At 62.0% G+C, this 55,394-nt stretch carries 53 protein-coding genes, 1 tRNA gene and 1 pseudogene (1 of these 55 running past the window's edge); 25 read left to right on the forward strand and 30 right to left on the reverse strand.

The genetic code is table 11. From position 1 onward, the window contains the following. Window positions 1-23: 23 nt before the first annotated feature. The 7 genes from V8Z74_RS20710 to folC all read right to left on the reverse strand — a co-directional run bounded on the left by V8Z74_RS20710 (window position 24) and on the right by folC (window position 7,757). A tRNA-Ala gene (locus V8Z74_RS20710) sits at window positions 24-99 on the reverse strand. Between the two features lie 83 nt (window positions 100-182). Beyond that, window positions 183-1,589 carry a glutamate--tRNA ligase gene (gene gltX, locus V8Z74_RS20715; RefSeq protein WP_349710969.1) on the reverse strand — a complete coding sequence of 469 codons (1,407 nt, stop codon included), beginning with the start codon at window positions 1,587-1,589 and terminating at the stop codon, window positions 183-185. Further along, window positions 1,589-2,800, reverse strand: a complete 1,212-nt coding sequence (locus V8Z74_RS20720; RefSeq protein ID WP_349710970.1) for an O-succinylhomoserine sulfhydrylase — start codon at window positions 2,798-2,800, stop codon at window positions 1,589-1,591. Before V8Z74_RS20720 ends, gltX begins: the two co-directional genes overlap by 1 nt. 345 nt (window positions 2,801-3,145) lie before the next feature. Continuing rightward, window positions 3,146-4,654, reverse strand: a complete 1,509-nt coding sequence (gene purF / locus V8Z74_RS20725) for an amidophosphoribosyltransferase (protein ID WP_066480537.1) — start codon at window positions 4,652-4,654, stop codon at window positions 3,146-3,148. A gap of 206 nt (window positions 4,655-4,860) precedes the next feature. Next, window positions 4,861-5,361 carry a CvpA family protein gene (locus V8Z74_RS20730; RefSeq protein ID WP_349710972.1) on the reverse strand — a complete coding sequence of 167 codons (501 nt, stop codon included), beginning with the start codon at window positions 5,359-5,361 and terminating at the stop codon, window positions 4,861-4,863. A gap of 63 nt (window positions 5,362-5,424) precedes the next feature. Further along, window positions 5,425-6,372: an SPOR domain-containing protein gene (locus V8Z74_RS20735; RefSeq protein ID WP_349710973.1), complete on the reverse strand. Its 948-nt coding sequence runs from the start codon at window positions 6,370-6,372 to the stop codon at window positions 5,425-5,427. Window positions 6,373-6,431: 59 nt separating this feature from the next. Next, window positions 6,432-7,757 carry a bifunctional tetrahydrofolate synthase/dihydrofolate synthase gene (gene folC / locus V8Z74_RS20740; protein WP_066480528.1) on the reverse strand — a complete coding sequence of 442 codons (1,326 nt, stop codon included), beginning with the start codon at window positions 7,755-7,757 and terminating at the stop codon, window positions 6,432-6,434. A gap of 275 nt (window positions 7,758-8,032) precedes the next feature. On the opposite strand from folC, the gene V8Z74_RS20745 reads away from it, so the two are divergent. The 7 genes from V8Z74_RS20745 to V8Z74_RS20775 all read left to right on the forward strand — a co-directional run bounded on the left by V8Z74_RS20745 (window position 8,033) and on the right by V8Z74_RS20775 (window position 13,707). Continuing rightward, entirely contained in the window at window positions 8,033-8,416 is a 384-nt protein-coding gene (locus V8Z74_RS20745) for a hypothetical protein (RefSeq protein WP_349710974.1), read from the forward strand. A gap of 59 nt (window positions 8,417-8,475) precedes the next feature. Then, on the forward strand, window positions 8,476-9,381 hold the full coding sequence (locus V8Z74_RS20750) for a site-specific integrase (protein ID WP_349710977.1): 906 nt from the start codon (window positions 8,476-8,478) through the stop codon (window positions 9,379-9,381). A 1,466-nt stretch (window positions 9,382-10,847) separates the two neighbouring features. Further along, the gene (locus tag V8Z74_RS20755) at window positions 10,848-11,036 is read left to right on the forward strand and encodes a hypothetical protein (protein WP_349710979.1); all 189 of its coding nucleotides are present in this window, start codon (window positions 10,848-10,850) and stop codon (window positions 11,034-11,036) included. Then, window positions 11,033-11,191 carry a hypothetical protein gene (locus V8Z74_RS20760; RefSeq protein ID WP_349710980.1) on the forward strand — a complete coding sequence of 53 codons (159 nt, stop codon included), beginning with the start codon at window positions 11,033-11,035 and terminating at the stop codon, window positions 11,189-11,191. The genes V8Z74_RS20755 and V8Z74_RS20760 overlap by 4 nt, the downstream gene beginning before the upstream one ends. Continuing rightward, window positions 11,181-11,468, forward strand: a complete 288-nt coding sequence (locus V8Z74_RS20765; RefSeq protein ID WP_349710982.1) for a hypothetical protein — start codon at window positions 11,181-11,183, stop codon at window positions 11,466-11,468. Before V8Z74_RS20760 ends, V8Z74_RS20765 begins: the two co-directional genes overlap by 11 nt. A 579-nt stretch (window positions 11,469-12,047) precedes the next feature. Beyond that, window positions 12,048-12,431 (forward strand): plasmid mobilization protein, encoded by a 384-nt coding sequence (locus V8Z74_RS20770; protein ID WP_349710983.1) that lies wholly within the window; start codon window positions 12,048-12,050, stop codon window positions 12,429-12,431. Continuing rightward, a complete protein-coding gene (locus V8Z74_RS20775) occupies window positions 12,412-13,707 on the forward strand; it encodes a relaxase/mobilization nuclease domain-containing protein (RefSeq protein WP_349710984.1) in 1,296 nt (431 codons plus the stop codon). The genes V8Z74_RS20770 and V8Z74_RS20775 overlap by 20 nt, the downstream gene beginning before the upstream one ends. A 30-nt stretch (window positions 13,708-13,737) precedes the next feature. Here the strand turns inward: V8Z74_RS20775 and V8Z74_RS20780 are convergent, their stop codons facing one another. Beyond that, window positions 13,738-14,112: a hypothetical protein gene (locus tag V8Z74_RS20780; protein ID WP_349710985.1), complete on the reverse strand. Its 375-nt coding sequence runs from the start codon at window positions 14,110-14,112 to the stop codon at window positions 13,738-13,740. Window positions 14,113-14,233: 121 nt separating this feature from the next. On the opposite strand from V8Z74_RS20780, the gene V8Z74_RS20785 reads away from it, so the two are divergent. Further along, a complete protein-coding gene (locus tag V8Z74_RS20785; protein ID WP_349710986.1) occupies window positions 14,234-14,536 on the forward strand; it encodes a hypothetical protein in 303 nt (100 codons plus the stop codon). Between the two features lie 53 nt (window positions 14,537-14,589). Here V8Z74_RS20785 and V8Z74_RS20790 read toward each other — a convergent pair whose 3' ends face one another. The 4 genes from V8Z74_RS20790 to V8Z74_RS20805 all read right to left on the reverse strand — a co-directional run bounded on the left by V8Z74_RS20790 (window position 14,590) and on the right by V8Z74_RS20805 (window position 17,142). Next, window positions 14,590-14,775: a hypothetical protein gene (locus V8Z74_RS20790; protein ID WP_349710987.1), complete on the reverse strand. Its 186-nt coding sequence runs from the start codon at window positions 14,773-14,775 to the stop codon at window positions 14,590-14,592. A 51-nt stretch (window positions 14,776-14,826) separates the two neighbouring features. Continuing rightward, window positions 14,827-15,747, reverse strand: coding sequence for a hypothetical protein (locus V8Z74_RS20795; RefSeq protein ID WP_349710988.1), 921 nt, complete (start codon window positions 15,745-15,747; stop codon window positions 14,827-14,829). Between the two features lie 93 nt (window positions 15,748-15,840). Beyond that, window positions 15,841-16,611 (reverse strand): helix-turn-helix transcriptional regulator, encoded by a 771-nt coding sequence (locus V8Z74_RS20800; RefSeq protein ID WP_349710990.1) that lies wholly within the window; start codon window positions 16,609-16,611, stop codon window positions 15,841-15,843. Window positions 16,612-16,704: 93 nt separating this feature from the next. Then, window positions 16,705-17,142, reverse strand: coding sequence for an H-NS histone family protein (locus V8Z74_RS20805; protein WP_349710991.1), 438 nt, complete (start codon window positions 17,140-17,142; stop codon window positions 16,705-16,707). Between the two features lie 265 nt (window positions 17,143-17,407). Between V8Z74_RS20805 and V8Z74_RS20810 the strand changes: the two genes are divergently transcribed. The 9 genes from V8Z74_RS20810 to V8Z74_RS20850 all read left to right on the forward strand — a co-directional run bounded on the left by V8Z74_RS20810 (window position 17,408) and on the right by V8Z74_RS20850 (window position 24,537). Next, window positions 17,408-17,779: an ArsC family reductase gene (locus V8Z74_RS20810; protein ID WP_349710992.1), complete on the forward strand. Its 372-nt coding sequence runs from the start codon at window positions 17,408-17,410 to the stop codon at window positions 17,777-17,779. 136 nt (window positions 17,780-17,915) lie between these two features. Continuing rightward, window positions 17,916-18,638 (forward strand): glycine zipper 2TM domain-containing protein, encoded by a 723-nt coding sequence (locus V8Z74_RS20815; protein ID WP_349711032.1) that lies wholly within the window; start codon window positions 17,916-17,918, stop codon window positions 18,636-18,638. 148 nt (window positions 18,639-18,786) lie between these two features. Continuing rightward, window positions 18,787-19,104 (forward strand): pyrimidine/purine nucleoside phosphorylase, encoded by a 318-nt coding sequence (ppnP, locus tag V8Z74_RS20820; protein WP_066480519.1) that lies wholly within the window; start codon window positions 18,787-18,789, stop codon window positions 19,102-19,104. A gap of 113 nt (window positions 19,105-19,217) precedes the next feature. After that, a complete protein-coding gene (gene argG / locus V8Z74_RS20825) occupies window positions 19,218-20,558 on the forward strand; it encodes an argininosuccinate synthase (protein ID WP_349710993.1) in 1,341 nt (446 codons plus the stop codon). Between the two features lie 224 nt (window positions 20,559-20,782). After that, window positions 20,783-21,253, forward strand: coding sequence for a hypothetical protein (locus V8Z74_RS20830; protein ID WP_066480510.1), 471 nt, complete (start codon window positions 20,783-20,785; stop codon window positions 21,251-21,253). A 247-nt stretch (window positions 21,254-21,500) separates the two neighbouring features. Then, window positions 21,501-22,262 (forward strand): lysine/arginine/ornithine ABC transporter substrate-binding protein, encoded by a 762-nt coding sequence (locus V8Z74_RS20835; protein WP_349710994.1) that lies wholly within the window; start codon window positions 21,501-21,503, stop codon window positions 22,260-22,262. 82 nt (window positions 22,263-22,344) lie between these two features. Further along, entirely contained in the window at window positions 22,345-23,031 is a 687-nt protein-coding gene (locus tag V8Z74_RS20840; RefSeq protein ID WP_066480571.1) for an ABC transporter permease, read from the forward strand. Then, window positions 23,028-23,741: an ABC transporter permease gene (locus tag V8Z74_RS20845; RefSeq protein WP_066480500.1), complete on the forward strand. Its 714-nt coding sequence runs from the start codon at window positions 23,028-23,030 to the stop codon at window positions 23,739-23,741. Before V8Z74_RS20840 ends, V8Z74_RS20845 begins: the two co-directional genes overlap by 4 nt. A gap of 16 nt (window positions 23,742-23,757) precedes the next feature. Further along, on the forward strand, window positions 23,758-24,537 hold the full coding sequence (locus tag V8Z74_RS20850; RefSeq protein WP_066480495.1) for an ABC transporter ATP-binding protein: 780 nt from the start codon (window positions 23,758-23,760) through the stop codon (window positions 24,535-24,537). 113 nt (window positions 24,538-24,650) lie between these two features. Here V8Z74_RS20850 and V8Z74_RS20855 read toward each other — a convergent pair whose 3' ends face one another. Further along, the gene (locus tag V8Z74_RS20855; protein WP_349710995.1) at window positions 24,651-25,544 is read right to left on the reverse strand and encodes a LysR family transcriptional regulator; all 894 of its coding nucleotides are present in this window, start codon (window positions 25,542-25,544) and stop codon (window positions 24,651-24,653) included. A 111-nt stretch (window positions 25,545-25,655) separates the two neighbouring features. Here V8Z74_RS20855 and V8Z74_RS20860 point away from each other — a divergent pair, with 111 nt between their 5' ends. Together V8Z74_RS20860 and V8Z74_RS20865 are read left to right on the forward strand one after the other, a co-directional pair. Continuing rightward, window positions 25,656-26,522: an MBL fold metallo-hydrolase gene (locus V8Z74_RS20860; RefSeq protein ID WP_349710996.1), complete on the forward strand. Its 867-nt coding sequence runs from the start codon at window positions 25,656-25,658 to the stop codon at window positions 26,520-26,522. Between the two features lie 97 nt (window positions 26,523-26,619). After that, window positions 26,620-26,985 carry an SPW repeat protein gene (locus V8Z74_RS20865; RefSeq protein ID WP_066480491.1) on the forward strand — a complete coding sequence of 122 codons (366 nt, stop codon included), beginning with the start codon at window positions 26,620-26,622 and terminating at the stop codon, window positions 26,983-26,985. 98 nt (window positions 26,986-27,083) lie between these two features. On the opposite strand, the gene murB is transcribed toward V8Z74_RS20865, so the two are convergent. Then, window positions 27,084-28,175, reverse strand: a complete 1,092-nt coding sequence (gene murB, locus V8Z74_RS20870) for a UDP-N-acetylmuramate dehydrogenase (RefSeq protein ID WP_349710998.1) — start codon at window positions 28,173-28,175, stop codon at window positions 27,084-27,086. Window positions 28,176-28,277: 102 nt separating this feature from the next. Here murB and V8Z74_RS20875 point away from each other — a divergent pair, with 102 nt between their 5' ends. From V8Z74_RS20875 to V8Z74_RS20885, 3 genes are read left to right on the forward strand one after another with little or no spacing between them, the layout of a single operon-like run. Further along, the gene (locus V8Z74_RS20875) at window positions 28,278-28,763 is read left to right on the forward strand and encodes a YajQ family cyclic di-GMP-binding protein (RefSeq protein WP_066480481.1); all 486 of its coding nucleotides are present in this window, start codon (window positions 28,278-28,280) and stop codon (window positions 28,761-28,763) included. A gap of 49 nt (window positions 28,764-28,812) precedes the next feature. Next, on the forward strand, window positions 28,813-29,439 hold the full coding sequence (locus V8Z74_RS20880; protein ID WP_349711033.1) for a retropepsin-like aspartic protease family protein: 627 nt from the start codon (window positions 28,813-28,815) through the stop codon (window positions 29,437-29,439). A 14-nt stretch (window positions 29,440-29,453) separates the two neighbouring features. Further along, complete coding sequence (locus V8Z74_RS20885; protein ID WP_349710999.1) at window positions 29,454-30,461, forward strand: HD-GYP domain-containing protein; 1,008 nt, start codon at window positions 29,454-29,456, stop codon at window positions 30,459-30,461. 163 nt (window positions 30,462-30,624) lie between these two features. Here the strand turns inward: V8Z74_RS20885 and V8Z74_RS20890 are convergent. The 7 genes and pseudogenes from V8Z74_RS20890 to V8Z74_RS20920 all read right to left on the reverse strand — a co-directional run bounded on the left by V8Z74_RS20890 (window position 30,625) and on the right by V8Z74_RS20920 (window position 38,331). Next, a pseudogene (locus V8Z74_RS20890) lies at window positions 30,625-32,392 on the reverse strand (NAD(P)-binding protein). Beyond that, window positions 32,371-33,903: a polyamine aminopropyltransferase gene (locus V8Z74_RS20895; RefSeq protein ID WP_349711001.1), complete on the reverse strand. Its 1,533-nt coding sequence runs from the start codon at window positions 33,901-33,903 to the stop codon at window positions 32,371-32,373. The pseudogene V8Z74_RS20890 and the gene V8Z74_RS20895 overlap by 22 nt, the downstream one beginning before the upstream one ends. A gap of 133 nt (window positions 33,904-34,036) precedes the next feature. After that, window positions 34,037-34,255, reverse strand: a complete 219-nt coding sequence (locus V8Z74_RS20900) for a DUF350 domain-containing protein (RefSeq protein WP_066480469.1) — start codon at window positions 34,253-34,255, stop codon at window positions 34,037-34,039. A 32-nt stretch (window positions 34,256-34,287) separates the two neighbouring features. Further along, on the reverse strand, window positions 34,288-35,829 hold the full coding sequence (locus V8Z74_RS20905; protein ID WP_349711002.1) for a DUF4178 domain-containing protein: 1,542 nt from the start codon (window positions 35,827-35,829) through the stop codon (window positions 34,288-34,290). A 127-nt stretch (window positions 35,830-35,956) separates the two neighbouring features. Continuing rightward, entirely contained in the window at window positions 35,957-36,628 is a 672-nt protein-coding gene (gene plsY, locus V8Z74_RS20910; RefSeq protein WP_066480467.1) for a glycerol-3-phosphate 1-O-acyltransferase PlsY, read from the reverse strand. 63 nt (window positions 36,629-36,691) lie between these two features. Next, window positions 36,692-37,192, reverse strand: coding sequence for a Cys-tRNA(Pro) deacylase (gene ybaK / locus V8Z74_RS20915; RefSeq protein WP_066480465.1), 501 nt, complete (start codon window positions 37,190-37,192; stop codon window positions 36,692-36,694). A gap of 77 nt (window positions 37,193-37,269) precedes the next feature. Next, window positions 37,270-38,331, reverse strand: coding sequence for an aldo/keto reductase (locus tag V8Z74_RS20920; RefSeq protein WP_349711004.1), 1,062 nt, complete (start codon window positions 38,329-38,331; stop codon window positions 37,270-37,272). A 164-nt stretch (window positions 38,332-38,495) separates the two neighbouring features. Between V8Z74_RS20920 and V8Z74_RS20925 the strand changes: the two genes are divergently transcribed. After that, window positions 38,496-39,446 carry an alpha/beta fold hydrolase gene (locus V8Z74_RS20925; protein WP_349711005.1) on the forward strand — a complete coding sequence of 317 codons (951 nt, stop codon included), beginning with the start codon at window positions 38,496-38,498 and terminating at the stop codon, window positions 39,444-39,446. A gap of 22 nt (window positions 39,447-39,468) precedes the next feature. Here V8Z74_RS20925 and V8Z74_RS20930 read toward each other — a convergent pair whose 3' ends face one another. After that, a complete protein-coding gene (locus V8Z74_RS20930; RefSeq protein WP_349711006.1) occupies window positions 39,469-42,012 on the reverse strand; it encodes a penicillin acylase family protein in 2,544 nt (847 codons plus the stop codon). Between the two features lie 202 nt (window positions 42,013-42,214). Here V8Z74_RS20930 and V8Z74_RS20935 point away from each other — a divergent pair, with 202 nt between their 5' ends. Beyond that, the gene (locus V8Z74_RS20935) at window positions 42,215-42,607 is read left to right on the forward strand and encodes a hypothetical protein (protein ID WP_349711007.1); all 393 of its coding nucleotides are present in this window, start codon (window positions 42,215-42,217) and stop codon (window positions 42,605-42,607) included. Window positions 42,608-42,655: 48 nt separating this feature from the next. Here the strand turns inward: V8Z74_RS20935 and V8Z74_RS20940 are convergent, their stop codons facing one another. From V8Z74_RS20940 to V8Z74_RS20965, 6 genes are all read right to left on the reverse strand, one after another. Then, entirely contained in the window at window positions 42,656-42,904 is a 249-nt protein-coding gene (locus V8Z74_RS20940; protein ID WP_349711008.1) for a hypothetical protein, read from the reverse strand. A gap of 85 nt (window positions 42,905-42,989) precedes the next feature. Further along, window positions 42,990-44,777: a hypothetical protein gene (locus V8Z74_RS20945; protein ID WP_349711010.1), complete on the reverse strand. Its 1,788-nt coding sequence runs from the start codon at window positions 44,775-44,777 to the stop codon at window positions 42,990-42,992. Next, window positions 44,774-45,238 (reverse strand): hypothetical protein, encoded by a 465-nt coding sequence (locus tag V8Z74_RS20950; protein ID WP_349711011.1) that lies wholly within the window; start codon window positions 45,236-45,238, stop codon window positions 44,774-44,776. The genes V8Z74_RS20945 and V8Z74_RS20950 overlap by 4 nt, the downstream gene beginning before the upstream one ends. Window positions 45,239-45,370: 132 nt before the next feature. Then, window positions 45,371-46,366, reverse strand: coding sequence for an LD-carboxypeptidase (locus V8Z74_RS20955; RefSeq protein WP_349711034.1), 996 nt, complete (start codon window positions 46,364-46,366; stop codon window positions 45,371-45,373). Window positions 46,367-46,626: 260 nt separating this feature from the next. Then, entirely contained in the window at window positions 46,627-48,018 is a 1,392-nt protein-coding gene (gene tadA, locus V8Z74_RS20960) for a tRNA adenosine(34) deaminase TadA (protein ID WP_349711012.1), read from the reverse strand. Window positions 48,019-48,111: 93 nt separating this feature from the next. Continuing rightward, complete coding sequence (locus tag V8Z74_RS20965) at window positions 48,112-49,326, reverse strand: branched-chain amino acid ABC transporter substrate-binding protein (protein ID WP_066480434.1); 1,215 nt, start codon at window positions 49,324-49,326, stop codon at window positions 48,112-48,114. Between the two features lie 374 nt (window positions 49,327-49,700). Between V8Z74_RS20965 and V8Z74_RS20970 the strand changes: the two genes are divergently transcribed. After that, complete coding sequence (locus V8Z74_RS20970) at window positions 49,701-51,707, forward strand: peptidase U32 family protein (protein ID WP_349711013.1); 2,007 nt, start codon at window positions 49,701-49,703, stop codon at window positions 51,705-51,707. Between the two features lie 81 nt (window positions 51,708-51,788). Here the strand turns inward: V8Z74_RS20970 and V8Z74_RS20975 are convergent, their stop codons facing one another. Together V8Z74_RS20975 and V8Z74_RS20980 are read right to left on the reverse strand one after the other, a co-directional pair. Continuing rightward, window positions 51,789-53,564, reverse strand: coding sequence for a methyl-accepting chemotaxis protein (locus V8Z74_RS20975; RefSeq protein ID WP_349711014.1), 1,776 nt, complete (start codon window positions 53,562-53,564; stop codon window positions 51,789-51,791). 310 nt (window positions 53,565-53,874) lie between these two features. Beyond that, window positions 53,875-55,394, reverse strand: partial view of a methyl-accepting chemotaxis protein gene (locus V8Z74_RS20980; RefSeq protein ID WP_349711015.1) — the 3' portion only. 268 nt of this gene lie beyond the right edge of the window; 1,520 of the gene's 1,788 nt are visible here — the last part of the coding sequence; its start codon lies off the right edge, out of view; it ends in the stop codon at window positions 53,875-53,877.

Below are 55,394 nucleotides of genomic sequence, written 5' to 3' on the forward strand. Positions count from 1 at the left end.
TTGCAACTCGCCGTCTTCAATCTTGGTGGAGGTAAACGGGATCGAACCGATGACCTCTTGCATGCCATGCAAGCGCTCTCCCAGCTGAGCTATACCCCCCAAAGACCTGCCCAAGGCTTTCACCTTGCAACGCAACAATCAATTTATCGCGCTGTGCAGAGCCTCAAATTATAGACAGGTTTTTAGCGGTTTTTCAAACGCGAGAGAATTTTTTCGCGTCCCAGCAGTTCGATGACCGCGTCGACCGAGGGCGTGTGGGCCGTGCCCACCGCCAGCACGCGCACGGGCATGGCCAGGGCCGGCATCTTCACGCCCTGCGCCTTGAGCACTTCCTTGATGGCAGCGGCGATGGCGTCCTTGGTCCACTCCACGGTTTCCATGGCGGCGGCAAAGGCGTCGAGCACCGGACCCGCGGCTTCGGTCACGTGCTTGGCGTAGTCCTCGGCATTGCGCTCCACGCCGTCCATATAGAAGACCTTGGCCCAGTTGGCCAGGTCCACCAGGGTTTCGCAGCGGTCCTTGAACAGTGCACAGATGCGCACCAGGCGGTCGTCGGCTTCGAGCAGCGCGGCATCGACGCCGGCCTTGACCACGAAGGGCTTGGCCAGCTGTGCCAGCCGGGCATCGTCCATGGCCTTCAGGTGCTGGGCATTGACCCAGCGCAGCTTGGCCTCGTCGAACTGGCCGGCGCTGCGGCCCAGGTGGTCGAGGTTGAACCACTCCAGGAACTGGGCGCGGCTGAAGATCTCGTCGTCGCCATGGCTCCAGCCCAGGCGGGCCAGGTAGTTGACCATGGCGTCGGGCAGATAGCCTTCATCGCGGTACTGCGTCACGGCCTTGGCGCCGTTGCGCTTGCTCATCTTCTCGCCCTGCTCGTTGAGCACGGTGGGCAGGTGGGCAAAGACCGGAACCTGGGCGCCCAGCGCCTCGAAGATGTGGATCTGGCGCGGCGTGTTGTTGACATGGTCGTCGCCGCGGATCACATGGGTGATCCCCATGTCCATATCGTCCACGCAGACACAGAAGTTATAGGTGGGCGTGCCGTCGGGGCGTGCGATCACCAGGTCGTCGAGCTCGGCGTTCTGGAACTCGATGCGCCCCTTGCACTTGTCGTCCCAGCCGACCACGCCGGTCTGCGGGGTCTTGAAGCGCAGCACGGGCCTGACGCCCTCGGGCACGGGCGGCAGCACCTTGCCGGGCTCGGGGCGCCAAGTGCCGTCGTAGCGCGGCTTTTCCTTGTTGGCCATCTGCCTTTCGCGCAGCGCGTCCAGTTCCTCCATGCTCATGTAGCAGGGATAGACGTAGCCTTTCTCCTGCAGCCTGGCCAGCACCTCCTTGTAGCGGTCCATGCGCTGCATCTGGTAGAACGGGCCTTCGTCATGGTCGAGCTGCAGCCAGGCCATGCCCTCCAGGATCACGTCCACCGATGCCTGGGTGGAGCGCTCCAGGTCCGTGTCCTCGATGCGCAGGATGAAATCGCCCTGGTTGGCGCGGGCGAACGCCCAGGGATACAGTGCCGAGCGGATGTTGCCCAGGTGGATGAAGCCCGTGGGGGACGGGGCGAATCGGGTACGTACTTTTTGCGTCATCAGAGTGTGTCCAGTCCGCGGGAAATATCGGCCTTGAGATCTTCGAGATGCTCCAGACCCACGGAAATGCGAATCAGGCCCTGGCCCACGCCGGCAGCCTGGCGCTGGGCTTCGGTCAGGCGGCCGTGCGAGGTGCTGGCCGGATGGGTGATGGTGGTCTTCACATCGCCCAGGTTGGCGGTGATGGAGCACAGGCGGGTGCTGTCCACCACGTGGAAGGCATTGGCGCGCAGCTGCTCGGCGCCCTCGCCGGCCACGTCGAAGGCCAGCACGGCGCCGCCCATGCCGTTTTGCTGGCGCATGGCCAGTGCATGCTGGGGATGGCTCTTGAGGCCCGGGTAGTAGACGCGCGCCACCTTGGGGTGCGACTCCAGCCAGGCCGCCAGCTCCAGCGCCGCGGCGCTTTGGGCCCTGACGCGCAGCGCCAGAGTCTCCAGGCCCTTCATCACGGTCCACGCGTTGTACGGCGCGATGTTGAGGCCGCCGCTGCGCAGGAAGGTGCCCATGACCTTGTCCACCAGCGCAATGGTGCCGCAGACGGCGCCGGCCATCACGCGGCCCTGGCCGTCCAGGAACTTGGTGCCCGAGTGCACGACCAGGTCGGCGCCCAGCTTGGCCGGCTGCTGCAGCACGGGCGTGGCAAAGCTGTTGTCCACGGCCAGCAGCGCGTTGTGGGCATGGGCCAGCTCGGCCAGCGCGGCAATGTCGCACAGGTCGGTCAGCGGATTGGTGGGCGTCTCGGCGAACAGCAGCCGCGTATTGGGCTTGACGGCGGCCTTCCAGGCTTCGATGTCGGTCTGCGAGACGAAGCTGGTTTCCACGCCGAAGCGGGCCATTTCGGTGCCCAGCAGCTTGATGGTGGAGCCGAACATGGACTGCGAGCAGATCACATGGTCGCCGGCCTTGAGCGCGGTCAGCGCCACCAGCAGGATGGCCGACATGCCCGTGGAGGTGGCCACGGCGCACTCCGTGCCTTCCATGGCGGCCAGGCGCTTTTCGAAGCTGGTGACAGTGGGATTGCCCGTGCGGCTGTAGGTGAAGCCGGGCTCTTCGTTGGCAAAGCGGCGCGCGGCGGTGGCGCAGTCGGGCTGCACGAAGCTGCTGGTCATGTACAGGGCTTCGCAATGCTCGCCCCACTGGCTGCGTTCAACGGCCTCGCGCACGGCCAGCGTGTCGGGATGCAAGCCCTCGGGTAATGTCTTGTTGGTCACAATTGGTTGTCCAGATGGTACGGAACACGACGGGCAGCAAAGACAAAGTGGCCTCGTTCTGGGCCACATTGCTCGGACGCTCCGCCTTTTCTTCCTGCCGGCCTGTGTTCAGCGCCAGCTATGAAAATCAAAGCTGCTGGCGCTTCTTCCCCAAGAGTTATGGCAATGAAACCATTGGAAACTCTTGGCAGGCCTGCGCAAGCTGCTCATCTTTTCGATAGCCAACTTGCACAGGCCCTGGAACAGAGCCGCCAGCCCTGCTGGCCGCATTTTCCTCCCGAATGGCCATTCTTGCTGCCACCGGGATCATGACGCAGGGCCGGCGCAGTTCTGCCAGCGCGCAGATCAGGCTTCCTGCGCGTTGGGCAGCGACAGGCGCGAAGTGTCCTCGGACTCTTCCTCGCCGCCGCGGTTGCGGCCTTCGTTGAGCGCCGTGACTTCGTCGTCGGAGATATCGCCCGTGATGTAGACGCCGTCGAAGCACGAGGCCTCGAAGCCCTGCACCTGGGCGTTGATCTTGCCGACCGCCTGCTTCATCGCGTCCACGTCCTGGTAGATCAGCGCATCGCAGCCGATCACCTGGCGGATCTCCTCCACCGTGCGGCCATGGGCCACGAGTTCGGCGCGCGTGGGCATGTCGATGCCGTAGACGTTGGGATGGCGCACCGGCGGCGCGGCCGAGGCCAGGTACACCTTGGTGGCGCCGGCATCGCGCGCCATCTGCACGATTTCCTTGGAGGTGGTGCCGCGCACGATGGAGTCGTCCACCAGCAGCACGCGGCGGCCCTTGAACTCGCTGCCGATGGCATTGAGCTTCTGGCGCACCGATTTCTTGCGCGTACCCTGTCCCGGCATGATGAAGGTGCGGCCCACATAGCGGTTCTTCACGAAGCCTTCGCGGTAGGGAATGCCCAGCAGCTGGGCCAGCTGCATGGCGCTGGGGCGGCTGGACTCGGGGATGGGGATGATGGCGTCGATCTCGCTGGGCGGCACGGTGGAGACCACGCGCTTGGCCAGCGTCTCGCCCATGTTCAGGCGCGCCTGGTAGACCGAGATGCCGTCGAGCACCGAATCCGGGCGGGCCAGGTAGACGTATTCGAACACGCAGGGGTTCAGGTGCGTCTCGTCGGCGCACTGCCGGCTCTCGATGCGGCCGTCGTTGTGCACGAACACGGCTTCGCCGGGCGCCACGTCGCGGTCCAGCACATGGGTCGTGCCCTCGAGCGCCACCGACTCGCTGGCCAGCATGACGGTGCCGTCGGCGCCATGGCCGATGCACAGCGGACGGATGCCGAACGGGTCGCGGAAGGCCAGCAGTCCGTAGCCGGCGATCAGCGCGATCACGGCATACGAGCCCTTGATGCGCTTGTGCACGGCGCGCACGGCCTTGAAGATGTCCTCGGTCTGGAGCGGCGCACCGCTGGTGGAGCGGGACAGCTCGTGGGCCAGCACGTTGAGCAGCACTTCGGAGTCGCTCTCGGTATTGGTGTGGCGGTGGTCGGTGTCCGCCAGCTCCTGGCGCAGCTGCTTGGCGTTGGTGAGATTGCCGTTGTGCACCATGACGATGCCGAACGGCGCATTCACGTAGAAGGGCTGGGCCTCTTCCTCGCTGGACGCATTGCCTGCCGTGGGATAGCGCACCTGGCCCAGACCCACATTGCCGGGCAGCGCACGCATGTTGCGCGTGCGGAACACGTCCTTCACCATGCCCTTGGCCTTGTGCATGAAGAACTTGCGTTCCTGCTGGGTCACGATGCCGGCGGCATCCTGCCCACGATGCTGCAGCAGCAGCAAAGCGTCATAAATCAGCTGATTCACGGGTGCGGTGCTGACCACACCAACGATTCCACACATAGTAGCGTTCCATTGGTTTGCGAAGGCTGCCCCTCGCCACACTCGCCTGCCCACCACCATTGGCTGGCCTGCGTTTTCACCGGGTGCAGATGGATCGCACCTGCACCGGATTCCTTGTGGCGGCTGCAGCGCTTGGCCGCAGCCGCCGTATTCCTTCATCCTGACCGCCCCGGCATGTCTTGCATCTGGCGGCATTGCCGGCCGCTTCAAGTTCCCGCAGCCGCCGGCAGATATTGCTCCCACTGCGCCGGCAATGCCGGCAGTGCCATCCCCAATGCCTCGGACAACCAAGGCGCCAGCGCCGACTGTTGCCACCACGGCGCGGTGTGCAGCGGCGTGTAGCGGATCACCAGCGCCAGCACCAGCAGCAGCAAAACGCCGCGCAGAACCCCGAACAGCGCGCCCAGCGTGCGGTCCACGGGCCGCAGGCCCACGGCCTCGACCAGCTGCTTGGACAGCCAGGACACCAGCCCCCAGGCAAACATGGCTGCCACCAGCAGCAGCACAAAGCCGGCCGCATAGCGCAGCTGCATGTCCCAGCCGTCCAGCGGCAGCCACTGCGCCATGTCCTGCGCCCAGGTGCGCGCCACGACGAAGGCCACGATCCAGCCGACCAGCGACAGCACTTCATAGACCAGGCCGCGCCAGGCCCCCAGCAGCATGGAGCCCAGCAAGACGGCCACCAAAATCCAGTCCAGCGTGGTCATGAGAGCCTGGTTCTATGTCGCGCGTATGTCTTCAGACCGTCTCGCCTGCCGGCACCTGTCCTGTCAGCCCTTGAACACCGAGGCCGGCAGGCCCAGGCCCTTCACGCGGGCGGCCGCCTTGTCGGCATCGGCCCGGCTGCTGAACGGGCCCACGCGCACCCGCGTGCGCTTGCCATCCTTGGTATCCACGGTCTGCGTGAAAGCGTTCAGGCCGGCACCGCCGAGCTTGGACTTGATCTCGTTGGCCTTGCTGGCCTCGGCAAAGGCGCCGATCTGAATGATGAAGCGCTCGTTGCCCGCACTGGCCGAATCGCCCGCCGATGCAGCGGGAGCGCTGCGGCCCTCGAGCAGGGCGCGAGCGCGTGCGGCCTCGTCGCTCTTGCCGGGCTCGGGCTTATGCTTGGGCTCCGGCTTGGGTTCGGGTTTAGGCTCCGGCTTGGCCTCGGGCTTGTGCTTGGGCTCCGGTTTGGGTTCCGGCTTGGCCTCGGGTTTGGGTTCGGGCTTGCGCTCCGGCCTGACCTCGGGCTTGGGCTCGGGTTTGGGAGCCGGCGGCACCACGGCAGGCGCCGGCGCAGCGATGGCAGGAGCCGGTGCAGCAGTTTCAGGAGCGGCAGGCTTGGGAGCCGGCGCGGGAGCTGGCGCGACACCGCGCGACGGAATCTCTTCCTCGCCGTCGCCCAGCGAAGCACGGGCCGTGACCTGGCCGTTGGACGCGGCCACGCCGCCGACGGCATTGGCGCCGGGCACCACCACGGGCGCGGCGTTGTCGCGGTCCGGAATCTCGATGGGAATGTCCACGGGAATGGGCCGCGGCTGGGTATCGAACAGCAGCGGGAACCCGATCACCCCTGCCAGCACCAGCACTGCAGCGCCGATCAGGCGATGGCGGGCACGGCGGCGCATGGCCTCCACGCTCTCGCCCTGGGCCAGCCGGCCGGGCCGCTTGGCGCCAGGCACGGCTTGCGCGCCATCATCTTTCTTGCCGGGCCAACGAATATTGAAAAGTGCCATGGAGTACGGACTCGTTCAGGCCTGTGACCGCAGCCATGCCGCAGCGGCAGGCCGTAGTTTCAGTTGCCCAGGTGTTTGGCGTTCAAGCGGGGCGTGCCGTTCTGCAGCACGCCGCCCACGGTGTAGAACGAACCAAAGACCACGATTCTATCAGCCGCCTGGGCAGCCTCCACCGCGGCGTCCAGAGCCTGCTGGGGGTTGGCGAAGGTCTGCATGCTCACATCGGTGCGCAGACCGGCCCGGGACTGCAGCTCGGCCAGCTTGGCCTTGAGCCCTTCGGCCGTGTCCGCGCGCGGCGTCGGCAGGTCGGTGAAGTACCAGCGGTCGATCAGCGGCGCGACCTTCGTGAGCATGGGGGCCCAGTCCTTATCGGCCATGGCGCCGAACACGGCATGCGTGGTCGGGAAATAGCCCATGGCATCGAGGTTGGCCGTCAGCGCCGCCACCGAATGCGGGTTGTGCGCCACGTCCAGCACCAGCGTGGGCTGGCCCGGGATGATCTGGAAGCGCCCGGGCAGCTCCACCATGGCCAGGCCCGTGCGCACGGCCTGCGCGGTCACAGGCAGCTGGCCGCGCAGGGCCTCCAGCGCCGCCAGCACGCCCGAGGCGTTGACCAGCTGGTTGGCGCCGCGCAGTGCCGGATAGGCCAGGCCGGCATAGCGGCGGCCGCGGCCGGCCCAGCCCCACTGCTGCTTGTCGCCGTCGTAGTTGAAGTCCTTGCCGAAGCGCCACAGGTCGGCGCCGATTTCCATGGCATGGTCGATCACGCTTTGCGGCGGCATGGGGTCGCTGACGATCACGGGGCGGCCGGTACGCATGATGCCGGCCTTCTCGCGGCCAATGCTTTCGCGGTCGGGGCCGAGCAGTTCCATGTGGTCGAGGTCGATGCTGGTGATGACCGCGCAGTCGGCGTCAATGATGTTGGTCGCGTCCAGGCGCCCGCCCAGGCCGACTTCCAGGATCGCCACGTCCAGCCTGGACTGGCTCATCAGATGCAGGATGGCCAGCGTCGTGAATTCGAAGTAGGTAAGCGCCACCTCCGCGCCATCCTTCACGCGGGCCTGCTCCACCCGCTCGAAGTGGGGAATCAGGTCGCCGGCACTGACGATCTCGCCGCCCACGCGGCAGCGTTCCTCGAAATGCACGAGGTGGGGCGAGGTGTAGACGCCGGGCCGGTAGCCGGACTGCAGGGCCACGGCTTCCAGCATGGCGCAGGTCGACCCCTTGCCGTTGGTGCCCGCCACCGTGATCACGGGGCAGTCGAAATGCAGCTCCATGCGCTGCGCGACGGTGCGCACGCGATCCAGGCCAAGGGCGATGTTCTGGGGATGCAGACGCTCGCAATATGTGAGCCATTCATCCAATGTGGGAAATGTGGTGTGCATACTGGGCGCTATTGTCACCCAGCACCAGAGGCCCTATGGCCGGCCGCGTTAGCGGCAGGCGAAAAGCTTTGCCAAATGCTTTGCCAGGTGCAACCATCTTCAGGAACCGACCCATGACCTCCACCATCACGCTCTACGGCATCCCCAACTGAACCCCCACAATTGATTTTTTTCACAAATCTCTTGCAAGTGCTTGATTTGCTTATACTGTGTCGCACATCCTCAGAATTTTTTCACAAAAATTCAGGGAAATTTCACAAAGAGAAAGGGCAAAAATGCACTTCTACAAGCTACCTAGAGGCATACAAGAAACAACAAGAAAGAACAAAGATGGCTCGCCAGTGGTTGCCTATCGGGTTCAGATGAACAGGCAAGGGGTCAAGCTGGACAAGCTTTTTTCATCAGTTCAAGAAGCTTTAGAGTTCTTAAATGATGAAAGAAAAAAGCTAAAGCTAAAAAAGCTAGTCATTGAACAAGACGAAGAAAAGCTAAAAGCTTTTAGACTTAAATCTTATGAACATTTAAGCTCAGAGGATGGCAAAGAGTTTATAAATCAATACTTCAACAACCCTACTTTTGATAGATATATTAAAAAGTACATTGATGAATTTTTGAAAATTAAATACAGAAATGTACTAATAGGAAGCTATCAGAGTTAACAGCAGAAGAAAAACACAAGCTAAAAAATTACTCAAATAAAGTTAACAAGCTTGAAAGAATGGCAAAAATTAAAGTTCAAGATTTTAATCTTGGAGCTTTAGAAATTGCCTTCAAGGGTTTTAATTCGAGCCAAAAACCTATTGGAAATTTCACACTGGAAGAAATTACAGTATCTACAATTAATTCTTATGTAAAAAGCAGGATACAAGACAACCTTAGAGCTAGCTCAATAAGAACAGAGCTTGTTTTGATGAATAGTGTTTTAGAGTATTCAAAGCACTTAAACAGCGATTTGAAAGACTTCAAAAACCCAATAAAAGATTTTGATAAAAAGCTTTACTCTTTAGCCATTCCTGCGAAATCAAAATTTTTCAGATTTGCAGACAGTGAAGAAGAAAACAAAATAACTAAAAAAGCTTTTATTGAAGCAGTAGAGAAAAATAAAAATCCCGAGCTTGTTTTCATTGTTAAGTTGATGATGCTCACAGCTATGCGAAGGGCTGAAGTAGTTCTTTTAAAATGGTCGCAAATTTACGAAAATTTTATTCAACTAACAGACACCAAGACAAACCCCCGCCCCGTCTACTTAACAGCAGATGCAAAAGAACTGATTAAATCAATTCCTAGAAAATCAGGGCAAGACCGGCTTTTCTCTTACACAGTGGGAGGCTTTGAAGCTTCGCTTAGGTATCATTTGAACAAATTTGGACTTAAAGACATTACAGCTCATAAACTCCGTAAAAATTCAATCTCTGAATTTGTGGAAGTTATCGGAGCAGATAACAGCCTTTTGATTTCTGAAATTCTAGGCATTAGGGACATTGCAGGCTTAGAGCGAGAAATTAAGACAATGCCAACCTCTAGCCTAAACACTCAAACAGAAGTCCTTAAATCTGTTGGTCATACAACCTCAGCAGTGACTAAAAAGCATTACTTCTCTTTAAATTTGAAAAAGCAAAAATAATTGATAGCATAGAGATAGAACAAAAAGGTTTATCTCTATGGCTAAATTATTTATTACTATTTCAGATGTAAAAAGAATAATCTTTCTTATACACAGAAGAACAATTTTAAAGCTTCAATTAAAAGCTTACGATTACACAAAAGAAGAACACAAATCAAAAATCATTATTCTTGAAGTTCTCTTAAACTTCATTGAAGCAGAGCTAAAGAGGTTCCACGATGACGACATAGAACACATAGACAGGAGTCTAATGGAAGGCTACACAGATAAAGAAATTAGCTCTATGTATAAGTATTACATCAGCAAGCAAAAGAGAAAATTAAACCGATGGAACAAGTAACCTAAGCAGTCTAAAGACTGCTTTTTTATTGCCATTTGACAAATACCATAAAATTTACTTTAATAGTATTAAATACCTTGTACGTCCTTTCATTTTGATTGTCTCGCTGGGGTATTTAATTAAAAAGCACAGCAGAGGATAGAAAAGGCAAAGACAATAAGACCGTTTTTATTTCTCTATCACGATAGAAGATATCCACTTGATTTAAAGTAGTTAAGAAAGTGAAAGGGGCTAACGGACTAGCCCAAAGGTTTAAAAGCCTTTAAAGTGTTTTTAAGTGGTTACAGAGGAACTATACACAGCCACAGGGAGAGACTTAAGAACAGACCCCGTATAGTAGATTTAAAGCATCTAGCACTGTTTAACTTGATACAGCTTTATTAGTTATCAAGCCCGTATCGACGGCGATATGCCTAAGCACTTTTGAAAAAGAGTTTTTAAATATATCGCTGAGAAGGGAAAAGTCCAAACCTTAGCAATTTTTTTTTGAATTGCTCGGGTTTGGGAAACTTTTCCCCTCTCTGGCTCAATCCTAAGCATATCTAAGAGAGGGGAAAAGTTTAATAAAGTGTATTTTGGTATTAGTTCCATCATTCAACAGACAATAAGAGGTTACGAACTAGGAATAACAACAATAAAAGAAACTAGGAATAATCAACGGTATTCTGTGAAGTGAAACGAAACACTTATCTAAATAAAGAAAAAGTAGACTTGTTCTACTTTTTTTATTTACCCCTACGGAGGTAGGTATCCCCTCTCCGAGGGGACGGAAGGGGTGGCACTCAACAGATACAACAACACTAGGAACACCCAACACACATAGAAGATAGGAAGGAGCGAAGCGACAAAAACGGCCGCCAAGCGATTTTTAACCTCTACCTATACCAACACCCTACCCCACCAGAAAAAACGGCTCTACGGGGCTATAAATCAACCCCAACCCCTAGGGCTTGACATTTAAAAAGCTTTTACTATATTTAAAACAATTCCTATATTTAATTTAGTAAAACCTTCTTTGATAGAAACACCAAAGCCCCAGAAATGGGGCTTTTTTGTTTTCTGCATCATTTGACTTTGGCTTTTATTTTGCTATATTGAATTTATCATATAGCAAAGGAGTACAAATATGAAAACAGACGATATAGAATTTAACTACAAACAAAACCAAGTAGATTATGAGAAAAACAAAGAAGATATGAAAGAATTATCTATAGCATTAGAAAAAAGAATGAGGGAGGATAAGATAGTTAATTATGTTGGACTTATTGCCATTTTTTCCTGTTTAATCTTCATTGCTTGGGAGTTTTTAAGATGAATTTCTTCAAAAAACTAAAATTTAAGAAAGAAGAAAAAGAGAGGATAGAGCTAGAACAAAAGCAATTACTTTTAGCTCTTAATCTAAAAGTCTTTAACTTAGAGTGGCGACTTGATGAACTAGAAAAACAAATAAAGGAAAAATATGATAATTGAATTTTTAATAGGTGCTGCGAAAGCAGTTTTAGGAATTAAAAGCACAGCAGCAACGGCCTCAGTCACAAGTTACGGGGGGGTTGTTGTCTATGGAGGTTTATTGCTTTGGTTTATTTTAATAGCCGCATTTATCAAGATTTTCAACTCAGCTTTTAAGGGCTCATCATCTGAAAGGATAGACCCTGTAGAAGATGTAAAGAAAGCTTTAAAACAACAGCAGAAGAAACAACAACAGCAACAAAGAACAATAGAAGTTGACAGAGTGATAAAGAAATAAAAACCTAATTAATTACAGTTAACAAGAATAAAAAGAGAGATTTATAAAATGAAAAAATTAAAGGACTTTACAAAAACAGACTTAGAAAAAATTAGTCAATTCTCTAGCAAATGGAAAGACTCAAAGACTAAAAAGGTCAGATACTACTTAAACACCATCAAAATTCTAGAGTATTACGGAAATGTTTTTAAGCTTGAGAGTAATGATTACGATTCATTCTTAAATTACAAGATATGGATTGAAGATAAAGAATTATTCACAGATAACAAAAACAAAAGAATACTTTTAAAAATATCAAATAACATCTACAAGATACTAGAACTAAGATTTTAAAAAAACAAAAGCCAGCTTTTAAAGTTGGCTTTTTATTAGCTATTCATCATTTAAAAAATTGACTTTACTAATTGCTTATATATAGTAAGTAATACATAAGCAAGGTAACCCGTCTAGCGACCGGAATAAACAAAAAATTATTTTTGTTTTCTTTTCTGGGAGACCCAGACCCCAGGTTTACAACCTCGCTTTTTATGAACAGCCAGCCCCGACACGGGGCAATAACAACAATAAGAAAGGCAATTTATGACACAAAAAAAAAAAAGACCTGGCCAATCATCAGAATTAGGAAAAATCAGAGATAGACAGCTACACATAAGACTTGATGAAGATGAGTTCAACAAACTAGAAGAACAAGCAAAATTAAAAAGAACATCAACAGCTAAATACTGCCGAGACACTTTGCTATATGGAAATAGTCAAATAGCAAAAACAAATATTGACCATGTGAAGCTATTAAATGAACTTCATAAAATTGGGGTTAATTTAAATCAAATAGCACACAGAGCAAACAAAGGCGAAGCCTTAAGTAATTTAGTTGATGACTTTATTGACAACTTTAAAGCATTTAAAACCCTTAAAAAATCACAACACACAAGGGAGGTAAGCAATGCTAATAAAGATTTTTAAAAATGTGGGCAAAGGCTCAAGCCGCGGCCCTATCTCTTATTTACTTGGCAAAGATAAGGACGGAAAACAAAGAGAACCCGCCCCTGTAGAACTCAATCAGCTTATGACAAGTGAGGGTTCTAAAGATGCCGTAGCTTTTTTGATTGATAACAATAAAAGAGCAAATAAGTATACTTCTGGTGTAATTGCTTTTCGTGATAACGAGAAGTTAAGACCTATGCAAATACAAGAAATCATCAAAGACTTTAGGAAAACTTTTTTACCTGGCTTAGATGAAAACAATGTCCCCGTTTTGTGGGTTATGCACAGAGAAAAAGGGAATACCGAACTCCATTTCTTAGTTCCAAAAATGGAAGCAACCACAGGCAAAGCTTTTAACATTGCACCACCTGGACCAGCATCTCAAAAGCTATTTGAAGATTTCCAGAAACTTCAGAATGATAAGCTAGGGTTTAAACAAGTAACTCCAAATCTCTTAAAAGCTCAGTTTGATACTTTTGAGAAAGGAACAAGAAAAGAAAAAATTTCATCTTATCTTGTTGAAAAAGTCAAAGCTAATGAGATACACAACAGAGCCGACCTTTTAAGACACTTACAACACAAATTAAAATGGAAAGTTTCAAGAATTGGTAATGACTTTATTTCTGTTATTCCAACAGGAAAAACCAAGCCCATAAGACTAAAAGGCTCAGCATTTACAGCAAAGGCAGATTACAGGGATATGTTAAAACAGTCTAGCAACCACCCCACAAAGCTAAATCCCGATGAAATCTTAAAGATAGATAAGAGTTTACAGAATGGGATAAAAGCTAGAACTAATTACAATCTTAAGAACTACATCAACCCACCTAGCTACAAGAACAGAGGTTTAAATTTCAAAAGTAAAACACCAGCAATTAAGCAAAACATCGTGCCCAAGGTGCCTATGGCACAGCACAAAGCTCCCCTTGAGGGACAAGGCTCCAGCCCTCAACCTCTTAAATCGCTCTCTGTGGAGTTTTCCAGCTCTACCCATACCAACACACCACCACACCAAAAAAACAGCACTGCGGCCCATTCTGGCCCTTCCCTTGGGTCTGGTGGTTCTTCTGGCAGTGGTACAAGTTCAATAGATGCTCAAATTTCATCAGTTAAAGCACAAATGAACAGCGAGAAGAACCCAGCCCGTAGAGCACAGCTACACACTCAGCTTTTAGCTTTACAAGTCAAAAAAGATCAAATGTTATTGCAACAACACAACGACAGACTAAAGCAGTTGAACAAGATAAAGCCATAAAAGAAAAAAGCCCCTAGGGGCTTTTATTGTTTAGAATTTTAGTAATTTATCTTTTTTCAATTGCTTGTAGTCATCACTGTTTTTTATTCTTTCCATTTTTTCAAGGTCTTGATTTATATCATCTTGCAAAGTCAATGCTTTAAATTGTTCATCATCTAAAGCTAACAATTGTTGAATAGTAAAGACTTGAGAATATCTCAATTTCTTAATGAATGGGCTTTTAGTGTGTTCACTAACAAAACCATAACTAACACCACCAACTTTTTTAGCTATCTCATCAAGTGTCATTTTTGGTTCAGTGATAAAAAGCTCAATCGCTTTTCTTCTTCTATCTTTATAGCTTTGACCTTTTGCTAAGCCCCCAGCTCTTCCGTTTTCTCTTAAAACCTCAATATATCTATTCATTTTTATTTATCCTTTGCTATATGATTTATTCAATATAGCAAATATTTTTTATAAATCAATATTTGAATTTGTCTTTTATTTTGCTATATTGAAATTATCATATAGCCAAGAAGGAGAAAATATGACTAACAAAAGAACTTTAATAAATGAAATTGACACATTCAAAGGAACTAATTTATACAAATATCAAACGAGAGTACATTTCAATATTATTGAAGATGGTAAAAATTTAGTTTCTCGCTGGTGTGATATAAGAGGTAAAGTTTCACACGAAAAAGCTAGGTCTATTCTTGACTCTGTTTTTATGACTAAAGAAGATTACTACGAAGAGTATAAAACGGAGCTAGATAGAGAATTAGCATACGAAAAAATTTTCAATTTTGAAGATGATTACGAATACTGGCAAAAACTTAGAGATTGTTAAACCAATAAAAAAAGCCCCATCGCTGGGGCTTTCTTATTTATCAACCAAGGACATTAAATATGCCCCTCTCTTTTTCCAACATGACGGACAATCAAAAGAATTACTCCGACGACAAAAACCACTCCCCCGAGACTTTTATCAAGACCTCCAAGCAAGAGAGAAGCAATAGCCAGCAGTGTTACCCTCCAAAAAAATAGCATACAGAAAAGAACAATAACAACAAAGATAAAAGATTTCATCTTGAATATACTTCATTAAGAGAAATTAAAGCCCCAAAAGGGGCTACTCAATTACCAGAAGTGAGGAACTCCCTTTGGTGTTTCTTTTACTGATTTTGGAATTTTGAACCGATTGATGATGGTGTTTTTGATATCTCCGCCAACATTCAAATCTTCCAAATTGAGAACAGGTGGCAAAAGTGAAGATTGAATATGAATTATTGGCTGCTTGGTATTCGGGTTATCCAAAGAGAACGAATCTACTGCAATCACTGAATGCAATTGCCTTCCCTCATCCATGGCATAGGTTTGCAGAACATACCCATACACTGATACAAGGAGTTCTGTTGAACGACTGCCCTTTGATTTCAGTTTGGAAATTTCCCCCTCAATTTGCCTAGCTTCTGCTTCTGATTTTGGCTTGTATTCCATGTGATATGGAAGATCTCCCATCAAAATATAACTGTAATATGTTTGAGGAGGAAATGATTTGTCTTTCAACTTAAATTCAGCTCCACCACCATTTGGAGAAATGAATTTAAATGTATTTGTCTCGTGGCTGTACTCATTTACAATGACTTTCTCACGAGTAATAATCTTAATATTTCCAAGTTTTTTTGCTTTGGCTCGATATGATTCCAATTCTGGCTTAAGAGATTTAAGAATATCCTGCTTCTTAAAACCATCATTTTCGTTACGGTAACTTTCTGACAGTGTGTGTGCAAGAGCACTGTCAGTGCCTTTGTAGCCTTGACACCAATACATATCAAGGTATTTCATGTAATTTGAATCGCCAATTTGAAATTGCTCGCTGTAATCCAATGAAGTAGGATAGGTCAGCTTTTCTGAACTACGACGAGCCAACCCAAACACCTTTTGTTTTTGGTCATTGGGATTCTGCATAGAAATAACTTTTTGATTTCCAATGTCGCAGGCCATCAAAGGAAGGGGCAGAGCCAAGTTCAATGCCAGCAAAATTCCAATTTGCCTCATAATTTTTCCGTCAATTTACCGTAGCACCATGCCACAGAGGTAAAGGAATTTTTAAACGGATAGAGGTACTGTGCTACTGTCAGAACTGACAGGTCAGGGACAAATCAGACCTTGAGTGATAGCTCTAGCCACAGCTTGATGACGGCTTGATACACCAAGTTTATGCATTGCATTGCCGATATGGAAATTGGCTGTTCTTTCAGAGATATTGAGAATTTTTGCCATCTCCCAAGAAGTTTTTCCCATCGCAGACCATTGCAAACAGTCTTTTTCACGGATTGTTAGTACAACAATTGGCTTCTTATTTTTTGACGATGGTAAATTATCCAAGGCTTCATGCAAATGCAAAGCTAATATCAATGCTTGACCCGCCATATAAACCTCATGCCGTTCTGTCATCTCAATAGATGTTTCAGGTGGCCTATCTGATGTAAGACTTAAAAGAGCACCACCAAACCCTCGTTTACCCCCAACAGTTACGGTTACTCCACTTGCTAGACCATGCTGGCGAGCCTCATCCATCACAGGGTCTATTGATGTAGAAAGTTTATTCCACATCACAGGCAACGGACTACTAACTGCACGAGCAATTACAGGGTCACGAGGCATATGGTTAACTTTTTGATAGTGCAACATCCAATCAGCAGGATAAGTAGTAATAATTCCTTTATCTGCCAAATCTTCAATTGGAACTATTGGTCTCTCATCAACATAAAAAACATTCTCATTTGTTGGCGGTGTCAAATCTGAATAGAAAAAATTACTAAATCCAAGTTTTTCAACTTGAGAGTTAAAGACACAAGACAGCTCTTCATAAGTGTCTTGCTTTAGTAATTCTTCAAAGAAATGCAACTGATGGAACATTTGTGAGAGCTATTTTCAACCATTGATTAAGCTGAATTTACATAAAATATAAAAATAAAGCCCCAAAAGGAGCTTTATTAAAATATTTCCGACTTACTGATTTGCTTCAATTTTGTAGCCATTGCTATCAAGCCATTCAATCAAAATTTTCCTAGGAACAACATCGTTCCCTTTTTCATTCTTTTGTTTTTTATCTGCCAAATTGGCATTGATGAGGTTTTCAATCCATTTGGGATTTGCACCCTTGCCAGCATGCCATGTCTCCTCATGGTTGTCTTTATTCCTGTAAACAGGAACTTTCGGGGCTTGGCTCTTGCCTTTATTGCTATTCTTTTGAGGAGCAACAAGCTCAATAGTTGTAGGAAAAGGAGCTTTAAAACCAAGTTCTTCAAAGGTCAGTTTGTACTGTGCAATTTTTGCCTTGATTTCTTCAACAACAGTAGCTTTTTCAGCTTGAATAATCTCTTGTTCTTTAGCTTGCAGTTCTGCAATCTGCTTTTGAAGTTCTGCAAGTGTCAGTTCTTTAGCCATCTCTTAAACCCCTTAAAAAAAGCTTTTACAGGTACATTGTGCCGCACTTTTTTAATGCATAGCTATCCTTTAAACGCTTTTTTAACACTGCTTAGACCAGGGGCCCCCAGGGCGGGAGGTCATTCATTCGGACAGGTCCGAACAAACGACCTTGACGATAGAAACCCTCTTGACAGATCAACTTTTTTTGTAGTATTGAAAAACTTCGCTTTTTTGTGAAAAAACAACAATTTCACAAATTTTCAGACTTTAGAAATTTCACAAAATGAACAAAATCAACAACTTACCTGTTGTTTATGGAATATCCAATTGCGACACCGTCAAGAAAGCGCGCAGCTGGCTGACCGAGCAAGGGCTCGCTTACGATTTCCACGACTTCAAGAAACAGGGCGTGCCGGCCGAGCGCCTGCCGGCCTGGATGGAGGCCGTGGGCTGGGAAAAGCTGCTCAACCGCCAGGGCACGACCTGGCGCAAGCTGGACGATGCCGTCAAGGCGCAGGCCCGGGATGCCGCCAGCGCAGCCGCCGTCATGGTGGAACACCCCAGCGTCGTCAAGCGCCCCGTGGTGCAATGGCCCGGCGGCCGGATCACCGTGGGATTCAAGGCCGAGGACTGGCAGGCACTGGTGCAGGCCTGAAGCGACGGAGAGAGGCAAACACTCACATTGCCACATTGATTTACGTAGATTTACGCAGCGCCATCATGGTTTTCACCTGGGAGGACTAAACTTTTCTTCAGTCTGGCGCACAAAGCGCCATGACAGGAGAAAAATGATGAAACCCCTGGCAGTAATGACGCTGGTTGCAGCAACCGCCTCCATGAGCACCGTGGCCTTTGCCCAGGAACGGGGCCGCGTGCTGTCCACCACCCCCATCACGCAGCAAGTGGTCGTGCCGCAGCAGGTCTGCAATGACCAGACCGTGGCCGTGGCTCCGCGCAGTACCGGTGCCGGGGCCGTGATCGGCGCGATTGCCGGCGGCGTGCTGGGCAATGCCATCGGCGGCGGCGCCGGCCGGGCAGCCGCAACGGCCGCAGGCGCCGTGGGTGGCGCCATGCTGGGCAACCAGGCCGAAGCCTACGGCCCGCCCCAGTACCAGACCGTGCGCCAGTGCAGCACGCAGAACTACTACCAGAACCAGACCGTGGGCTACAACGTGGTCTACGAATACCGGGGGCGCAACTACACCACGCAGACCTCCACGCCCCCCGGCGACTGGATTGCGCTGAACGTGACGCCCGCGGACAACGGCAACCTCTACAACAGCAACGGCTACTACGACAACCCCGCACCCGCCCAGGTCTACGGCACCGTACCCGTGGCGCCTGCGGCGAGCTACCAGAGCGGCTACTATGCGCCCCAGCCTGCCTATACGGCTGGCGACTATGTCGCGCCGCTGCTGATCGGCGCCGCCATCGGTGCGGGCGCCTACTATGCCACGCGCCCCCACCACCATGGCTATTACCGCCCGGGCTGGCACGGCGGCTGGCGCCGTTGATGCAGGCAAGCTGCACGCGCGCCGCACCTAAAGGAACAAGAGCCCCAGCCACGGGGCTCTTGTTCTTTGGGGCAGGCCGCGCATGCAGCGGATACGTAGCCTAAAATGGCTGGTTTGTCCCTAGACCACGCCTTTTGCGTTCCTTTCCATGACCACCGAAACCATTGAGGGCGTGGCCCTCACCACCAAGGCCAATGTGTACTTTGACGGCAAGTGCGTCAGCCACAGCTTCACCCTGCCCGACGGCACCAGGAAGTCCGTGGGCGTGGTGCTGCCGGCCACGCTGACCTTCGGCACGGCCGCCGCCGAGATCATGGAATGCGTGGGCGGCTCCTGCGAGTACAGGCTGGACGGCAGCGACGAGTGGAAGAAGTCCTCGGCTGGCGAGAGCTTCCAGATTCCCGCGAACTCCAAGTTCGACATCCGCGTGAGCGAGGCCTACCACTACATCTGCCACTACGCCTGAGGCACCCGATTGCGCCCGGGCCCGGACGGCTGCAGCCCAGCCATTCAAGGCCTTTTTAGCCTCTGGCGCAGACCAGGCAAGCGCCAGCAGCTATCACTTTGAAGAGAAATCCCATGGAAACCATCCTGCAACACGTTCCCGTCGGCCAGAAGGTCGGCATTGCCTTCTCCGGCGGCCTGGACACCAGCGCGGCCCTGCGCTGGATGAAGAACAAGGGCGCCCTGCCCTATGCCTACACCGCCAACCTCGGCCAGCCCGACGAGGAGGATTACGATGCCATCCCCCGCAAGGCCATGGAATACGGTGCAGAGAAGGCCCGCCTGATCGACTGCCGCCCCCAGCTGGCCAACGAAGGCATTGCCGCCATCCAGGCCGGCGCCTTCCACATCTCCACCGGCGGCATCACCTACTTCAACACCACGCCGCTGGGCCGCGCCGTGACCGGCACCATGCTGGTGGCCGCGATGAAGGAAGACGACGTCCACATCTGGGGCGACGGCTCGACCTTCAAGGGCAACGACATCGAGCGCTTCTACCGCTACGGCCTGCTGACCAACCCCGCGCTGAAGATCTACAAGCCCTGGCTGGACCAGACCTTCATCGACGAGCTGGGCGGCCGCGCCGAGATGTCGGCCTTCATGACCAAGGAAGGCTTCGGCTACAAGATGAGTGCCGAGAAGGCCTACTCCACCGACTCCAACATGCTGGGCGCCACCCACGAGGCCAAGGACCTGGAGCAGCTCAACAGCGGCATCCGCATCGTCAACCCCATCATGGGCGTGGCGTTCTGGAAGCCGGAAGTCGAGGTCAAGGCCGAGGAAGTGTCGATCACCTTCGACGAAGGCCGCCCCGTGGCCGTCAACGGCAAGGAAATCGCCGACCCGGTGGAGATGTTCCTGGAACTGAACCGCATCGGCGGCCGCCACGGCCTGGGCATGAGCGACCAGATCGAGAACCGCATCATCGAGGCCAAGAGCCGCGGCATCTACGAGGCCCCGGGCATGGCGCTGCTGCACATCGCCTACGAGCGCCTGGTGACCGGCATCCACAACGAGGACACCATCGAGCAGTACCGCATCAACGGCCTGCGCCTGGGCCGCCTGCTGTACCAGGGCCGCTGGTTCGACCCGCAGGCCATCATGCTGCGCGAGACCGCCCAGCGCTGGGTGGCCCGCGCCGTGACCGGCACCGTGACGCTGGAGCTGCGCCGCGGCAACGACTACTCTATCCTGAACACCGAGTCGCCCAACCTGACCTACGCGCCCGAGCGCCTGTCGATGGAAAAGGTCGAGGACGCGCCGTTCAGCCCCGCCGACCGCATCGGCCAGCTGACCATGCGCAACCTGGACCTGATGGACACCCGCGACAAGCTGGCCATCTACTCCAAGGCCGGCCTGCTGTCGCTGGGCACCAGCAGCGCGCTGCCCCAGCTCGGCGGCGGCAACAGCAAGTAAACGGCCTGCCTGCCGTTTCCTCATCCAAGCCGCCTGCGGGCGGCTTTTTCGTACCCGCGCCAGCGCCTGCGGGCCAGCGCCCGCGCCCGGTCACTTGCAGGGATCGGGCTCCAGGCCCACGCCGCGCCACATACACCCGCTGACACAAAACAAGCCCCGGTCTTTCAATACGGAACGGCCAACACGGGTAGAGTCGCGGCATTGTTAGACGAAAGGCTCAATACATGACACTTCAAAAAGCACGCAGCGGCCTTGTTCTGGCGGGACTGGTTCTGTCGGCAGGTTTTTCCGTCAATGCCCTGGCCCAGGACGCAGCCGCCAAGCCCGCCGAGGCGCCTGCCGATCAGGCAGCGGCGCAGCCGAAGGTCGATGCGGCGGCCGTCGATGCGGCCCTCAAGCAGCGCCTGCAGGCCGTGGTGGCCGCCATCAACGGCAAGAGCAAGATCGCCGCCAGCAACTTCAGCGAGCCATTCATCAAGGAATCGCCCGTGGACGCCGTCCAGAAGGCGTTCGACTCCCTGCGCTCGGGTACCGGCAGCTGCCAGCCCGTCGGCCGCATGCAGGTCTCCAACCCCATCACCGCCAGCGTGCTTCTGTCGTGCCAGAAGGGCTTCGTGCCGCTGGAAATGGCCGTGGAGCCGCAGGCGCCCTACCGCATCACCGGCATGCTGCTGCGCCCCGCCTACTGGAAATAATCCCTCCATGCCCCGCATGGCAAAGCCGCCCCGCCCACCGGCCGGGCGGCTTTTTTGACTGCGGCAGGCCATTTCCGCGCCTCGCGCATTCCCGTCAGCAAGGCAAAAACGCAATTTCTGCACGCCATCCACCACGGCATGGCCAGAACAAAGGACAATAGAGGTTTTTTTCTGTCCCGGGTATCTTCTGAGCGCTGCGGCGCGAAAGCGGGCAAAAATCACCAACTTTCCGATACGAGGTATCACCATGCGCGCACCATTGATGGCCGTCGCCCTTGCCACCCTGGCCGGCTCCGCCCTGGCCGCCGACCTGCGGGTGGGCACCAATCCGGCCTACGAGCCCTTCGAATACAAGACCCCTTCCGGCGAGATCGTGGGCTTCGACATCGACATCGCCAACGCGCTGTGCGAGCAGATCAAGCGCAAGTGCGTGTTCGTCGAATCCGAATTCGACAGCGTGATCCCGGGCCTGCAGGCCAAGAAGTTCGACATCATCGTCAGCTCGATCTCGATCACCCCCGAGCGCCAGCGCGTGGTGGACTTCACCAAGCGCTACTACAAGACGCCCAGCGCCATCGTGGTCAAGAAGACCGTCAAGTACACCGGCCCGGCCTCGCTCAAGGGCATGAAGATCGGCGTGCTCAAGGGCAGCACGCAGGAGAAATGGGCCCTGGGCGAACTCAAGCCCGCCGGCGTGAACGTGGTGGCCTACCAGTCGCAGGACCAGGTCTACCTCGACCTGCAGGCCGGCCGCCTGGACGGCACCGTGGCCGACAAGGTGGAAGTCAATGGCGGCTTCCTGCGCAAGCCCGAGGGCAAGGATTACGGCTACGTGGGCCCTGACCAGTACGACGTGAAGTACTACGGCGAAGGCATCGGCATCGCCATGCGCAAGGGCCAGAAGGAGCTCAAGCAGCAGCTGGACGAGGCGATCGACACCATCCGCAAGAACGGCACCTACGCCAAGATCGCCAAGAAGTACTTCGACTTCGATCCTTACGGCCAATAAATCCATGTTGTGCGTTTTGCGTTGAGCGTCTGGCGGCGGATGTCCGCCTGACGTGGGGCGCGGGGCGCTCAACCAGCACGACATGAGTGGATACTATTACTCGATCCTGCACGGGGCGCTGCTCACGGTCGCGGTGTCGCTGGCATCGCTGCTGGTGGCCACGCTGATCGGCCTGCTGGGCGCGGCAGCCAAGCTGTCGGGCCGGCGCCCGCTGGTCTGGCTGGCCACGGCCTACACCACGGTGGTGCGCGGCATTCCCGAGCTTTTGATGATGCTGCTGATCTTCTACGGCGGCGCCATCGGCCTCAACAGCCTGCTCGAGCTGCTGGGCAGCGACCAGGGCGTGGACCTGAACCCCTTTGCCGCCGGCGTGATGACCATCGGTTTCATCTACGGCGCCTACATGACCGAAACCTTCCGCGGCGCCATCCTCGCCATCCCCAAGGGCCAGATGGAGGCCGCCTGGGCCTTCGGCATGAGCCCGCTGCGCACTTTCATCCGCATCACGCTGCCGCAGATGGTGCGCTATGCGCTGCCCAGCTTCACCAACAACTGGCTGGTGCTCATCAAGGCCACCGCCCTGGTCAGCCTGATCGGCCTGCACGACATGACCTACCTGGCCAAGCAGGCCAGCGCGGCCGTGCGCGAGCCATTTGCCTTTTTCCTGTTCACTGCGGCGCTGTACCTGCTCTTCACCGCCGTGTCGCTGCAGCTGCTCAAGCGCCTGTCGGCGCGCTACAGCCTCGGAACGGACAAGGTGCAGCTATGAACTGGAGCGTGATCTTCGAACCCGACACGCTGGCCCTGTACATGCAGGGCCTGGCGGTCACGCTGCAGCTGACGCTGATCAGCCTGGCCATCGGCGCCGTGCTGGCGCTGCTGATGGCGCTGGCCCTGGTCAGCCGCTCGGCGCCCATCCGCCTGCCGGTGGCGGCCTTCACCTACTTCATGCGCGGCACGCCGCTGCTGATCCAGGTGTACCTGATCTACTACGGCTTCGCCCAGCTCGAGTGGGTGCAGGCGCGCTGGGACACGGTCTGGCCCTGGACGCAGTTCAAGGAGCCCTTCTTCTGCGCGCTGCTGTCCTTCAGCCTGAACACAGCCGCCTATACCGCCGAGATGCTGGCCGGCGCGATCCGCGAGACCCACAAGGGCGAGGTCGAGGCCGCGCGCGCCATGGGCATGGGCCGCTGGCAGCTGATGCGCCGCATCGTGCTGCCCAGCGCCATCCGCCGCATGCTGCCGGCCTACGGCAACGAGGTGGTGATGATGCTGCACAGCTCCAGCCTGGCCAGCACCGTGCCGGCGCTGCTGGACCTGACCGGCGCCGCCAGCCGCGTGTATTCCGATTTCTACCTGCCGTTCGAGGCCTACCTCTTCGCGGCCGCCATCTACCTGTGCATCACCTTCAGCCTGATCGGCGGCTGCCGCCTGCTGGAGCGCCGCTACCTGGGCTACCTGGCACCGCGCAAAGCCTGAGCGGGCGAGAACGACCATGACAAGCAACACCCCCTACAAACTCCAGGCGCTGGACATCCACAAGCGCTATGGGCAAAACGAAGTGCTCAAGGGCGTTTCGCTGAATGCCTGCGCCGGCGACGTGATCAGCATCATCGGCAGCTCGGGCTCGGGCAAGAGCACCTTTTTGCGCTGCATCAACCTGCTGGAGCAGCCGCAGCAGGGCCGCGTCATCGTGGCCGGCGAGGAGCTGCAGCTGCGCCCCGGGCGCGACGGCGCACTGCAGGCAGCCGACCAGCGCCAGCTGCAGCGCCTGCGCTCGCGCCTGGCCATGGTGTTCCAGCACTTCAACCTGTGGGCCCACATGACGGTGCTGCAGAACATCATCGAGGTGCCGGTGCATGTGCTGGGCCTGCCGCGCGACGAGGCCGTGGCGCGCGCCCGCAAGTACCTGCAGCTGGTGGGTCTGGAGGGCCGCGAGGACACCTACCCCGGCCACATGAGCGGCGGCCAGCAGCAGCGTGTGGCGATTGCCCGCGCGCTGGCGGTGGAGCCCGAGGTGATGCTGTTCGACGAGCCGACCAGCGCGCTAGACCCGGAGCTGGTGGGCGAGGTGCTGCGCGTGATGCAGGTGCTGGCGCAGCAGGGGCGCACCATGCTGGTGGTGACCCACGAGATGGGCTTTGCCCGCGAGGTGTCCAACCACGTGATCTTCCTGCACCAGGGCCTGATCGAGGAGCAGGGCCATCCGCGCGAGGTGCTGTCCAACCCCAGGAGCGAGCGGCTGGCACGCTTTCTGTCGGGCAATCTCAAATAAAAAAAAAACATAGCATCCAGCGCCTGCCAGGCAATATTTTCAGATCAATTGAGGATTTAAATCCTTTCCTGGCAAGCGCAGCCCGCTACTTTTTCTGAAGCCCTCGGGCAGTGCTACCAGCGCACGCCATCGAAGCGCTGCACCAGGAAGTCCAGCAAAGCGCGCACGGCTGGAGCCAGATGCCGGCGCGAGGGATACAGCGCATACACGGTGAGCCGGGGCGGCTCCCAGTCGGGCAGCAGCACCTCCAGCACCCCCTCCTGCACCAGCGGCCGCACCAGATAGGTGGGCTGCAGCGCAATGCCGGCGCCGGCCCGGGCCGCGGCCATGAGCACCACTGCATCGTTGGCCGTGAAGCGCGTGGGCACGCTCACCCGCTGCTCTCCGGCCTGCGCGTGAGTGAAGCGCCATTCGCTGCGCCCGAAATTCGCGTGCCCCAAGCAGCAGTGACCGGCCAACTGTGCAGGCTGCGCGGGCCGGCCCGCTGCGTCCAGATAGGACGGCGCCGCCACCAGCACCGAGTCGCAGACCGCCAGCGGCCGCGCTATCAGCGCCGGATCGGGGTCTGCGCTGATGCGTATGGCCAGGTCGATGCGCTCGGCCACCAGGTTCACCGCCCCCTCGCTCACATGCAGGTCCACCTTGAGCTGCGGATGCAGCGCCAGGAAGTCGCCCAGCGCCGCGGCCAGCTGCGCATAGCCGAAGGACATGCTGCAAGTCAGCCGCAGCTGGCCACGCAGCGCGGTGCCCGCCGGCGCCGTTTCCTCCTCCACCTCCTGCGCAAGCGCCAGCATCTGCAGGCAGCGGCGCAGGCACTGCTCGCCCGCGTCGGTCAGCGTCACGCTGCGCGTGGTGCGCTGCAGCAACCGCGCCCCCAGCCACTGCTCCATCTCGGCCACATAGCGCGTGACCATGGCGCGCGACATCTCCAGCCTGTCGCTGGTCGCGGTAAAGCTGCCGGTCTGGGCCACATCGGCAAAGACACGCATGGCGGTGAGTCGATCCATTCAATTTGCTCGATATAAGAAACAATAAAGCGCATTTTTACCGGTTTATCTGGACCGTTTCAAGAAATAAAGTCCTGCCTGTCGATTCACCAACCCATCAGGATTCTTCTCATGACGCTACGCCCCGCCCTGCTTGCCGCCACCCTGGCCCTGGCCTTCGGCTTTGCCCACGCCGCCGAGCCGCTGCAGCTTAAGGTCTACAGCGCCGATGCCAACAGCTTCAATGTCAGCTCCGTGCTCATCAGCGGCGACAAGGAGGCCGTGGTCGTCGATGCCGGCTTCACGCGCGCCGACGCCTACCGCATCGCGGCCAATGTGCTCGACAGCGGCAAGACGCTGACGACCATCCTCGTGAGCAACGCCGACCCCGACTACTACTTTGGCACCGAGACGCTCCAGGCCCTGTTCCCGCAGGCCAAGGTGCAGGCCACGCCGGCCGTGCGCGAGAAAATCCAGTCCACCATGGCCGGCAAGCTGGCCTTCTGGGGGCCCAAGATGGGCGTGAATGCGCCCGCCAAGCCCGTGCTGCCCGAAGCGCTGGCCGGCAACACCCTCACCGTGGACGGCCAGGCCATCGAGGTGCGCGGCACCACCGGCCCCCTGGCCCGCCGCCCCTATGTCTGGGTGCCTTCGCTGCATGCCATCGTGGGCAATGTGGCCGTGGCCGGCAACATGCATGTGTGGACGGCCGACACGCAGACGCCCGCCGAGCGTCAGGCCTGGATTGCCCAGCTCGACGAGATGAAGGCCCTCAAGCCGCAGGTGGTGGTGCCCGGCCACATGAAGCCCGGCACGGCGCTGGATGCGCAGGCCATAGACTTCACGCGCAGCTACCTGATCCAGTTCGAATCCGCGCTGCAGCAGTCCAAAGACAGCGCAGGCGTCATCCAGGCCATGCGCGCCGCCTACCCCGAGCTCGGCGAGAGCGCTTCGCTGGAGCTGGGCGCCAAGGTCAACAAGGGCGAGATGCGCTGGTAAGCGCGTTTTCACGCACCGGGCGCCGGAACCTTTGCGCCGGCCGGCGATCCAACCTTATGCCGCTGGAGATGGTTTGCGGCGGCAGGAGGTAGCAGCCATGAAACATATGAAACATTGGCAGGATCCGCTCAATGCCTTGCTTGGCGCCTGGTTGGCCCTGTCACCCTGGGTCCTGGGTTTTCAGGATCAGATGGCGCCCACGGTCAGCGGTGTGGTCGTGGGCCTGGCCCTGATTGCGGCAGCGCTTGGTGCGATCTTCATGCCCCGGGCATGGGAGGAGTGGACCGAGGGCGTGCTGGGGCTGTGGATGGTTGTGTCGCCCTGGGTGCTGGGCTTTAGCATGCACATGGATGCCATGCGCAACGCCGTAGTTTCGGGCATCGTGGTCATGGTGCTGGCCTTGTGGGTGCTGTTCACCGACAAGGACTACAGCCTCATGCGGCACGACCGCACGGCGCATTGACGCAGCGCATCGCTCATGAAAAAACCGCCTTCGGGCGGTTTTTTCATTGGGGGGCCCATGGCCGCCCTTCGGGACGCGCGCAGGGCCTGCGCCGGAGATCAGACCACCACGGGCTCGGGCTCCAGCCGGATGCCGAAGCGTTCGTAGACGCTGGTCTGTATGGCCTTGGCCAGCGTCATTACTTCTCCGCCCGTCACGCTGCCGTCGACGCTGTGGCGGTTGCCGCGGTTGACCAGCACCAGGGCCTGGCGGTCGTAGACGCCGGCACGGCCCATGCTCTTGCCCTTCCAGCCGCAGGCATCGATCATCCAGCCCGCGGCCAGCTTGATGGAGCCGTCGTCCATCGGGTAGTGCACGATCTTGGGATCGCGCGCGATGATGTCCGCGCACTGCTCGGGCGTCACCGTCGGGTTCTTGAAGAAGCTGCCCGCGTTGCCGATCACCTCGGGATCGGGCAGCTTGGCGCGGCGGATCTCGCAGACCCAGTCGAAGATCTGCCGGGCCGTGGGGTGCTCCACGCCTTTTTCGGCCTGCTTGCGCTGCAGGTCCAGATAGCCGAGGTCGGGCTTCCAGGCCTTGGGCAGGGCCAGGCGCACGCGCGTGATGACGGCGCGTCCCTTGAGGCCCAGGCCGCGCGGCGCGGAGCCCTGCACCGGCCAGTACTTGGGCTGGGCCGGCGCATGCTTGAAGACCGAGTCGCGGTAGCCGAAAGCGCATTGCGCCGCGTCCAGCGTGAACTGCTCGCCGGTAGCAAGGTCCACGGCGTCCAGCGACTCGAAACGGTCCTGCAGCTCCAGCCCGTAGGCGCCGATGTTCTGCACGGGCGCCGCGCCCACGGTGCCGGGGATCAGCGCCATGTTCTCCAGGCCCGCATAGCCCCGGGACAGGGTCCAGGCCACCATGTCGTGCCAGCGCTCGCCGGCGCCGGCCTCCACGATCCAGTGCCTGTCGGTCTCCTGCGCGAGGCGCATGCCCATGATTTCCATCTTGAGCACCACGGGCGCCACGTCCCCGGTCAGCACCACATTGCTGCCGCCGCCCAGCACGAACACCGGCTGGCGGCCCCAGAGCGGATCGGCCAGGAAATGGCGGATATCGTCCTCACTGCGCACGCGCACCAGGGTTTCGGCGCGCGCGGCAATGCCAAAGGTGTTGCAATGCTGCAGGGGAACATTTTTCTCGACTAACATCGACCCGATTGTCGCATTGCCCCTGCCGCACCGCTGGCAGCGCGCGCATCTCCGCAGCCTGCACTGCGATACCTTCAGAACCCATAGCCAGGAAAAACACACATGCCTTCTTTTGACACCGTTTGCGAAGCCGATTTCGTCGAAGTGAAGAACGCCGTGGAAAACACGGCCAAGGAAATCGGTACCCGTTTCGACTTCAAGGGCACCTCGGCCGCCATCGAGCTCAAGGACAAGGAAATCACGCTGTTCGGCGATGCCGAATTCCAGCTGCAGCAGGTCGAGGACATCCTGCGCAACAAGCTGACCAAGCGCAATGTGGACGTGCGCTTCCTGGACATCCAGAAGGCGCAGAAGATCGGCGGCGACAAGCTCAAGCAGACCGTCAAGGTCAGGAACGGCATCGAGTCCGAGCTGGCCAAGAAGATCCAGAAGCTCATCAAGGACAGCAAGCTCAAGGTGCAGGCCGCCATCCAGGGCGAAAGCGTGCGCGTGACCGGCGCCAAGCGCGACGATCTGCAGGCCGCCATGGCCCTGATCCGCAAGGACCTGGCCGACCACCCCCTGTCCTTCAACAACTTTCGCGATTGACGTGCAGCGCTCCCTGCGCAGCTGCGCCGGCCTGCTGCTGGCGACGGCGATGGCAAGCCTCCAGCCCCTGGCGGCGCATGCCCAGTCCGTCGCGCTCAGCGGCGTGCTGGGCAGCAAGGCCTTGCTGGTCATCGACGGCCAGTCGCCCAGGGCCCTGGGCACCGGCGACAGCGCCCAGGGCGTGCGCGTGCTGCAGGTGGTCGGCGATTCGGCCGTCGTCGACATCAGGGGCCAGCGCCAGACGCTGCGCCTGGGCGAGGCGCCGGTCAGCATCGGCAGCCGCGGCGCCAGTTCGGGCAACGAGGCGCGCGGCCGCCGCGTGGTGCTCAAGGCCGACAGCCGCGGCCACTTCATCGAGAGCGGGCTGATCAACGGCAAGACCATGCAGTACATGGTGGACACGGGCGCCAGCGCGGTCGCCATAGGACGCGCGGATGCTGAGCGCATGGGGCTGCCCTACCGGCAGGGCTCGCCCGTGATGATGCGCACCGCCAACGGCGATGCCCAAGGCTGGCGGCTGCGCCTGGACAGCGTGCGCATAGGCGACGTGGAGGTCTACGGCGTGGACGCCGTGGTGGCCCCCCTGCCCATGCCCTATGTGCTGCTGGGCAACAGCCTGCTGACGCAGTTCCACATGACGCGCCAGGGCACCGAGATGGTGCTCGAAAAGCGCTGATCCGCGCCCCTGCCATGAGCCCTCTTCTGCACGAGGACGAGCCCTATGAGGACCTGCTGGGCCTGTGGTCGGACCTGGAGGCCGCGCTGTCGCTGCTGCTGTCGCAGCCGCAGCGCATCGCGGGCTTTGCAGGCAAGCTCCAGCAGCTGGACCGCTGGCTGCAGGACCTGATCGCGCACGATACCGATGCGGCCCTGTACCTGATGTTCCAGCGGGCCGCGTCCTCCACCGTGGGCTACAGCGCCTCGCACGCGCTGGTGTGCGCCAGCCTGTGCCATGTGCTGGCCCAGGCGCTGCGGCTGGACCGCGGCGAGCGCCAGATCCTGGTGCTGGCCGCGCTGACCATGAACATCGGCATGAATGCGCTGCAGGATCTGCTGGCCGAGCAGCGCGAGCCTCTGTCCAGCACGCAGGCACAGGCCGTGCAGCAGCATCCCCGGGACAGCCGCGCGCTGCTGCAGCAGCTGCATGTCACCGACGCACTGTGGCTGGCGGTGGTCGAGCACCACCACGCGCCCCAGCCCTCAGCACCCCTTGCATCGCTGGCGCCGCAGCAGCGGCTGGTGCGCATCCTGGGCACGGTGGACCGCTACGCGGCGCTGATCAGCCCGCGCAAGACCCGCGCCGGCCGCAGCGCCGCCGAATCGCTGCAGATCCTGCGCCAGCACGGCCAGCCCCCGGACGAGGTGCAGCAGGCCCTGACCGAGGTGACCGGCCTGTACCCGCCCGGCACCTATGTGCAGCTCGACAGCGGCGACATCGCCGTGGTGCTGCGCCGCGGCCCCCGGCCCGACGAGCCGCAGATGGCCAGCGTCATAGACCGCGACGGGCGCAGCCTCTATCCGCCCGTCATGCACCTGGACACGCACCTCCATGGCCGCCGTCCCAAGGTGCAGTCGGCGCTGGCACGCTCGGCCATCACGCTGGAACTCGATCCGCGCGCCATGGCCCAGCTGGGCGTGCATTGCGCCCGCAGCAGCCAGTCGCTGTACCGCATGGTGAAAGTTCCAGGCTCCCCCTGAGCCGCTGCGCGGCTTCCCCCAGGGCGACGTGCAACGGGACCACGGGCTTTGCCGGGGCAGCCCTTGCTGGGGCAGTCCATGCTGCGGGGAAGCGGGGCCGCCCAGGCCCGTGCCGCCGTCCCTCGCTGGGGCTGCGCCGGTTTTCAGCGCAGTGCGCTCCCTCTCAAGCTGCCGCCCACAGCCCGGCATGGTGGCCGCGCGTGAAAGCTTCCTCCAGCACCGAGTAGCCCGCCCAGTCCGAATGCGCAAAACCCAGGCGCGCCGTGGCCGGCAGCGGCAGGGGGCTGATGCGCTCTCCATTCAATAGCTGCTTGCGCCCACCGGTATGGGCGCTCAGGGCAATTTGACTCAGAACCTGTTGATCGCCAGGCCGCGGAATCGCCATCGCATGGCCATAGCGCGTGATTTCCATGCGCGTGGCCTGCAGCAGCAGATCGGGATGCGGCAGGCTCAGGCTGCGCACGATGCGCTCGCGCCAGAACCCGAAAGGCTGCTGCAGCAGCTGCCGGCGCCCGTCGGCCCAGTCGCCCAGCGCCTGGTAGTAGCTCAGCACCGTGGGCGCACGGGTGATGCGGTCCAGGCGCTGGTTGCCCGCATCCACATAGCCCAGTCCGCCCTCGTTGCCGTCCTGGTAGATCACATTGTCCCAGGCGGGCTCGGCGCCGGGGCGGTCGGCCAGCGGGCCGCGCACATGGATGTTGGCCACCAGCCAGGGCGCCCAGTCCAGGCGCCGCGCCACGGTCTGCAGGAACTGCGGCGCATCGCGCACCACGCGCGCGGCGACAAAGGTCGGCAGGGCCACCACGCATTTGCCGGCCAGCCAGCGCTCGTGCCGGCCGCGCCCGTGGTGCCAGGTATCGATCTGCACGCCGTGGCGGTCCTCGGCAATCGCCAGCACGCTGCAATCGGCGACCTGCTGCGTGCTCGCCAGGCGCGCCGCCAGTTGCTGCGACAGCCAGCCATTGCCCTGGGGCCAGGTCAGCACCTGGTCGCCGCCATCGGCCGGCGCATCGCGCTCGCCCGCGGGGCGCGGCGCCACAAAGCCATGGCGGCTCGCGAAATAGTGCACGCCGGCCCAGGCCGAGACGCGCGCCAGCCCGGCGCCGAAGTCGTCGCGGCAGCAGTAATCGAGATACCAGAGCAGGCGCTCGTCATCCAGGCCCTGCCGCGCCAGCCATTGGTCGAAGCGCTGCGCATCCAGCTGCGCATGGGATGGTGGCAGGCGGCCCATGCGCGCCCAGACACGGATGGACGGCATGGCAAAGCGTGCCTGCCGCGCCGCATCGGCCACCAGGCGCTCGAAGCGTTCATACTGCGCCAGCGTCTGCGGGCCCACGCCCTGCACGGGCAGCAGTCCCTCGTGCCAGCCGCCCTGCCAGTACAGCCGCTCCTGCGGGCTGTGGCACAGGTGGCGTTCGTCGTACTGCCAGCGGCCCGCCACGCGCCGGCGCAGGCCCAGCTCCTCCAGCCAGTCCTGCACCTCGCCGGCATCGTCGCCGGGCACGGGCAGGTAATGCGCGCCCAGCGGGCAATCCACGCCCCCCCACCCGGCCGCCCTGGCTGTTGCCGCCCATGGCGTTCTGCGTGTCGATCAGGGCCGCGCCCTGCACGCCGGCCAGCTCCAGCGCGCGGGCCGCCGCCAGGCCCGCCATGCCGCCGCCGGCAATGACCACGGGCGCGCGGTGCACGGCGGCCGGCGGCGGCAGCGCAATGCCCTGCTCCAGCCGCTGCCACAACGGCCGCAGGCTGTGGCCGCGCTCCAGCGCCACGCCGGTAAAGCCACCGGGCAAATCATGCCCATCGGCCAGCGCGGCGTCATCGGGGGTGCAGCCCGCCAGCGCGCCTGCAGCGCCCGCAACACCGCAAGCCGCAGCCCGCAGCCAGCCGCGGCGGGTGATGCTCGGCGCGCTCAATGCTCCACCTTGCCCCATTCGCGCTCGTAGGTCGTTACCAGCACCTGGTTGGACAGGCGGTTGACCTCGGCCGGCAGCCGCGCCATGTCGAGCGGAAAATCGAACATCAGCCGCATGCCGGGCAGGCTCAGAAAGCGCAGGCCCGACGGCAGCGTGGCGGGCTCGCGCCAAGGCCGGTGGCTGGCGATCACAAAGCCCCATTCGCCAAAGCTGGGCACATGCACGTGGTAGGGCGTGGCCAGCAGCCCCGCCGATTCAATGGTCTGCACCACGATCCAGAAGCTCTGGCGCGCGATCAGCGGTGACGTGGTCTGGACCACGGCATAGCCGCTGGCGGCCAGACGCTTGTCCAGCAGCGCATAGAAGCTGTTGGTGAACAGCTTGCCGATGGCGAAGTTCGTCGGATCGGGAAAGTCCACGATGATGGCGTCAAACGTACCGCTCTCCTGCTGCAGCCACTGGAAGGCATCGGTGTTGACGATGTGCACGCGCGGATCGCGCAGCGCATCCTGGTTGAGCGCGCGCATCATGGCGTTGTCCCTGAACAGCCCCGTCATGGCCGGGTCCAGCTCCACCAGCGTGACCGATTCCACCGTAGCGTATTTGAGCACCTCGCGCACCGCCATGCCGTCGCCGCCGCCCAGCACGGCAACCCTCCTGGGCGCGCCGTGCGCGGCCATCACCGGATGCACCAGCGCCTCGTGGTAGCGGTACTCGTCGCTTTGCGCGAATTGCAGATTGCCGTTGAGGTACAGGCGCGCGCCCTGGCGCCCCTGCGTGACCACGATGCGCTGGTACGGCGTGACACTGCTCATCACGATGCGGTCCTGGTAGAAATGGTCGTCGGCCAGCCGCGTCAGGTGGTCGGCCCCTGCAATGCCGCCGCCCAGCACAGCCAGCACGGCGGCGCAGCCCAGCGCATGGGCGCGCAGGCGGTGCAGCTCGTGGCGGAACAGCACCAGCGCCCACACGGCCACGGCAGCGTTCATGAAGCCGAAAAGCAGGCCCGTGCGCACCAGCCCCAGCTTGGGCACCAGCACGATGGGAAAGGCCAGCGACACGGCCAGCGCGCCCAGATAGTCGAAGGTCAGCACCTGTGAGACCAGGTCCTTGAGCGAGGCGTTGCGCTTCAGGATGCGCATGACCAGCGGGATCTCCAGCCCCACCAGCGTGCCCACCAGCAGCACCATGCCGTACAGCAGCAGGCGAAAGGCCCCCGGCACATAGGCATTGGCCAGGAACAGCACGGCCGGCAGCGCGCCGCCGATCAGCGCCACCATCAGCTCCACGCGCAGGAAGTGCGCGGGCAGCTGGTATTCGAAATAGCGCGACAGCCACGAGCCTATGCCCATGGCAAACAGATAGGTGCCGATGATGGTGGAAAACTGCAGCACCGAGTCGCCCAGCAGATAGGACGCCAGCGCTCCCGCAGCCAGCTCGTAGAGCAGGCCGCAGGCCGCGATCACGAACACGCTGGCCAGCAGCGCCACATCGATGGGCCGCGGCCCCGCCGCCTTCACATTCGTCAAACCACCCTCAACTTTCAGATAACTGCCGCAAAAACGCGGCAGGGCACACGCCAGAGACACCGAGCAAGAGCCGCCTCGCAGCGAAGGTGTCGCCCCCCTTTCAGGGGGAAGCGGCAAAGCCGCTCAGGGGGTATCAATGTATTGCCGCCGCCACAATGATGCTGATGCCCAGGCACATGGCCGCCACCACCATGGCCAGCGCCTTGTTGTGCTTCTCGACGATCTCGGCCCACATGTCCACGGGCGTGATCTTGTCGATGATGATGAAGCACAGCCAGAACACCGCGACGCCGACCAGCGCGTAGAGGATGGAGCCGAAAAATGCCTGGGGGTTGAACCAGTCGAAGCGCATGTGCTTTCTCCTTGTTGGAAACGTTCTTTGCTTTACTTGTGGCTGCCGCCCGAGGTGTAGCCACCATAGGAGCCGCTGCTGGAGCGGCTGTAGCTGCAGTTGGGATCAATGCGCGGATCGCAGCTGGCGCGCGCGATGCAGCCGCGGATGGCGAACAGCACGAGCAGCAGTATCACCAGGCATAGCACAATGCCGCCGATGCTGAAGCGGCTGTCCGACAGCAGGCCGGCCTCGGAGCGGTCCCTGAGCCGGTCCACGCCGAAGGCCGCGGCCAGGGTCTGCACCGAGATACGCTGGCCGTGCGTCCAGGTGGTCTCGCGTTGCGCCGTTTCCTGCGCCAGCGTGGCCTGCTTGCCTTCGTTCACATAGTCCACATTGCTGCTTTTCTGGCCCTTGAACACCGGCCAGTAGAACTCGCCTTCGGCATACACGGTCTCGGCCATGTAGGCGGACTCGCGGCGGTACTTGCGCTGCATGTAGGTCGCCGTGGCGCCGCTCTTGGCCACCTTGGGCACGCCGCCGATCACGCGCGCCGTGCTCCAGCCGTCCTCGGAATCGACGATGAAGGTAAAGCCCGCCTTGCGGTTGTAGAGCAGGTATTCGTCCCACTCGAAGGTTTCGTCATCGTCCTCTTCGCCGAGTTCGCGGCCCGAGCGGCGCTGAAAGCCCACCACCTGCCACTCCAGCCCCTCGAGCCTGCCGGTCTTGCCCAGCGCGATGGCAGGCTTGATCCTTCTGCGCTGCTCGGAAAAGCCCAGCTCCCCGCCCAGGCCGCGCGACATGTCGATCAGGCTGCCGCAGCTCGGGCAGCTGATGGCCTTGGTGCCGTCGAAGCGCACCGGCACCACGGCAGCGCAGTGGGGACAGTTGAAATGCCGGCCCTCTTCCTTCTTGAGCGCTGCCGTATCGCGCAGGCCCTGCATCTTCAGCGCCTCGAGCTGCACCGCAGCGCCCAGCGTGAAGGCCGGTGCCTTGCCGCTGAAGTCGGCCGACAGCACCTGGCCCTGGTCGCTGCGCAGCTCCACCAGCCAGAAGTCCCGGCCCGGCTGCGGCAGCTGCGCCAGCTGACCCTGCGCGGCCACCAGCTGCACGTTCTGCACGCTGGTGACGGTAAAGCGCAGCTCGCCCGCCTGACCGGCCCGCAGCTCGCGCCCCATGCGCCATTCGCGCGGAACAAAGGCCGTGACGTTCCAGCCCGGCGGCGTCCAGTCGAAGGTGAAGACGAAACGGCCGTTGTCCTCGCTCAGATAGCCGAGCTCGCCCGTGCCCAGTTCGGCCGTCCATTCGGACCAGGAGCCTGCCTTGCTCCTGTACTGGGCGCGGCCCACCAGCGTGAACGGCTCGGGCTTGCCATTGCGCTGCACCATGCCCGAGGCGCCCAGCGCCAGCGGGCTGTAGTCCTCGAACACCTCGGCCATGCTGCCCACGCGCTGCAGCACATCGCCGCTGCGCGCCACCGTGCTGCGGCAGAAATCGCAGACTGCAAAGCCGGCCTGCGCGCTGGTAAAGCGCACCGGTGCGCCGCAGCCAGGACAGGGAGCGACGTATTCGCGCTGCGAAGGGCTGGAAGTCATGGGCAAGTGCTATGCAATCATGAGCGCCTGGCGCCCGCTATTCATCAACCCCGAGGGTATTTCGCTTGAAATGGAGACAAGGTGCGCGGCTGGCGCTTCGATTCCGATAGCGCCTGCCGCAGCCGCATCAGTGGCGCTTGCCTGCGCCGCTTTCGGCCGCCTTGGCGGCATCGGCCTTTTTCTGGCCGAGCTTGGACTCCTTGCCGGCCATCAGGCGCTGGATGTTCTCGCGGTGGCGCCAGATCAGCAGCATGGCCATGATCACGATGGCGGCGGTGATCGGCGTCTCGGCATCCCAGACCATGCCGCTGCACAGCACGTAGTACAGCGGCGCGAACACCGAGGCCACCAGCGCGGCCAGCGAGGAGTAGCGGAAGAACACGGCGATGATCAGCCAGGTCAGCGCCGTGGCCAGCCCCAGCCAGCCGCTGATGCCCAGCAGCACGCCCAGCGCCGTGGCCACGCCCTTGCCGCCCTTGAAGTTGAAGAAAACCGGATACAGGTGGCCCAGGAATGCGGCCAGCGCCACCAGGGCCACCGTGCCCTCGGCAAGGCCGAAGGCCGGGCCGAACCACTGGACCAGCACCACGGGCAGCCAGCCCTTGGCGGCGTCCAGCAGCAGCGTCACGGCTGCGGCCGCCTTGCTGCCCGAGCGCAGCACATTGGTGGCGCCGGGATTGCCGCTGCCGTAGGTGCGCGGGTCGTTCAACCCCATGACGCGGCTCACGATGACGGCAAACGACAGCGATCCGATCAGATAGGCCGCCGCCACGGCGATCAGGGAATACAGGGCGTTCAATTGGAATCCTTGGGGAAAATGGGCCGGTTGATGGAGCGAGGGATGGCTCGGCTTGCAGGCCAGCTATTCTGCCAGCGCGCAGTGCACCGGCCGGGCTCCCAGCAGCTGCGTACAAACCTGGGGATCCAACTGCACCAGAAAGCCGCGCCGCCCGCCGTTGATGGCGATGCGCGGCAGCGCCAGGATGCTTTCCTCGATATAGACCGGCATCTCGCGCCGCGTGCCGAACGGCGAGGTGCCGCCCACCAGGTAGCCGCTGTGGCGGTTGGCCACCTCGGGCTTGCAGGGCTCGACGCTCTTGGCGCCGATCTGGCGCGCCAGGTTCTTGGTCGAGACCTTGCGGTCGCCGTGCATGAGCACGATCAGCGGCCTGGCATCCTGGTCCTGCATGACCAGGGTCTTGACCACCATGTGCTCGGCCAGCCCCAGCTGGCGCGCAGACTCCGCGGTGCCGCCGTGCTCCACGTAGTCGTAGGGATGCTCGGTGAACTCCACCTTGTGGGCCTTGAGCATCTGCGTGGCCGGTGTCTCGCTCACATGGGCGTTCTTGTCTTTTTTTGCCATGATTCAGTATGGATAGCTGCCACCGCCCGACAGGCAGGCGGCGGCAGCCGATTTGACCACAGGTGGCCCATCGCGCCTCACACCGCGGGGTCGCGCACTTCCCAGCGGATGGCATCGATCGCGGCCCGCAGCTCGGGCGCCAGCTGCGTGCCCCAGGCGTCGAGGTCCTCGTCCAGCTGCGCCACCGAGGTCACGCCGATGATGGTGCTGGCCACCTGCCACTGGGTATAGCAAAAGGCCAGGGCCATCTGCACGGGCGTGAGGCCGTGCTCGCGCGCCAGCCGGTTGTAGCGGCGCGCGGCGGCCAGCGCCTCGGGCCGGCCCCAGCGCTGGCGGCGCACGGATTCGTAGCGCGCGATGCGCGCCTGCTGCGGCGCACCGGGCTCGGCGGGCGCATGCTGGTCGAACTTGCCGGTCAGCAGGCCGAAGGCCAGCGGCGAATAGGCCAGTAGCGACACGCCCAGGCGGTGGCAGGTCTCGTCCAGCGCGTTTTCATAGCTGCGGTTGACCAGGCAGTAAGGGTTCTGCGTGCTTACCACGCGCGGCAGGCCGTGCTGCTCGGCCAGGCGCACGAACTCATGCACGCCGTAAGGCGTTTCATTGGACAGGCCGATGTGGCGCACCTTGCCCTGCTCCACCAGCCTGCCCAGCGCCTGCAGCTGTTCGTGGATGGACGTCTGGCTACGCTCCTGCCGCGGGTCGTAGTACAGCGCCCCGAAGGCGGGCACATGGCGCTCGGGCCAGTGGATCTGGTAGAGGTCGATCACCTCGGTCTGCAGGCGCTTCAGGCTTCCCTCGCAGGAAGCGACGATGTCGGCCGCCGTCATGCCCTGCCCGGCGCGCACCCAGGGCATGCCGCGCGAAGGGCCGGCCACCTTGCTGGCCAGCGTCACTTTCTGGCGTGCGCCGGGGCGGCTGGCGAACCAGCGGCCGATGATGGTTTCCGTCGCGCCGCAAGTGGCTTCGCGCGCGGGCACCGAATACATCTCGGCCGTGTCGAAGAAGTCCACGCCGCGCTCGAGCGCGCGGTCCATGATGCGGAAGGCCTCGGCCTCGTCGACCTGCTCGCCGAAGGTCATGGTGCCCAGGCAGATGGGGCTCACGCGCAGGTCGCTGTGCCCCAGGGCAACGGGGGTCATGGGAATTGCGGAGGTATTGGCAGTCATGGGATGCGAGTTTATGCGCTGGCCGGCGTGCCGGGCAGCGGCATCGCGGATGCGGGCCGCCGCTGTCTCCGGCAGGACGGCCGCGCGGCAGGGCCCCGCAATAATCGGGGCCAGATGGAATTTCCTGCAGCCAGACCATGACCTCCGACACCCAGCCCTACCAGCCCCGCCGCGCCTGCTGCTCCGAGATGCTGCCCGTGCGCGGCATGCAATACCACCTGCGCCGCTGGCAGCCCGCGCAGCCCGACCCCGAGCTGCCCCTGCTGGTGCTGGCCCATGGCTGGATGGACGTGGCGGCCTCCTGGCAGTTCGTGGTGGACGCCTTCAGCCAGGCCTTTGCGCAGGGGCGCACCATCGTGGCCCACGACTGGCGGGGCTTCGGCCTCAGCCGCCCGGCCGCCCCCTGCGACAGCTATTACTTCACCGACTACCTGGCCGACCTGGACATGCTGCTGGAGCAGCTCTCGCCCGGGCGCCCCGTCGATCTGGTGGGCCACAGCATGGGCGGCAATGTCTCGAGCTGGTATGCAGGCGCCCGGCCCGGACGCATCCGCCGCTTCGTGAATCTCGAGGGCTTCGGCATGCCCGACGTGCCGGCCGAACGCACGCCCAGGCGGCTGGCGCAATGGATGGACGAGCTGCGCACCCAGCGCGAAGGCGGCATGGGCCTGGCGCCCTATGCCGGCGTGGAGGCCGTGGCCGACCGCCTGCAAAAGACCAACCGCCGCCTGCCGCGCGACAAGGCGCTGTGGCTGGCCCACCACTGGGCAGCACCAGACCGGGCCGACGGCCTCTGGCGCATCCTGGGCGACGCCTCGCACAAGATCGTCAACCCCTATATCTACCGCGCGGACGAGGCCACGGCCTGCCTGCGCGCCATCACCGCGCCCATGCTGGCCGTGGAGGCCAGCGACGACAGTCTGGGCCAGTGGTACAAGGGCCGCTATACGCTGGAGCAGTACCACGAACGCATGCAGCTGGTACCGCAATGCCGCATCGCCGTGGTGCAGGACGCCGGCCACATGCTGCACCACGACCAGCCCCGGGCCGTAGCGCAGCTGATCGAGGAATTTCTCGGCGCGCCTTGAGGCACCCGCATGGCTGGCCGCCTCACTGCGGCACCAGCTTCAGGCTGTGCACCCAGCGGCCGGGCTCCACCCGCAGCGGGCGGTAGCGGCCTTCGGCCCATTCGTCGCGCATGTCGGCATAGCGCGGCGAAAAGGCCAGCCCGCTCTGCCCGGTCTGGTAGATGAAGCGCGAGGACTCCAGGTCCGCCAGATCGTAGATGGCGCGCAGCGAAGGCGCATGCCGGTTCACGAACGGGCCCTTGGCATCGCCAGGCAGGTACTGGCCCACGTTCACGGTGTAGCTGTCGCCGCTGGATGCCACGCGGACATCGAACACGGGCGCCAGCAGCGCCGCGCCGCCGAACGGCCGGTGGACGCTGAGCGCCGGGTGCGCCCGCCCCCAGCGCCAGCGGCCCATGTCGGGGCCGTACAGGGCCTGCAGCCGCTCCAGCGTGCGGGTGAGGGCGGCGGCCGCCTGCTGCGCGCAGCTCATGGGCGCGCACCACCAGGCATCGTTGCGCGCCAGAATGCCTTCGATGCCCGCGCGGTAGTCGCGCTTGCCGTAGGTCATGGCAAAGCGCTGTTCGCCGATGCGCGGGATGACGATGCCGCGCGTGAGCTCGTCGACCCAGACCGCGAAGATCAGCGGCTCGGCGCGGTTCTTGTCCATGTGCCCGTCAAAGCCTTCCAGCAGGGCCAGCGCCTGCGGCGCCAGCGCATGGCGGCTCGGTACGCCGCGCACGGCAGACAGCAGCCCGGGCAGCAGAGCCCGCGTCGCCAGCGACTGCACATCGTTTTGTATGGCGGCCATGCTGTCCGCGTCATGCCGGTCGCCGGCCGACAGCAGCTGCTCTATGCGCTGGTGGCGGTACGGCAGGCTCCAGTCCTGGGTCAGGAAATGCGCATAGCCCGGCGCCGTCACGCGCTGGTTGGCCGTGGCCACGAAGCCCCGCGCCGAGCCGTCGTCCTGCGGCGTCTGCTCGTAGGCCAGCCAGCCCTGCCAGTCGTAGCGCGCATCCCAGCCCGGCGCGGGCGCCACGCCGCGCAGATCGTTGTCGGCGGCGCGCACCGGCACCTTGCCCGCGGCCTTGAAGCCGATATGGCCCTGCACGTCGGCCGCCACGATGCTCTGCATGGGCGAGTGGTAGATGGAGAAGGCCTCGAACAGCTCCTGCACCGTGCGTGCGCCGTTGGCCTTGAAGCCGGCCTCCACCGTGCGGTTGTCGGTGTCCAGCGCCGCCCAGCGCAGGGCCAGCGCATACCTGCGCGTATCGATGACCTGGGCGTACTGGGCCTGCGCATCGCTGATCACCGGGCCGTGGCGCGTGCTGCGCAGCGTGAGCTTCACGTCCGGCTGGCCCTTGACCTTGAAGATCTCCTCGCGCTCCACGAATCTTTCCCAGCCGCCCGGCGTGCGGTAGCGACCGGCGTCGCCGGGGTCGATCTGCTCCAGGTACAGGTCCTGCACATCGGGGTTGGTATTCGTAAAGCCCCAGGCCACTTCCCGGGTGCGGCCCAGCACCACGAACGGCATGCCGGGCAAGGTGGCGCCGGCCACGTCGAGCGCGGCCAGCTCCGTGCCGTCCGCGGCCTTGCCGCCGGGCGCCTGCAGGTGCGCGAAATACCAGATGGCCGGCACGCTCAGGCCCAGGTGCGGGTCGTTGGCCAGCAAGGGCTTGCCGCTGCTGGTGCGGCTGCCGGCAACCACCCAGTTGTTGCTGCCCTTGCCGTCGTTCGTGCCCATGTCCTGCACTGCGGCGGCAGCCCATTGCGCCAGCGCCGTCCGGACGGCGGCGGCCGGCGGCGCCGGCCAGGCCTGCGCCGTTTTTCCAGGCACGGCCTCGCGGTAGACACCCAGGCCCCGGTACAGCGCCGCCAGGTCGGTGGCGGTGGCCGGCGGCTCGCCCGGGTAGGCCGGCATCAGCTGCCACAGCTGCTCGGTGCTGAGCACCTGCAGCAGGTTGAGGCGCGCGAACTCGTTGCCCCAGTTGCCACCCAGGTCCAGCGCCATCATCAGTGCCCAGCCCACGCAATCCTCGGGCTCCCAGGCCGAGCCGTGGCCGCCGCCCGGCCTGGTGCCCAGCAGCGCGAACTCCGGCGCCACGGCCTGGCTGCGCCCCGCGTAGAAAGCGGCGATGCCTTCGCTGTATGCGCCCAGCGCCTCCTGCACCGAAGCCGGCAGCGCATGGTATTGGCGCCGTGCCGCAGCGTGGATGTCGAGCGTGCGCATGAGCTTGTCCAGCTCCAGCGTGGCCGGCCCCAGGATCTCGGACAGGCGCCCCTGCATCAGCCGCCGGTTGAACTCCAGCTGCCAGCCGCGCTCCTGTGCATGGACAAAGCCCAGCGTGCGCCAGGCATCCTGCGGACTGGCCGCCCGGACATGCGTGACATCGGCCGCATCGCGCCGTACCCAGGCCTGATCGTGCAGCCCCATCAGGATCTGCTGCCCGTCGAGCTGGGGCTGCGCACTGATGCCATAGACCGCCGCCACACTGCCCGCCAGCAGGGCCAGGCCCACGGCCACGGCCGATGCGTTGAGCCCCCGCCGCAGCCAGCGCCCCTGTTGTTTGCTCCTGCCGTCTCCCATGGCCCTGTCCTTTGCTTGTTGTCTGCCATCCCGCCTGTGGCGAATGCGCAGTTCTAGCACAGCGCCGCGGCCGCTGGCTCGCATGCCGTGGCCGGTGCGCGACAATGCCCACCCGGCGCGGCCATGCGGCTGCAACCATCAGGAACAGGGCTGGCGCCGGCGGTGCCGCGCCAGCCGCAAGGAATTGACGAGGTATTGATTCATGTGGCCGTTCAGTCTGCTCAAGAAACTCAGCCAGGATCCGCCTGTGGGCCGGACCCGCGGCGACTACATAGGCTGCTATCTGCTGGGCACGCGCACGCCGGGGCGCAAGGGCGAGGACGATGCCGTCAGCTATATCTCGCTGGCCACCACGCGCGATGCCCTGGCGCATGACGCGCAGGAATACCTGCAGGATTTTCTGCACCGCCATCCGCAGCTGGATGCGGCCGAGCGCGAAGCCATCGAGTCGCTGCTGGCCGAATGGGACGAGCGCGTGGACGCCCATCTGGCCGCGGGCGCCAGGCAGCCGCTGGCCGTGCAGGGTGGTACCGAGCTGTTCCTGCGCACCGGCATGCGCGCGCGCAAGAAGGAAAAAGGCGTCTATCTGGAATAGCCGGCAATGGGCGCAGGCAGCTGCGCTGCCCGGCGCTCCCTGGCCCCGCTATTGGGAGAAATCCATGTCGAAGCCTTCGTCCGTCAGCTGGATCTCGTCCAGAGGCCCTTTCTGCAGCCAGCCTTCGCGCAGCGCCAGATCCAGCGCCGCCTGCTGGTCCTGGCCCGAGATGCCGTGGCGGTCCAGGTCCATGGCCAGCAGTTTCGGCGACATGCCCTCGCCTGCGCGCAGGCCCTGCTCCACCACCATGATGTAGACGATCTTGCGGACCGCGGTCTGAATGGATGAATCCGTCATGCTCCAACTCCCCGGATAAGCAGCACATTAGCCAGCACACAGCCGCAAGCCTACACGGTCGCCTTGGACCGTGAAAGCAGTGCGGCTAACGCCCATCCGCGCCCCGACCGGCATCGCAGCCCAGCGCATCTCCCAGGGCCTGCAGCTGCGCGCCCAGGGCCGCCTGCAGGTCGGCGCGCATGGCGTCGCGCGTCAGCCGTTCCTCGGCATAGAGCGCAGCCCAGTCCAGGCCCACGCCGATCAGGACACCGGCCACCGCGCCGGCCACGGCTCCGGCAGCCGTGCCCACGCCGGGCACCACCGAACCCAGCGCGGCACCGGCTGCGGCCGATCCGGCCTTGCCCAGGCCCTGCTTGGCGGCGGCCTTGGCCAGCACCTTGCTGGCAGCCTTCATCGACGCCTTGGCCATGGCCTTGCCGACCACCACGGCGGCAAAGGCGCCGGCTCCCGTGCCCGCCACGGCGCTCGCGGCCAGGCGCTGCCGCGCATCGCCCAGCAGGCCGAGCGCGGGCAGCTGCGGCACATCGGCCCGCACAATGCACTGGCTTGCATCCAGCGCCAGGTGGTGGCGCGCCAGCGTCTCCTCGATGCGCTGGCGGCCCGCATCCAGGGCCTGGCCGCTGCGCGTAGCCTGCTGCTGCACGGCCTGCATCCAGGCGTCCAGCCCCGGCGTATCGCTCAATGTCCGGGCCAGCCTGTTCTGCAAGAAGGCATCGGTCCCGCCGGCCAGCAGGCTGAGGATGCGCCCCCATTCGGCGCCCAGGCTGAAATACCAGTCCAGGTAGCGCTCCACGGCGGCATCCAGCTGCCCGCGCATATCTTCCATGCCCGTGCACAGCGCCTGGCCGCCCTGCATGCGGCCCAGTGCCTGCAGGGCCTGGGCGCGCGTGGCCTCCAGCGTGCCCGGGCGATACAGCTGCAGGCCGATGCGCTCGCATTCGGGCAGGCGCTGCAGGGCCAGCGGGCTTTCATGCGCGCGCAGCAGCCCGTCCACGCTGGCAGTGAGCTGCATTGCAATGGCGATCGCCAGCACCGCAACCAGGCCCGCCAAGGCGGCCTTGCCACGCCTTTCATTCGCGCAGCGGGCTTGCTGCCACGCATGGCGACGGACGGCCCGAGAGCCTGCCGCGCCTTGCAGCACGCAGCCCAGGCACAGCAGCATGCCCACGGGCCCGAACAGCGCGAGCAGCAGCAGGCGCAGCGCCGGGGCCCGGGGCAGGTCGGCCAGGGCTCCGCCCGCCACCTGCAGGGTCAGCAGCGCATCCAGCCCCCAGCGCACCAGGCCCGAGGGCGACTGGCGTATGGACACGATCGCCGCATCGAGCGCCGCCGGCTCCATGCCCGGCGCCAGGGCCCTGCCCCAGTCCGCATCGCCGGCCATGCACAGCAGCCACAGGGCGCCCGGCACGGCCACCAGCAGCACCCGGGCCGCGCGCTGGCTCCAGGCCCAGGCATAGGCGGGCTGTGAAAATTCGGACGCCAGCCGCTGCTGCAGCCAGGTACCCAGCAGGGCATGGAGCCCAGGCGCGGCCGCCAGCAGCGCCCATTCCCAGGGCGCCAGAAACCATGACTGCCACAGCGCCGCACCGGCCAGCAGCAGGGCCAGCACCGATGCCTTGCAGGCCGGCCACCAGCCGCCGGACAGCCACCGCCCCAGCCGGCCCTGCGGCGCGAACTGCATGTAGAGCAACTGCTTGCGCAGCATGAAGGCCAGCCACAGCCCCCAGGCCGGCAACAGGGCCAGCGCCACGACGGCCAGCAGCCAGGCCCAGGGCGGCATACGGGTCAACCAGTGGCTGGCGCCCCACAGCGCCAGCAGCCACAGCCAGCCAGGCAGCACGGTGCGTACCCATGCGGCCCGCTCGGCATTCATGGCGTGTCGGCGCGGGAGCTGGAGACCTTGCCGGCCCCGCGCGATGCGGCCGCAATGCCACGGGCCATGCGCGCGTTGTAGACCGTCAGGCGGCTCAGGCCCAGCTGTTCGGCCACCTTCGCATCCGATGCCGTGCCCAGCAAGGCCACGGCCTCGGCCGTCCAGGCGAATCCGGCACCGCGGCCCGAAGCCGGGTCAATGCCCAGCTCGCTGCGCTTGGCCACCACGCTGGCCTTGCTCAGGCCCAGCTGCGCGGCCACTTCGGCATCGGACGCCTGGCCCAGCAGGGCCAGCGCCTCAGCGGACCAACGGAAATGCCCGAAGGCGGGAATGCCCAGCGCATTGCGCTTGAGATTGACGGTCTTGGCCGTCGTGCCCCAGCGCTGGGCCAGCACGGCATCCTTTTCGCGGCCCAGCAGGGCCAGCATGTCCTCGGTCCATTGCAATGCGGCCTTACCCATGCTTGCGAATCCTTGTCTCGGTCATCGATGGCACAAAAAGCTGTAAATGGCGCCCCGCCTCCCGCACCTCGAGCGAAGGCCGCCTCGTCGCAACGATGTCGCCCTCTCCAGGGAAAGCCGCCCCCAGGGGGCTCAATGCCCATGCCCCCAGTAGATCAAGGCATCGCGCCCCTCCACCGACAGCGATACCTGCGCACCCACGGGCAGCAGCACCTTGGTCGGCACATGGCCGAAGGGCAAGCCCTGCAGCACGGGGCGCCTGACCTGCATGCGCAGCCAGTCGATCACGGTCTGCAGCTTGAAGCCCTTGTCGTGGCTGCCGAGCTTGAACTCGGTGAACTGGCCGAAGACGATGGCTTTCTGCCTGGCCAGCACGCCCGAAAGCAGCAGCTGGGTGAGCATGCGCTCGATGCGGTAGGGATGCTCGCCCACGTCCTCCAGGAACAGGATGCCGCCCTCGATCTGCGGAAAGTACGGCGTGCCCAGCAGCGAGACCAGAACGGCCAGGTTGCCCCCCCACAGCGTGGCGCCGCCGGGCACGTAGAAGTCCTTGAGCTGCGGCTTGCCGTTGGGCAGCTCGCCGATCCTGGGCATCTGCCAGCCCGCGCCTTCGCCCTGGCCGCTGAGCAGGTCCTCGAAGCAGTCGAGCATGATGTCGTCCACTTCGCCGCCATCCTTCGCATCCACGCCGAAATCGGCATTCAGCGCCGGGCCGGCCCAGGTGGTGGCGCCTGTCTGGGCCAGCATGGCCAGCTGGAAGGCCGTGAAATCGCTCAGGCCCACGAACTGCGTGCCCTTGGCAATGGCCTTGGCCACGGCCTTGTACTTGATGCCGGGCAGGATGCGCGTGAGGCCGTAGCCGCCGCGGCTGATCAGCGCCACGTCGGCGCCGCTGGCGGCCGCGCGGTGGATGGCAGCCAGGCGCGTGGCATCGTCGCCCGCAAAGCGCTGCTGGCTGCTCAGTGCATCGGGGTCCACCTCCACGTCATGGCCCAGGGTCTGCAGGCGCTGCACGCCGCGCCGGAAGGCGGCCTTGTCGCGCACGGCCCCCGAAGGCGAATAGATGTAGATGTGCTTGGGGCCGTGGCTGTGGTCATGGTCGCAGCAGCTGCCGTCGGCCGCATGCACATGGTCGCGGGCTTCGGCATGGCCGTGGTCATGCGTGCAGCCTTGCGTGGCGCAGCCGTGTGCTGCAAAGTGCTGGTGATCGTGCTGGGCTGCGGCCGGCGCCTGTTTCTTGCCGGCGGATTTGCGCGTAGTTGCCAAAACCTGTCCATGCGGGCGGATGGCCCGCATGCTCCGTGGTGGGTTGGGAATCCGTGGACTCCGAAGAAGATGAAGGCCCTGCACCCGCTCCATGCATTCATGAACACGGCGCGGGGCCAGGGCTATGCCGCAAAGTATTCCACAGCGCGGCGCGCCATGTCTTGCGCAGCCGCAGGAACCGCCGCCACGCTGCGGTTTAGCAGCCATACCCCCGCATGGCGGGCAAGCTCGGGTACGGCCTGCAGCCATGCGTCCTGCCACTGCGATTGCGCCACCAGCCTGCCGGCGCCGGACTGCAGCCACAGCCGCTGCCGTCCGGCCCATTGGGCCAGCAGCGACGCGGGCACGGCCGGCAATTCGGCCTGCACGCGTGGCCAGGCCCTGAGCGCGGCGCGATGGCCGGGTTCGGCGAACGGGGCATCCCAGGCCTGCCGCTCCGCGGCATTGCCGGCCCGCCCCTCCCAAGCCAGCAGCGCCTCGCCCACGCTCCAGCCAGGCTTGCGCGCGGCCTGCTCGTACCACTGGCGGCGCTTTTCCGGCTGGCCGGCCAGGGGCCATGCGTCCACCAGCCAGGCGCCGCGAAAGCGCTGCGGCATGCGTGCGGCCACGGCCAGGCCCAGGCGTGCACCATCGCCGTGCCCGACCAGCACCAGCCCGTGCAAATCCAGGGCCTGTACCAGCTCGGCCAGCACCTCGACATGCCAGGCCGCACTGTGGGCCTTGTCCTTCTTGGGCCTGTCGCTGCGGCCGAAGCCCAGCAGGTCGGGCACCACCACGCGGTGGCCTGCGGCCGTCCAGGCGGCGATCTCGTGGCGGAACGCATATCCCCAGGCCGGGCTGCCATGCAGGCACAGCCAGGTCATCGCGGCATCCTGCGGGCCCTGGTCCACCACGGCCATGCGCAGGCCGGCCAATGCAGGCAGGTCGCTGCGCCATTGGGGCTGCCAGGGCCAGCCGGGCAGTTCCGCGAATGCCTGGGCACTGCTGCGCAAGGCCGTGTCCTTGAGAGGATGGGGCTCCAGCAGCCGCTCGCGCGCCTTGTTCTCCAGGCGCCGCCGGCGAAAGAAGTCCGCCATCAGCGCCGCGCATTCGGCTTCCAGCACGCCACGCACCACCTCGGTCTGGTGGTTGATCTGCGGGTAGCCGAACACGTCGAGCACCGACCCGGCCGCGCCGGTCCTGGGCTCGGCCGCGCCGTAGACCACGCGCCTGACGCGCGCATGCAGCACGGCGCCGCTGCACATGGCACAGGGCTCCAGCGTGACGTAGAGCGTGCAGTCCTCCAGCCGGTAATTGCCCAGATGCTGCGCGGCCTCGCGCAGCGCCAGCACCTCGGCATGGGCCGTGGGGTCGTGGCGGGCCACCGGACCGTTGCGCCCGCGCCCGATCACCGCACCGTCCAGCACCACGACGGCGCCGACCGGCACCTCGCCCTGCTGCGCAGCGGCGCGCGCCTCCTGCAGGGCCTGCTGCATGAAATGTGCATGCCTTGCCCCGTCCGGTGTGGCATCCATCGCCGCCGATTCTTTCAAAACCATAGCTGCCTGCGCTTGCTGATCCTGCGTTAGCAGGCTTTTTCGTTCATTTTCTCCAGCACCGTCCCCATGTCAGCGGCCGGACAGGTGCACCTGCTTGCGCTCGCCCGTTGCATAGCCGTACACCGTGACTGCGGGCGTTTCCAGCTCGCCCTGGGAGTCGAAGGAGATGGTGGCCGTCACGCCTTCGTAATGGATGCCGCGCAGCCGGGGCAGATAAGCTTCGGGCTGAATGGAGTCGGCCTGCAGCATGGCCTGGGCCAGCACCATGGTGGCGTCGTACGCATAGGGGCTGAAGACTTGATACTGGCCGGGAAAGCGCTTGTCGTAGCGCTGCTTCCAGGCCGGGCCGCCGGGCATGTTCTGCACCGAGCTGCCGCCGACCACGCAGGTGACGTTCCTGAGCGTGGGCGCCTTGTCGGCCAGCGAGGGCAGGCGCTCGGTGCACTGCGCATCGCCGCCGAGAAAACGGATGTTGTTCATGGACAACTGCGCCATCTGGCGCAGTATCGGGCCGGCCTGGGCATCCAGCCCGCCGAAGAAGATCGCATCGGGGTTGTGGCTCTTGATGGCGGTGAGAAGCGAGGAGAACTGCGTGGCCTTGTCGCTGGTGTACTGCTTGTCCACGATCTGCACGTCGCGCTCGCGCGCCGCATCCTCGAACAGCTTGACGATGCCCTGGCCGTAGGCAGTGCGGTCGTCGATGATGGCCACGCGCCGCACGCCCAGCGTCTTGACCGCATGGTCGAGCAGCGCATCGACCATGGCCCCGTCGCTGGCGACGAGACGGAAGGTGTCGTCATAGCCGGCCTGCGTGATGGCCGGATTGCTGGCCGCCGGCGTGATGTTGGGAATGCCGCACTCGTTGTAGATCCTGGCCGCAGGCAGCGTGGTGCCCGACTGCAGATGGCCGACCACGCCGGCCACCTTCTTGTCGCAGAACATGCGCGCCAGCGAGGCCGCACGGCCCGGATCGCCGGCGTCGTCCCCGGCCTCCAGCCGCCATTGCACGGGATAGCCGCCGATCTTCAGATTGCGGGCATTGAGTTCCTCGATGGCCATGCGCACGCCGTTTTCCTCGTCCTTGCCCAGATGCGCGATCGGCCCCGACAGCGGCCCGCCATGGGCAATGCGCACCACCAGCGGAGCGTCCGGGCCGCTCCTGCCGCCCGGGCCTTCCTCTGGTGCGGCGGCCTGCGCCCCTGCCCCGGCTGCCAGCGCAAGCGCCAGGCAGGCGCCCGGCAGTGCAAGACGACGCAGGAAATGGGGGGAAAGCGCAAATGACATGCCTACTCCTTAGCAGTGGTTTCAATGGATGCAAGCCGCGCCCTCCTGCCCATGCGGGCTGGACCGCAACAACGGCGGCCGCGCGGCAAACGGCTCGCATGCGGGTGCAGGCGCGACGCCTGGCGGCGCCGGCACGATGGCGCCGCAGCGCAGGGGCAAAGGCCGGGCGCTACCCGCACCAGGGACGGCGCGGCCGGCCCTGCGCATTGTGACGGCAGTTGAAAGGCTGCGCCGTCAGCCATGGCGATGCGCCAGGTAGGCATTTTGCAACCCTTTGCATCCACGCCCCTGCGGCAGCCCTGCCGCCGCGCGATACGCCGCGCCATATCCCGGCGCAGGCAGCCGATTCACGGCCCGGCGATAATTGCACCCCTATGTCCCTCCTGCCCCACCAGCTCGAACTGCTCTCTCCGGCCCGCGACGCCGATATCGGCATTGAAGCCGTCAACCATGGCGCCGACGCCGTCTATATCGGCGGCCCGGCCTTTGGTGCGCGCGCCACGGCGGGCAACGACATTCGCGACCTGGAGCGCCTGATCCAGCATGCCCACCGCTTCGGCAGCCGCATCTTCATCACGCTCAACACCATCCTGCGCGACGACGAGCTGGAGGATGCCCGCAAGATGGCCTGGCAGGTCTACGAGGCCGGGGCCGATGCGCTCATCATCCAGGACATGGGTTTGCTGGAGCTGGACCTTCCGCCGATCCAGCTGCATGCCAGCACGCAGACCGACATCCGCACGCCCGAGAAGGCGCGCTTCCTGCAGGACGCGGGCCTGTCGCAGATCGTGATCGCACGCGAGCTGGACCTGCGCCAGATCGCCGCCATCCGTGCAGCCACCGACCCGGCGCGCACCACCATCGAGTTCTTCGTGCACGGCGCGCTGTGCGTGGCCTATTCGGGCCAGTGCTTCATCAGCCACGCCCACACCGGCCGCAGCGCCAACCGCGGCGACTGCAACCAGGCCTGCCGCCTGCCCTACGAGGTGATGGACGCCAGCGGCCGCATCATCGCGCACGAAAAGCACGTGCTGTCGATGAAGGACAACAACCAGAGCGACAACCTGCGCGCGCTGATCGACGCCGGCGTGCGCAGCTTCAAGATCGAGGGCCGCTACAAGGACATGGGCTATGTGAAGAACATCACGGCCCATTACCGCAAGCTGCTGGACGAGATCATCGAGGAGCGCGAGTTCTCGGACGCGCCGCTGGCGCGCTCGTCGTCGGGACGCACCACCTTCACCTTCGAGCCCGATCCGGACCAGAACTTCAACCGCGAGTTCACCGACTACTTCGTCAACGGCCGCAAGGACGACATCGGCGCCTTCGACACGCCCAAGACACCGGGCCGCGCCATAGGCTGGGTCACGCAGGTCGGCGACAAGTGGTTCGAGCTCGAAGTGAGCGACAAGGCCGCCGTGCTGCACAACGGCGACGGCCTGTGCTACTACGATCTGCAAAAGGAACTGGTGGGCGTGCACATCAACCGCGCTGAAAGCGTGAATGCGAAGAAGGGCATCTGGCGCGTCTTCCCCAAGAACGAGGTCGCCGAGTTCAAGGACCTGCGCAAGGGCCTGGAGATCAACCGCAACCGCGACATGGACTGGGTGCGCACGCTGGAGAAGAAATCCAGCGACCGCCGCATCGGCCTGTGGGCCGAACTCAAGGAAACGGCAGACGGCTTTGCGCTGACGCTGACCGACGAGGACGGATTCACCGGCAGCGCCGCCATCGCCCTGCCGCACCAGGCGGCCACCGACGCCGCCAAGGCCGAGGCCTCGCTGCGCGAGCAGCTGGGCCGTTTCGGTGCCACGGTGTTTGCCGTCAACGACATCAGCCTGCAGCTGTCGCAGCCCTGGTTCGTGCCCGCCTCGGCGCTGAACCAGCTGCGCCGCGATGCCGTGGCCGCGCTTGAAGAGGCGCGCGCCAAGGGGTTCGTGCGCCTGCCGCGCGCCCAACCCGTGGAGCCGCCGGTCCCCTTCCCCGAGGACACGCTGACCTACCTGGCCAATGTGTTCAACCACAAGGCGCACGACTTCTACGTGAAGCACGGCGTGAAGGTGATCGACGCCGCCTACGAGAGCAAGGAAGAGGAAGGCGAAGTCTCGCTGATGATCACCAAGCACTGCGTGCGCTTCTCGATGAGCCTGTGCCCCAAGCAGGCCAAGGGCGTGATCGGCGTCAAGGGCACGATCAAGGCCGAGCCGCTGCAGCTGATCAACGGCAAGGAAAAGCTCACGCTGCGCTTCGACTGCAAGCCCTGCGAGATGCACGTGGTGGGCAAGATGAAGAAGTCGGTGATGAACCAGCACCTCAAGGAGATGCAGGAATTCCCGATGCAGTTCTACCGCACGCGGCCCGTGCCGGGCGTCAAGGCCTGACCACGGCCGGCCCATGAGAAAAGCGCTGCAAGGCAGCGCTTTTTTATTTGCCAGTCCTACGTGGCCGGCGTTGGAAACCGTTCAGAAAGTCTCCCAGTCGTCTTCCTGCGCACGTGCGCTGTCGCCGGCTGCCTTGGTCGGGGCATTGCCCAGCGCAGGCGCCTTGGCCGGCGCCGCAGGCTTGTCCGCCTTGCGCGGTGCAGGCACCGCAGAGCCGCCGCCCATGGAGGCCGGCTTGGGCGTGCGCTCTCCCGCAGGCACTGGTGCCGGCATGGACCTGCGCACCGCAGCTGAGGGCCCCGTCTCCTGCACCGCACCGGCGGGCAGCTTGAAGACCACCACCGCACTGACCAGATCCTGAGCCTGCTTGCGCAGCGCGCCGGCCGCCGCGGCGCTTTCCTCCACCAGGGCCGCATTCTGCTGGGTGGTCTGGTCCATCTGGGTCACGGCTTCGCCCACCTGGGCCACGCCCTGGCTCTGCTCGCTGCTGGCCGCGCTGATCTCGCCCATGATGTCCGTCACCCGGCGGATGGCCGAAACAATCTCGCCCATGGTGGCGCCGGCCTTGTCCACCAGCTGCGTGCCCTGCTCCACGCGTTCCACGCTGGTGGTGATCAGCCGCTTGATCTCCTTGGCCGCCTCGGCGCTGCGCTGGGCCAGGGTGCGCACCTCGCCGGCCACCACGGCAAAGCCGCGCCCCTGCTCGCCGGCGCGCGCCGCTTCGACGGCGGCATTCAGGGCCAGGATGTTGGTCTGGAAGGCGATGGAGTCAATGACGTTGATGATGTCGGCAATCTGATGGCTGCTGTGGTTGATGCCCTTCATGGTGTCCACCACCTGGGCCACGACGGCACCACCCTGCTCGGCCACCTGGGAGGCATTCACCGCAAGCTGGTTGGCCGCGCGCGCGTTGTCGGCGTTCTGGCGCACGGTGGAGCCGAGTTCCTCCATGGAGGCCGCGGTCTCCTCCAAGGCGCTGGCCTGCTCTTCCGTGCGGCTGGACAGGTCGGCATTGCCCGAGGCGATCTGGGCGCTGGCCGAAGCCACGCCTTCCGCATTCTGGCGCACGGTGCGTACCGTCTGCACCAGGCTGGAGCGCATGCGCTCCAGCGCCAGCAGCAGCTGGCCGGTCTCGTCACGGCGCTGCACATGGATCTCGCTGCTCAGATCGCCATCGGCCACATGGTCGGCTGCCCGAACCGCCTGGGCCAGGGGCCCGCGGATGCCGCGAACCAGCCAGACAGCGGCAATGACGGCCAGGGCAACCGCCAGCGCGGCGGCAACCGACTCGACCCACAGCGCACGGACATAGACCTGCTCGGAGCTGCGGGTTTCCTCCTTGGCCACATCGCTGTTGAGCTTGATGAGCTTGACCAGCGTGCTGGACGAGTCATTGAACAGCTTGAGCGATTCCCCGTTGAGCAGGGCGAGCGCCTTTTCCTTTTCCCCGGCACGCGAAAGCTCGAACAGCTTCTTGTTGATTGCCACATAGTTTTCGCGCTCTTGCAGAAACTGGTTGTAGAGCTGGCGTTCGGCTTCCGAGGAGATCAATGGCTCATAGACGCGCTTTTCTTCAGCCAGACGCACCTGCAGCTGGTCGTACTGCTTCTCCATGTCCGCCAGATAGGCGGCATCGGTGTTGTACACATGCCGCAATTCCGCCAGGCGGACACGCAGCAGCTCCGCATTGATGATGTTGATGATTTCCACGCTGGGCAATGCGTTGTCCGTAATGGTTTCGGAACTTTCCCGCATGGTTTTGAGCTGGAACACGGCAAGCGCCACCACGGAAAGCAGCAGCAAGACCAGTACCCCGAACGTGCCCGCGATGCGGGTCGATATCTTCATGTCTTTCATTGAGTCACTCCCAAGTTTTATCCGGTGCTGGTTTGCTTGACAGGGTGCCGGCAATGGATGGCTTCAGTTCCGGCGCCGGCCCCGTCTTGCCAGGGATTTCGGCTGCGCCGCGTATTCCTGTAGAGAAATTGGAAGCGAACAAAAGACCATGTTAACCAGGCATTTCCAGGGAAAAGCCGTCTGGCAGCAGAGCCTCTGGAAAGCCCTGATACGCCGGGGACAAGCGGAAAAAAGAAAAGCAAGCCGCGAGGGCTTGCTTCGGAAGGGTCGCCTGTGCGTGCCAGGCTGGAGCCGGTTTGCCGTTTGCGGCTCAGAACTGCTCCCAGTCGCTGCTTTCCTGCGCGGCCACCTTCACCGGCTCGGGCGCCGAGCGGCTCTTGCCGCCGGCCAGGGCGGGCGGGGATACGGGCTTTGAAGCAGCCACATGGCCGGCCTTTGCGGGCACGGCCGCGGCCCGGGAGGTCTGCTCCAGCGATGGCTGACGCGAGAAGGCCTGCGCCGGCGTGGACCCCTCGGACCCCTCCACCACGAAGACAGCCACCGAAGCCACCATGGCCTGTGCCTGGCGCTGCAGCGCATCGGCCGCTGCGGCGCTTTCCTCCACCAGGGCCGCATTCTGCTGGGTGGCCTGGTCCATCTGGGCCACGGCTTCGCCCACCTGGGCCACGCCCTGGCTCTGCTCGCTGCTGGCGGCACTGATCTCGCCCATGATGTCCGTCACCCGGCCGATGGCGCTGACGATCTCGGCCATGGTCTCGCCCGCCTTGTCCACCAGCCCGGTGCCCTGGTCCACGCGTTCCACGCTGGTGGTGATCAGGCCCTTGATCTCCTTGGCCGCCTCGGCGCTGCGCTGGGCCAGGGTACGCACCTCGGCAGCCACCACGGCAAAGCCGCGCCCCTGCTCGCCGGCGCGGGCCGCTTCGACGGCCGCATTCAGCGCCAGGATGTTGGTCTGGAAGGCGATCGAGTCGATCACGCCGATGATGTCGGCAATCTGGCGGCTGCTGTGGTTGATGCCCTTCATGGTGTCCACGACCTGCGCCACCACATCGCCGCCGCGTGCGGCCACCTCGGAAGCGTTGCGGGCCATCTGGTTGGCCGTCTGGGCGTTGTCGGCGTTCAGGCGCACGGTGGAGCCGAGCTGCTCCATGGAGGCTGCCGTCTGCTCCAGCGCGCTGGCCTGGCTTTCGGTACGTGCCGAAAGGTCGGCATTGCCCTGGGCGATTTCCCGCGAAGCCAGGGCCACGCCCTGCGCATTGGTCCGCACTTCCTGCACCACGGACGAGAGCTGGCGCCGCATGTCCTCGAGCGCATTGAGCAGCAGGCCGGTCTCGTCCCGCCGCTGGTTGCGGATGGGCTTTTGCAGCTGGCCTGCCGCCACGTCCTGCGCGACCTGCACCGCCTGGGCAATGGGCACCGTGACGGCCCGGGTCATGGCGATTCCGACCACGGCGGCCATTGCAATCACCAGGATCAGCGTGCCGCCGATCCAGTAATGCGCTCCGGCATAGGCCGACTTGCCGTCCTGCTCCACGCGGTCCGCAGCCGCCAGCTGCGCGTTCACCAGCTTGCCCGTGCTTTCGGCCAGGCGGCTGAAGGCGCTTTCGGATTCGCCCGCAAAGAACAGGCCCAGCTCGTCGGCCATGGCCGCCTGGTCCTCCACGGTGTTGTAGTTGCCGTCGCGCGCACGCGCCAGCAGCTGGCTGTGCAGCTTGAAGAACTCGGCCTTGTAGCGCTGGTAGTCCGCATAGGCGGCCTGCAGGGCCTCGCCGGCAATCAGCCGCTCCACGGTCTTTTCCTGCTCGGCAATGGTCTTCAGGCGCTCCTGGA

Origin of the sequence: Comamonas sp. w2-DMI (assembly GCF_040187735.1) — a bacterium.
GTDB lineage: Bacteria > Pseudomonadota > Gammaproteobacteria > Burkholderiales > Burkholderiaceae_C > Comamonas > Comamonas terrae.

Bases quoted from the DNA above. Each gene is read 5' to 3' on its own strand.
- V8Z74_RS20900 (WP_066480469.1), bottom strand. From the start codon at position 34,255: ATGCGCTTCGACTGGTTCAACCCCCAGGCATTTTTCGGCTCCATCCTC.
- V8Z74_RS20850 (WP_066480495.1), top strand. From the start codon at position 23,758: ATGACAAGCAACACCCCCTACAAACTCCAGGCGCTGGACATCCACAAG.
- V8Z74_RS20935 (WP_349711007.1), top strand. From the start codon at position 42,215: ATGTGGCCGTTCAGTCTGCTCAAGAAACTCAGCCAGGATCCGCCTGTG.
- V8Z74_RS20745 (WP_349710974.1), top strand. From the start codon at position 8,033: ATGCACTTCTACAAGCTACCTAGAGGCATACAAGAAACAACAAGAAAG.
- V8Z74_RS20845 (WP_066480500.1), top strand. From the start codon at position 23,028: ATGAACTGGAGCGTGATCTTCGAACCCGACACGCTGGCCCTGTACATG.
- V8Z74_RS20770 (WP_349710983.1), top strand. From the start codon at position 12,048: ATGACACAAAAAAAAAAAAGACCTGGCCAATCATCAGAATTAGGAAAA.
- V8Z74_RS20755 (WP_349710979.1), top strand. From the start codon at position 10,848: ATGAAAACAGACGATATAGAATTTAACTACAAACAAAACCAAGTAGAT.
- V8Z74_RS20830 (WP_066480510.1), top strand. From the start codon at position 20,783: ATGACACTTCAAAAAGCACGCAGCGGCCTTGTTCTGGCGGGACTGGTT.
- V8Z74_RS20810 (WP_349710992.1), top strand. From the start codon at position 17,408: ATGAACAAAATCAACAACTTACCTGTTGTTTATGGAATATCCAATTGC.
- V8Z74_RS20885 (WP_349710999.1), top strand. From the start codon at position 29,454: ATGAGCCCTCTTCTGCACGAGGACGAGCCCTATGAGGACCTGCTGGGC.
- V8Z74_RS20965 (WP_066480434.1), bottom strand. From the start codon at position 49,326: ATGTCATTTGCGCTTTCCCCCCATTTCCTGCGTCGTCTTGCACTGCCG.
- purF (WP_066480537.1), bottom strand. From the start codon at position 4,654: ATGTGTGGAATCGTTGGTGTGGTCAGCACCGCACCCGTGAATCAGCTG.
- V8Z74_RS20730 (WP_349710972.1), bottom strand. From the start codon at position 5,361: ATGACCACGCTGGACTGGATTTTGGTGGCCGTCTTGCTGGGCTCCATG.
- V8Z74_RS20790 (WP_349710987.1), bottom strand. From the start codon at position 14,775: ATGAAATCTTTTATCTTTGTTGTTATTGTTCTTTTCTGTATGCTATTT.
- tadA (WP_349711012.1), bottom strand. From the start codon at position 48,018: ATGGATGCCACACCGGACGGGGCAAGGCATGCACATTTCATGCAGCAG.
- V8Z74_RS20765 (WP_349710982.1), top strand. From the start codon at position 11,181: ATGATAATTGAATTTTTAATAGGTGCTGCGAAAGCAGTTTTAGGAATT.
- V8Z74_RS20975 (WP_349711014.1), bottom strand. From the start codon at position 53,564: ATGAAAGACATGAAGATATCGACCCGCATCGCGGGCACGTTCGGGGTA.
- ppnP (WP_066480519.1), top strand. From the start codon at position 18,787: ATGACCACCGAAACCATTGAGGGCGTGGCCCTCACCACCAAGGCCAAT.
- ybaK (WP_066480465.1), bottom strand. From the start codon at position 37,192: ATGGCAAAAAAAGACAAGAACGCCCATGTGAGCGAGACACCGGCCACG.
- argG (WP_349710993.1), top strand. From the start codon at position 19,218: ATGGAAACCATCCTGCAACACGTTCCCGTCGGCCAGAAGGTCGGCATT.
- murB (WP_349710998.1), bottom strand. From the start codon at position 28,175: ATGTTAGTCGAGAAAAATGTTCCCCTGCAGCATTGCAACACCTTTGGC.
- V8Z74_RS20760 (WP_349710980.1), top strand. From the start codon at position 11,033: ATGAATTTCTTCAAAAAACTAAAATTTAAGAAAGAAGAAAAAGAGAGG.
- folC (WP_066480528.1), bottom strand. From the start codon at position 7,757: ATGCACACCACATTTCCCACATTGGATGAATGGCTCACATATTGCGAG.
- V8Z74_RS20835 (WP_349710994.1), top strand. From the start codon at position 21,501: ATGCGCGCACCATTGATGGCCGTCGCCCTTGCCACCCTGGCCGGCTCC.
- V8Z74_RS20815 (WP_349711032.1), top strand. From the start codon at position 17,916: ATGAAACCCCTGGCAGTAATGACGCTGGTTGCAGCAACCGCCTCCATG.
- V8Z74_RS20860 (WP_349710996.1), top strand. From the start codon at position 25,656: ATGACGCTACGCCCCGCCCTGCTTGCCGCCACCCTGGCCCTGGCCTTC.
- V8Z74_RS20795 (WP_349710988.1), bottom strand. From the start codon at position 15,747: ATGAGGCAAATTGGAATTTTGCTGGCATTGAACTTGGCTCTGCCCCTT.
- V8Z74_RS20775 (WP_349710984.1), top strand. From the start codon at position 12,412: ATGCTAATAAAGATTTTTAAAAATGTGGGCAAAGGCTCAAGCCGCGGC.
- V8Z74_RS20840 (WP_066480571.1), top strand. From the start codon at position 22,345: ATGAGTGGATACTATTACTCGATCCTGCACGGGGCGCTGCTCACGGTC.
- V8Z74_RS20945 (WP_349711010.1), bottom strand. From the start codon at position 44,777: ATGAATGCCGAGCGGGCCGCATGGGTACGCACCGTGCTGCCTGGCTGG.
- V8Z74_RS20920 (WP_349711004.1), bottom strand. From the start codon at position 38,331: ATGACCCCCGTTGCCCTGGGGCACAGCGACCTGCGCGTGAGCCCCATC.
- V8Z74_RS20970 (WP_349711013.1), top strand. From the start codon at position 49,701: ATGTCCCTCCTGCCCCACCAGCTCGAACTGCTCTCTCCGGCCCGCGAC.
- V8Z74_RS20805 (WP_349710991.1), bottom strand. From the start codon at position 17,142: ATGGCTAAAGAACTGACACTTGCAGAACTTCAAAAGCAGATTGCAGAA.
- V8Z74_RS20880 (WP_349711033.1), top strand. From the start codon at position 28,813: ATGGCAAGCCTCCAGCCCCTGGCGGCGCATGCCCAGTCCGTCGCGCTC.
- V8Z74_RS20865 (WP_066480491.1), top strand. From the start codon at position 26,620: ATGAAACATATGAAACATTGGCAGGATCCGCTCAATGCCTTGCTTGGC.
- V8Z74_RS20930 (WP_349711006.1), bottom strand. From the start codon at position 42,012: ATGGGAGACGGCAGGAGCAAACAACAGGGGCGCTGGCTGCGGCGGGGG.
- V8Z74_RS20785 (WP_349710986.1), top strand. From the start codon at position 14,234: ATGACTAACAAAAGAACTTTAATAAATGAAATTGACACATTCAAAGGA.
- V8Z74_RS20940 (WP_349711008.1), bottom strand. From the start codon at position 42,904: ATGACGGATTCATCCATTCAGACCGCGGTCCGCAAGATCGTCTACATC.
- gltX (WP_349710969.1), bottom strand. From the start codon at position 1,589: ATGACGCAAAAAGTACGTACCCGATTCGCCCCGTCCCCCACGGGCTTC.
- V8Z74_RS20950 (WP_349711011.1), bottom strand. From the start codon at position 45,238: ATGGGTAAGGCCGCATTGCAATGGACCGAGGACATGCTGGCCCTGCTG.
- V8Z74_RS20905 (WP_349711002.1), bottom strand. From the start codon at position 35,829: ATGACTTCCAGCCCTTCGCAGCGCGAATACGTCGCTCCCTGTCCTGGC.
- V8Z74_RS20800 (WP_349710990.1), bottom strand. From the start codon at position 16,611: ATGTTCCATCAGTTGCATTTCTTTGAAGAATTACTAAAGCAAGACACT.
- V8Z74_RS20855 (WP_349710995.1), bottom strand. From the start codon at position 25,544: ATGGATCGACTCACCGCCATGCGTGTCTTTGCCGATGTGGCCCAGACC.
- V8Z74_RS20780 (WP_349710985.1), bottom strand. From the start codon at position 14,112: ATGAATAGATATATTGAGGTTTTAAGAGAAAACGGAAGAGCTGGGGGC.
- V8Z74_RS20875 (WP_066480481.1), top strand. From the start codon at position 28,278: ATGCCTTCTTTTGACACCGTTTGCGAAGCCGATTTCGTCGAAGTGAAG.
- V8Z74_RS20735 (WP_349710973.1), bottom strand. From the start codon at position 6,372: ATGGCACTTTTCAATATTCGTTGGCCCGGCAAGAAAGATGATGGCGCG.
- V8Z74_RS20750 (WP_349710977.1), top strand. From the start codon at position 8,476: ATGGCAAAAATTAAAGTTCAAGATTTTAATCTTGGAGCTTTAGAAATT.
- V8Z74_RS20925 (WP_349711005.1), top strand. From the start codon at position 38,496: ATGACCTCCGACACCCAGCCCTACCAGCCCCGCCGCGCCTGCTGCTCC.